The 56,049-nt window shown below is 69.0% G+C and carries 45 protein-coding genes and 11 pseudogenes; 25 read left to right on the forward strand and 31 right to left on the reverse strand.

The window, feature by feature from the left end; translation table 11 throughout:
* Positions 1–128 precede the first annotated feature (128 nt).
* The 4 genes and pseudogenes from ACIHCM_RS10390 to ACIHCM_RS10405 all read left to right on the forward strand — a co-directional run bounded on the left by ACIHCM_RS10390 (position 129) and on the right by ACIHCM_RS10405 (position 4,556).
* A complete protein-coding gene (locus ACIHCM_RS10390) occupies positions 129–2,531 on the forward strand; it encodes a hypothetical protein (RefSeq protein WP_399892217.1) in 2,403 nt (800 codons plus the stop codon).
* A gap of 152 nt (positions 2,532–2,683) precedes the next feature.
* Positions 2,684–2,881, forward strand: a pseudogene (locus ACIHCM_RS10395) (RHS repeat-associated core domain-containing protein); the annotation flags it as partial.
* Entirely contained in the window at positions 2,882–4,297 is a 1,416-nt protein-coding gene (locus ACIHCM_RS10400) for a polymorphic toxin-type HINT domain-containing protein (protein WP_399892220.1), read from the forward strand.
* Positions 4,298–4,340: 43 nt separating this feature from the next.
* Positions 4,341–4,556, forward strand: coding sequence for a hypothetical protein (locus tag ACIHCM_RS10405; RefSeq protein WP_399892223.1), 216 nt, complete (start codon positions 4,341–4,343; stop codon positions 4,554–4,556).
* A 119-nt stretch (positions 4,557–4,675) separates the two neighbouring features.
* Here the strand turns inward: ACIHCM_RS10405 and ACIHCM_RS10410 are convergent, their stop codons facing one another.
* From ACIHCM_RS10410 to ACIHCM_RS10430, 5 genes and pseudogenes are all read right to left on the reverse strand, one after another.
* Positions 4,676–5,101, reverse strand: a complete 426-nt coding sequence (locus ACIHCM_RS10410) for an integrase core domain-containing protein (RefSeq protein WP_399892226.1) — start codon at positions 5,099–5,101, stop codon at positions 4,676–4,678.
* A pseudogene (locus ACIHCM_RS10415) lies at positions 5,082–6,478 on the reverse strand (IS30 family transposase). Before ACIHCM_RS10415 ends, ACIHCM_RS10410 begins: the two are co-directional and overlap by 20 nt.
* Complete coding sequence (locus ACIHCM_RS10420) at positions 6,471–7,085, reverse strand: IS3 family transposase (RefSeq protein WP_399892229.1); 615 nt, start codon at positions 7,083–7,085, stop codon at positions 6,471–6,473. Before ACIHCM_RS10420 ends, ACIHCM_RS10415 begins: the two are co-directional and overlap by 8 nt.
* A 293-nt stretch (positions 7,086–7,378) precedes the next feature.
* Positions 7,379–7,600, reverse strand: a pseudogene (locus ACIHCM_RS10425) (transposase); the annotation flags it as partial.
* An 845-nt stretch (positions 7,601–8,445) separates the two neighbouring features.
* The gene (locus ACIHCM_RS10430) at positions 8,446–8,616 is read right to left on the reverse strand and encodes a SpoIIE family protein phosphatase (protein ID WP_399893361.1); all 171 of its coding nucleotides are present in this window, start codon (positions 8,614–8,616) and stop codon (positions 8,446–8,448) included.
* Between the two features lie 84 nt (positions 8,617–8,700).
* On the opposite strand from ACIHCM_RS10430, the pseudogene ACIHCM_RS10435 reads away from it, so the two are divergent.
* Positions 8,701–9,036: pseudogene (locus ACIHCM_RS10435) on the forward strand (Tn3 family transposase); the annotation flags it as partial.
* A 93-nt stretch (positions 9,037–9,129) separates the two neighbouring features.
* Here ACIHCM_RS10435 and ACIHCM_RS10440 read toward each other — a convergent pair.
* The 4 genes from ACIHCM_RS10440 to yicI all read right to left on the reverse strand — a co-directional run bounded on the left by ACIHCM_RS10440 (position 9,130) and on the right by yicI (position 16,028).
* Positions 9,130–9,681: an EF-hand domain-containing protein gene (locus ACIHCM_RS10440; protein ID WP_399892232.1), complete on the reverse strand. Its 552-nt coding sequence runs from the start codon at positions 9,679–9,681 to the stop codon at positions 9,130–9,132.
* Between the two features lie 63 nt (positions 9,682–9,744).
* Positions 9,745–10,818 carry an IS110 family transposase gene (locus ACIHCM_RS10445; protein WP_399892235.1) on the reverse strand — a complete coding sequence of 358 codons (1,074 nt, stop codon included), beginning with the start codon at positions 10,816–10,818 and terminating at the stop codon, positions 9,745–9,747.
* A gap of 356 nt (positions 10,819–11,174) precedes the next feature.
* The gene (locus ACIHCM_RS10450) at positions 11,175–13,472 is read right to left on the reverse strand and encodes a molybdopterin-dependent oxidoreductase (protein ID WP_399892238.1); all 2,298 of its coding nucleotides are present in this window, start codon (positions 13,470–13,472) and stop codon (positions 11,175–11,177) included.
* Positions 13,473–13,745: 273 nt separating this feature from the next.
* Complete coding sequence (yicI, locus tag ACIHCM_RS10455; RefSeq protein ID WP_399892240.1) at positions 13,746–16,028, reverse strand: alpha-xylosidase; 2,283 nt, start codon at positions 16,026–16,028, stop codon at positions 13,746–13,748.
* 259 nt (positions 16,029–16,287) lie between these two features.
* Here yicI and ACIHCM_RS10460 point away from each other — a divergent pair, with 259 nt between their 5' ends.
* Entirely contained in the window at positions 16,288–18,450 is a 2,163-nt protein-coding gene (locus tag ACIHCM_RS10460) for a beta-galactosidase (protein ID WP_399892243.1), read from the forward strand.
* Positions 18,451–18,604: 154 nt separating this feature from the next.
* Here the strand turns inward: ACIHCM_RS10460 and ACIHCM_RS10465 are convergent, their stop codons facing one another.
* The 7 genes and pseudogenes from ACIHCM_RS10465 to ACIHCM_RS10495 all read right to left on the reverse strand — a co-directional run.
* Positions 18,605–18,877, reverse strand: coding sequence for a carbohydrate-binding protein (locus ACIHCM_RS10465; protein WP_399892246.1), 273 nt, complete (start codon positions 18,875–18,877; stop codon positions 18,605–18,607).
* Between the two features lie 116 nt (positions 18,878–18,993).
* A pseudogene (locus tag ACIHCM_RS10470) lies at positions 18,994–19,155 on the reverse strand (hypothetical protein); the annotation flags it as partial.
* A gap of 2 nt (positions 19,156–19,157) precedes the next feature.
* Positions 19,158–19,208 (reverse strand): annotated as a pseudogene (locus ACIHCM_RS10475) (hypothetical protein); the annotation flags it as partial.
* A 69-nt stretch (positions 19,209–19,277) separates the two neighbouring features.
* Entirely contained in the window at positions 19,278–19,481 is a 204-nt protein-coding gene (locus ACIHCM_RS10480; RefSeq protein WP_399892249.1) for a hypothetical protein, read from the reverse strand.
* 147 nt (positions 19,482–19,628) lie between these two features.
* Positions 19,629–21,140 carry a glycoside hydrolase family 43 protein gene (locus ACIHCM_RS10485; RefSeq protein WP_399892252.1) on the reverse strand — a complete coding sequence of 504 codons (1,512 nt, stop codon included), beginning with the start codon at positions 21,138–21,140 and terminating at the stop codon, positions 19,629–19,631.
* Between the two features lie 124 nt (positions 21,141–21,264).
* Positions 21,265–21,477: a Beta-galactosidase C-terminal domain gene (locus ACIHCM_RS10490; protein WP_399893364.1), complete on the reverse strand. Its 213-nt coding sequence runs from the start codon at positions 21,475–21,477 to the stop codon at positions 21,265–21,267.
* 51 nt (positions 21,478–21,528) lie between these two features.
* A pseudogene (locus ACIHCM_RS10495) lies at positions 21,529–22,014 on the reverse strand (beta-galactosidase); the annotation flags it as partial.
* Positions 22,015–22,394: 380 nt separating this feature from the next.
* Here ACIHCM_RS10495 and ACIHCM_RS10500 point away from each other — a divergent pair.
* Positions 22,395–22,667 (forward strand): hypothetical protein, encoded by a 273-nt coding sequence (locus tag ACIHCM_RS10500; RefSeq protein WP_399893367.1) that lies wholly within the window; start codon positions 22,395–22,397, stop codon positions 22,665–22,667.
* Positions 22,668–23,414: 747 nt separating this feature from the next.
* Positions 23,415–23,758 (forward strand): annotated as a pseudogene (locus ACIHCM_RS10505) (ISKra4 family transposase); the annotation flags it as partial.
* A 74-nt stretch (positions 23,759–23,832) separates the two neighbouring features.
* Here the strand turns inward: ACIHCM_RS10505 and ACIHCM_RS10510 are convergent.
* Complete coding sequence (locus tag ACIHCM_RS10510) at positions 23,833–24,555, reverse strand: alpha/beta fold hydrolase (RefSeq protein ID WP_399892255.1); 723 nt, start codon at positions 24,553–24,555, stop codon at positions 23,833–23,835.
* 189 nt (positions 24,556–24,744) lie between these two features.
* Between ACIHCM_RS10510 and ACIHCM_RS10515 the strand changes: the two are divergent.
* Both ACIHCM_RS10515 and ACIHCM_RS10520 read left to right on the forward strand, forming a co-directional pair.
* Positions 24,745–24,882, forward strand: a pseudogene (locus ACIHCM_RS10515) (alpha/beta fold hydrolase); the annotation flags it as partial.
* An 8-nt stretch (positions 24,883–24,890) separates the two neighbouring features.
* Positions 24,891–25,067 (forward strand): annotated as a pseudogene (locus tag ACIHCM_RS10520) (TetR/AcrR family transcriptional regulator); the annotation flags it as partial.
* 96 nt (positions 25,068–25,163) lie between these two features.
* Here the strand turns inward: ACIHCM_RS10520 and ACIHCM_RS10525 are convergent.
* Positions 25,164–26,210, reverse strand: a complete 1,047-nt coding sequence (locus ACIHCM_RS10525; protein ID WP_399892258.1) for a zinc-binding dehydrogenase — start codon at positions 26,208–26,210, stop codon at positions 25,164–25,166.
* A gap of 133 nt (positions 26,211–26,343) precedes the next feature.
* On the reverse strand, positions 26,344–29,568 hold the full coding sequence (locus tag ACIHCM_RS10530) for a bifunctional cytochrome P450/NADPH--P450 reductase (protein WP_399892261.1): 3,225 nt from the start codon (positions 29,566–29,568) through the stop codon (positions 26,344–26,346).
* Between the two features lie 134 nt (positions 29,569–29,702).
* Here ACIHCM_RS10530 and ACIHCM_RS10535 point away from each other — a divergent pair, with 134 nt between their 5' ends.
* The 3 genes from ACIHCM_RS10535 (at position 29,703) to ACIHCM_RS10545 (ending at position 33,266) form a co-directional block, all read left to right on the forward strand.
* Entirely contained in the window at positions 29,703–30,359 is a 657-nt protein-coding gene (locus ACIHCM_RS10535; protein ID WP_399892264.1) for a TetR/AcrR family transcriptional regulator, read from the forward strand.
* Between the two features lie 250 nt (positions 30,360–30,609).
* Positions 30,610–32,439: a glycoside hydrolase family 15 protein gene (locus tag ACIHCM_RS10540; RefSeq protein ID WP_399892267.1), complete on the forward strand. Its 1,830-nt coding sequence runs from the start codon at positions 30,610–30,612 to the stop codon at positions 32,437–32,439.
* Positions 32,440–32,597: 158 nt separating this feature from the next.
* Entirely contained in the window at positions 32,598–33,266 is a 669-nt protein-coding gene (locus ACIHCM_RS10545) for a TetR/AcrR family transcriptional regulator (protein ID WP_399892270.1), read from the forward strand.
* Between the two features lie 141 nt (positions 33,267–33,407).
* Here the strand turns inward: ACIHCM_RS10545 and ACIHCM_RS10550 are convergent, their stop codons facing one another.
* The 3 genes from ACIHCM_RS10550 to ACIHCM_RS10560 form a co-directional block, all read right to left on the reverse strand.
* Positions 33,408–33,611 (reverse strand): hypothetical protein, encoded by a 204-nt coding sequence (locus ACIHCM_RS10550; protein WP_399892273.1) that lies wholly within the window; start codon positions 33,609–33,611, stop codon positions 33,408–33,410.
* Positions 33,608–33,940 carry an NIPSNAP family protein gene (locus ACIHCM_RS10555; protein WP_399892275.1) on the reverse strand — a complete coding sequence of 111 codons (333 nt, stop codon included), beginning with the start codon at positions 33,938–33,940 and terminating at the stop codon, positions 33,608–33,610. Before ACIHCM_RS10555 ends, ACIHCM_RS10550 begins: the two co-directional genes overlap by 4 nt.
* A 296-nt stretch (positions 33,941–34,236) precedes the next feature.
* A complete protein-coding gene (locus ACIHCM_RS10560; protein WP_399892278.1) occupies positions 34,237–34,557 on the reverse strand; it encodes a hypothetical protein in 321 nt (106 codons plus the stop codon).
* A 398-nt stretch (positions 34,558–34,955) separates the two neighbouring features.
* Between ACIHCM_RS10560 and ACIHCM_RS10565 the strand changes: the two genes are divergently transcribed.
* Together ACIHCM_RS10565 and ACIHCM_RS10570 are read left to right on the forward strand one after the other, a co-directional pair.
* Positions 34,956–35,420, forward strand: a complete 465-nt coding sequence (locus ACIHCM_RS10565; protein WP_399892281.1) for a hypothetical protein — start codon at positions 34,956–34,958, stop codon at positions 35,418–35,420.
* Positions 35,421–35,826: 406 nt separating this feature from the next.
* The gene (locus ACIHCM_RS10570; RefSeq protein ID WP_399892284.1) at positions 35,827–36,534 is read left to right on the forward strand and encodes a hypothetical protein; all 708 of its coding nucleotides are present in this window, start codon (positions 35,827–35,829) and stop codon (positions 36,532–36,534) included.
* Positions 36,535–36,735: 201 nt separating this feature from the next.
* Here ACIHCM_RS10570 and ACIHCM_RS10575 read toward each other — a convergent pair whose 3' ends face one another.
* The gene (locus ACIHCM_RS10575; RefSeq protein WP_399893420.1) at positions 36,736–37,050 is read right to left on the reverse strand and encodes a hypothetical protein; all 315 of its coding nucleotides are present in this window, start codon (positions 37,048–37,050) and stop codon (positions 36,736–36,738) included.
* Here ACIHCM_RS10575 and ACIHCM_RS10580 point away from each other — a divergent pair.
* On the forward strand, positions 36,937–37,209 hold the full coding sequence (locus ACIHCM_RS10580; RefSeq protein ID WP_399893370.1) for a hypothetical protein: 273 nt from the start codon (positions 36,937–36,939) through the stop codon (positions 37,207–37,209). The genes ACIHCM_RS10575 and ACIHCM_RS10580 overlap by 114 nt on opposite strands.
* A gap of 666 nt (positions 37,210–37,875) precedes the next feature.
* On the opposite strand, the gene ACIHCM_RS10585 is transcribed toward ACIHCM_RS10580, so the two are convergent.
* Both ACIHCM_RS10585 and ACIHCM_RS10590 read right to left on the reverse strand, forming a co-directional pair.
* Positions 37,876–40,338 carry a SpoIIE family protein phosphatase gene (locus tag ACIHCM_RS10585; protein WP_399892287.1) on the reverse strand — a complete coding sequence of 821 codons (2,463 nt, stop codon included), beginning with the start codon at positions 40,336–40,338 and terminating at the stop codon, positions 37,876–37,878.
* A gap of 159 nt (positions 40,339–40,497) precedes the next feature.
* Positions 40,498–40,989 (reverse strand): DUF4188 domain-containing protein, encoded by a 492-nt coding sequence (locus ACIHCM_RS10590; RefSeq protein ID WP_399892290.1) that lies wholly within the window; start codon positions 40,987–40,989, stop codon positions 40,498–40,500.
* Positions 40,990–41,073: 84 nt separating this feature from the next.
* Here ACIHCM_RS10590 and ACIHCM_RS10595 point away from each other — a divergent pair, with 84 nt between their 5' ends.
* Positions 41,074–41,733 (forward strand): MerR family transcriptional regulator, encoded by a 660-nt coding sequence (locus tag ACIHCM_RS10595; RefSeq protein ID WP_399892293.1) that lies wholly within the window; start codon positions 41,074–41,076, stop codon positions 41,731–41,733.
* Between the two features lie 149 nt (positions 41,734–41,882).
* Here ACIHCM_RS10595 and ACIHCM_RS10600 read toward each other — a convergent pair whose 3' ends face one another.
* From ACIHCM_RS10600 to ACIHCM_RS10620, 5 genes are all read right to left on the reverse strand, one after another.
* Positions 41,883–43,196: a cytochrome P450 gene (locus ACIHCM_RS10600; RefSeq protein WP_399892296.1), complete on the reverse strand. Its 1,314-nt coding sequence runs from the start codon at positions 43,194–43,196 to the stop codon at positions 41,883–41,885.
* A gap of 73 nt (positions 43,197–43,269) precedes the next feature.
* Positions 43,270–44,526, reverse strand: coding sequence for a cytochrome P450 (locus ACIHCM_RS10605; RefSeq protein WP_399892299.1), 1,257 nt, complete (start codon positions 44,524–44,526; stop codon positions 43,270–43,272).
* Positions 44,527–44,585: 59 nt separating this feature from the next.
* Positions 44,586–45,983 carry an NAD(P)/FAD-dependent oxidoreductase gene (locus ACIHCM_RS10610; RefSeq protein WP_399892302.1) on the reverse strand — a complete coding sequence of 466 codons (1,398 nt, stop codon included), beginning with the start codon at positions 45,981–45,983 and terminating at the stop codon, positions 44,586–44,588.
* Positions 45,980–46,198, reverse strand: a complete 219-nt coding sequence (locus ACIHCM_RS10615; RefSeq protein WP_399892305.1) for a ferredoxin — start codon at positions 46,196–46,198, stop codon at positions 45,980–45,982. Before ACIHCM_RS10615 ends, ACIHCM_RS10610 begins: the two co-directional genes overlap by 4 nt.
* Positions 46,199–46,513: 315 nt before the next feature.
* Entirely contained in the window at positions 46,514–46,666 is a 153-nt protein-coding gene (locus ACIHCM_RS10620) for a hypothetical protein (RefSeq protein WP_399893423.1), read from the reverse strand.
* On the opposite strand from ACIHCM_RS10620, the pseudogene ACIHCM_RS10625 reads away from it, so the two are divergent.
* Positions 46,629–46,927: pseudogene (locus ACIHCM_RS10625) on the forward strand (FAD-dependent oxidoreductase); the annotation flags it as partial. The gene ACIHCM_RS10620 and the pseudogene ACIHCM_RS10625 sit on opposite strands and share 38 nt — an antisense overlap.
* Positions 46,928–47,124: 197 nt before the next feature.
* Here the strand turns inward: ACIHCM_RS10625 and ACIHCM_RS10630 are convergent.
* Entirely contained in the window at positions 47,125–49,278 is a 2,154-nt protein-coding gene (locus ACIHCM_RS10630) for a SpoIIE family protein phosphatase (RefSeq protein WP_399892308.1), read from the reverse strand.
* 206 nt (positions 49,279–49,484) lie between these two features.
* Here ACIHCM_RS10630 and ACIHCM_RS10635 point away from each other — a divergent pair, with 206 nt between their 5' ends.
* The 7 genes from ACIHCM_RS10635 (at position 49,485) to ACIHCM_RS10665 (ending at position 56,045) form a co-directional block, all read left to right on the forward strand.
* Positions 49,485–49,706 (forward strand): cytochrome P450, encoded by a 222-nt coding sequence (locus tag ACIHCM_RS10635; protein WP_399892311.1) that lies wholly within the window; start codon positions 49,485–49,487, stop codon positions 49,704–49,706.
* An 83-nt stretch (positions 49,707–49,789) separates the two neighbouring features.
* The gene (locus tag ACIHCM_RS10640; RefSeq protein WP_399892315.1) at positions 49,790–50,362 is read left to right on the forward strand and encodes a PP2C family protein-serine/threonine phosphatase; all 573 of its coding nucleotides are present in this window, start codon (positions 49,790–49,792) and stop codon (positions 50,360–50,362) included.
* Positions 50,363–50,411: 49 nt separating this feature from the next.
* Positions 50,412–50,801 carry a lipocalin-like domain-containing protein gene (locus ACIHCM_RS10645; protein ID WP_399892318.1) on the forward strand — a complete coding sequence of 130 codons (390 nt, stop codon included), beginning with the start codon at positions 50,412–50,414 and terminating at the stop codon, positions 50,799–50,801.
* Between the two features lie 119 nt (positions 50,802–50,920).
* Entirely contained in the window at positions 50,921–51,796 is an 876-nt protein-coding gene (locus ACIHCM_RS10650; protein WP_399892321.1) for a fumarylacetoacetate hydrolase family protein, read from the forward strand.
* A gap of 63 nt (positions 51,797–51,859) precedes the next feature.
* The gene (locus ACIHCM_RS10655) at positions 51,860–52,783 is read left to right on the forward strand and encodes a VOC family protein (RefSeq protein WP_399892324.1); all 924 of its coding nucleotides are present in this window, start codon (positions 51,860–51,862) and stop codon (positions 52,781–52,783) included.
* Positions 52,784–52,813: 30 nt separating this feature from the next.
* On the forward strand, positions 52,814–54,451 hold the full coding sequence (locus ACIHCM_RS10660; RefSeq protein WP_399892328.1) for a bifunctional 3-(3-hydroxy-phenyl)propionate/3-hydroxycinnamic acid hydroxylase: 1,638 nt from the start codon (positions 52,814–52,816) through the stop codon (positions 54,449–54,451).
* Positions 54,452–54,740: 289 nt separating this feature from the next.
* Complete coding sequence (locus ACIHCM_RS10665; RefSeq protein WP_399892331.1) at positions 54,741–56,045, forward strand: PucR family transcriptional regulator; 1,305 nt, start codon at positions 54,741–54,743, stop codon at positions 56,043–56,045.
* The last annotated feature ends 4 nt before the right edge of the window (positions 56,046–56,049 follow it).

The following is a 56,049-nucleotide window of genomic DNA, read 5'->3' on the forward strand; positions in this document are numbered from 1 at the left end:
GCGAGTACGGACTTGGACGTGCCACTTGCTGCTTCCCTCGATTCCTTACAGGACAACCCTATTGGGTCCCTGTCCGGGATCTTCGGGGCCCCTCATACGACACCTCGAACGACACCGGCCGGGTCCTGGTGGTCGACGATCAGGGCGACCTGGCCACCGTCAAGGACGACACGTGCACGCGCACCACCTACGCCGACAACACGGCCCAGAACATCCTCTCCCTGCCCGCGCGCAGCGAGTCGGTATCCGTCAAGTGCGCCACGACCCCCGACCGGAAGTCGCAGGTGCTGGCGGACGAGCGCACCTCCTACGACAACCGTCCCTTTGGCGAGGCCCCCACCAAGGGTGACGCCACCCAGACGGAACGGATGACGTCGCACGACGGCACGACGGCTTCGTACCAGGTCACCGGCACCACGACCTACGACGCCTACGGTCGCACTCTGTCCCAGAAGGACGCAAAGCAGCAGGGGACGGCACAGGAGACGAAGACCGCGTACACCGAGACCAACGGGCTGCTGACGCAGACCACCGTCACCAACGCCGCCGGTCACGTCACCACGACGGACTACGCGCCCGCCTGGGGCATGTCCAAGGGCCAGACCGATCCCAACGGCAAGCGCACCCAGCTCGACTACGACGCACTCGGCCGGCTGAAGTCGGTGTGGCTGGCGGACCGGGCCACCACCAGCACACCGAGCATCAAGTACTCGTACAACGTCCGCAAGGACAAGGTCACCTCGATCAAGACCGAGAAGATCCAGAACGACGGCACCTACGGCGCCGAGTACGAGCTCTACGACGCCCTGCTCCGACCGCGCCAGATCCAGACCGAAGGACCAGGCGGCAGCCGCATGGTCGCCGACACCTGGTACGACGGCACCGGCAACCTTAAGAAGACCAACTCCACCTACAACGCGACCGGCGCCGCAGAGGGTGAACTGTTCCTCGTGGCCGACGGGCAGGTCGGCGCGCAGACCCTGACGGAGTACGACGGCCTCGGCCGCACCACCGCCGACATCTTCGCAGTCGGCGGCGCAGAGCAATGGCGCACCAAGATCACGCACGACGGCGAGCTGACCCATGTCGACCCGCCGACCGGCACACTGCCCACCACCACCGTCACCGACGGCCAGGGCCGCACCTCCGAGATCAGGCACTACCGTGGCTCCGCCCCCGGCGTGGGCGTGCCCTACGAGGCCACGAAGTACACCTACACCGCATCGGGCAGCCTTGAGACCGTCACCGACGCCGAAGGCAACGAATGGCGCTACGAGTACGACCAGCTGAACCGCAAGACCAAGTCGGTCGACCCTGACGCGGGCACCTCACGCACGGAGTACGACGAACTCGACCGGCCGATCGCCACCTACGACGGCCGCGGCAAGAAGACCTCCACGGTCTACGACAGCCTCGGCCGTGTCGCCTCTACCTGGCAGGGCGACGCCGGATCCGGCACCAAGCTGACGGAGACCCGCTACGACAGAGCCGGCTGGTTCGGCCAGCCCTACGGCTTCCTCAACTACATATCGCCCACTGAGTACTTCTCCACGGCCATCCAGTCGATGGACGACTTCTACCGTCCGCTGAAAACGGCATACGGGGTACCCGCGTCCCAGGGCTCACTCGCCGGCAGCTACGCCTTCACCACCTCCTACGGGAGCGACGGCACGGTCCGCAGCACCGGTCTGCCCGCCATCGGCGACCTCCCGGCCGAGGCGCTGGTCTACACCTACGACACACTCCAGCGGCCCACGGCGATGACCACCGTGTCCACGTCGTACGTCACCAACACCGTGTACGACAGGACGAGCCGCCTGCAGCAGCTCGAGCTGTTCACCGGCAGCGGGAAGAAGGTCCAGCAGAAGTACGAGTACGAGAAGGGCACCGACCGGCTCACACGCTCGGTCGTCGACATCGTCGGCACCGCCGGCCCTGCCAAGGACTCGTACTACTCCTACGATCAGTCCGGCAACGTCCTGTCCATCGCGGATACCGCGAACACCGCATCGCTGGACGTGCAGTGCTTCTCCTACGACACCCGCCAGCGACTGGCCGACGCGTGGACCCCCGCGGCCACCACCGCCACTGCTGCAGGCTCCGGCACCCGCGGCTCCACCACCCCGGTAGACGGCTCCGGCCCCACGGCATGCGACTCCGCCGCCGGAACGAACCCGCTCGGCGGACCAGCCCCGTACTGGAAGTCCTACGAGACCGACGCCATCGGCAACCGCCGGACCGAGACCGTCCACGACACCGGACTCGACCCGGCGAAGAACATCACCCGCAGCTACGAGTACGGCACCGCCGGCGCCCTCGGTGACGGCCCGCACCAGGTCACCAAGGTCGTCGAGAAGACCCCCACCGGCACCAGCCAGTCGACATACGAATACGACGACGCAGGCAACACCACCAAGCGCACCCTCGGCGGCGACGCCCAGTCGCTGATCTGGACCGACCAGGGCAAACCCAGCGAGGTCACCGAAGCCGACGGCTCCAAAACCAGCTACCTCTACGAGGCACCGAACTGAAGCTGTCCGCCGACGGCACCAAGAAGACAACGACCCGGTATTACGAATTTGCCGGCCAGACCGTTGCCGTCCGCACCGCGGGCAAACTCTCCTTCCTCGCTCCCGATCACCACGGCACCGGCGAACTCGCCATCGACGCCGCCACCGGTGCCATCTCGCAGCGGCGCTTCGACCCCTACGGCAACGAGCGCGGCTCGACCAACGGCCCCTGGCCGGGTGAAAAGGGCTTCGTTGGAGGCACTATCGACGCCTCCACGGGACTCACTCACCTCGGCGCACGCGAATACGACTCCCACCTGGGCAAATTCATCTCGGTCGACCCCATCATCGACTACACCAGACCGAGCCAGATGAACGGCTACGCCTACGCCGACAACTCACCTGTCACTCTCTCCGACCCATCCGGCCTGGAAAGCTGCTACGGCTATGGATACTGCGCCGGCTACGGAAGCCCTGGCGGACCGTCCACCTACCCACACGAGACCGGCAACAAGGCTGAAGACGACGCAACGTCCGATGTCAACGATGCCGCAGCGAACGTGGCGTCCGCACAAGCCCAGCAGTCCACTGCCAAACAGCGCATCAAGACCGCAGGTAAAGCCCTCGTCGCGATCGCCCGGGACATCCTCGGCGTCGACGCCGCTCTCGACTGCATCTCCAGCGGAGACGTCGGAGCATGCGGCGAAACCCTCCTCAACATCGCCGGCAGCTTCGCAGGCGGCCTCGCCGGAAAGATCCTCGCCAAATACGGCGTGCCCTGGAACTGGGCAAAGGGTGCCAAACTCCTGAAGCGTGTCACCGGTCTCATCGGCGACCTCATCGGCGGCGTCAAAGACCTCTACAAAGCCAACAAGACCCTCGGCAAAGCCAGAGCCGGACTCGCCAAAGCCCAAGACAGACTGGCCGAAGCCAGAAAGAAAGCCGTAGCGGCCTTCAGAAAGAAGGGGTGCCATAGCTTCCTCCCCGGCACCAAGGTCCTCCTCGCCAACGGCCACACCAAGCCGATCGAAAAGGTCGTGCTCGGCGACAAGGTCGTCACCACCGACCCTGAAACCGGCAAGACCACGACCCGCGAGGTCGCCGGCACCATCGTCACCGAGGACGACAAGTCCTTCTCAGACCTCACGGTAAAAACGGCGTCAGGCAAGACCCAGGCACTCGTCGCGACCACCACCCACCCGTTCTGGGTCGAGTCCGAACAGGCATGGGTCAAGGCAGGCAACCTCACGCCTGGGATGAAACTTCGCACCCCTACAGGCGACACAGTCGAAGTCACGGGTAACCGCTACTACGAGAAGCGCCAGCGCACACACGACCTCACCATCACTCAGATCCACGCGTACTATGTGCTCGCAGGGGCAACGCCGGTCCTCGTCCATAACTGTGATGAGAAGCTGGATTTCGTCCATGGCACGACATCAACGCATGCGGACAACATTGAGGCGAACGGGTTGAGTGGGACTGCGGCACGAGCGAACGCCCACGGAGGATCTCTAAACCGGCCTGGAAGTCTGTTCACATATCGAGTGACGCCGACTGATAAGGAGACTCTGAGTGCTACCGCGTCGTTTGCTGGCACTCGCACTGGTCCGGGAGAGCGTGCAGCCATCCTGATCTTCCAGATGTGCCGGTGTGAGTATGATCGACTGTCAGCCGCAGGTCACATTACTACTCGCGTAACGGACGAAGTAAGCGGAAGGGTTGAGCATATATTTGACCCTGAGGCAATGTCTTCCCTGAGGCAAGCTCACCGGATCGACTTCTGATCGGTCGAAACTCAGCCCTGGGGGTACGGAGTGGAGCACGGAAATGTCAACTTCTGGTGAGTATGACGCGGCCATGCCGCAGGTTCGAAGGTACCTGGAGAAATATCAGAGGGCGCTGGAAGTTGTCCGGATGGCCCATCGGGGACGGCCGATTGAAGAGGTGCGCAGCGCGCTTGCGGAAGCCTTCGAGGCCGAAGGTCTTGAAGTGTGGAGTGAGGTCGCCGAAGATGCAGCTCGCCTGATTTCTAGAGGGGAATGATAGCGAGTTTCGGCTTTCGCTAGTTAGCGAAGTGGCATTCCAAATCTAGCGACGGGTTCGAGCGTCTCAATCCCGTAGATTGTCCCTTGCTGGGCAATCCGCCACGCGTACCAGAGCCCTCACCGTTCAGGACGGACGGTGAGGGCTCTCTGCGGTGTGACGCTGAGGTTGAGAGGGTGGGGTGGCAGGCTACAGTGAACCGCCCCGGGTTTGGTCGAGACTCTAGGTTTTGGCTGTGAGCTGGGGTTTTGCGGTTTCGCGGTAGTAGTTGGTTTCGTATTGGCGGGTGAGATGTGCCCGATCTCGCCGTGGAGTCGTCGGTGGCAGTACCAGTCGATCCACTCGGCGGTGGCCAGCTCGACGCCGGAGAAGGGCCTGCGGGGTTTGGTCAGCTCGGTCTTGAACAGGCCGATCGTGGACTCCATCAGTGCATTGTCGTATGCGTCGCCTACGATCCGATGGACGCGGCGATTCCTGCCCAGTCGAGGTGCTCGGCGAGGGGACAACGACGTGTATTGCTCGGATTCAACCGGTCGTTGCAACACCGGTCTTTTGGAGCAAAAGTAGCTGCTCGTTGAATGCCTCGGCCGGGGTTTTCCAACCGAGTGTCTTGCGGGGCCTGGTGTTGAGTGTGTGAGCGACGGCTTCGATCTCTTCGGTGGACCAGCGCGAGAGGTCGGTGCCCTTCGGGAAGTACTGACGCAGGAGTCCATTGGTGTTCTCGTTCGTGCCTCGCTGCCATGGGCTGTGCGGATCGGCGAAGAACACGGGGATACCGGCCTCGACCCGGTACTGCGTGTGCGCCGACATTTCCTTCCCGCGGTCCCATGTCAGCGACCGCGTCAACTGCTGGGGGAGCATCGACATCGTATTGGCAAGTGTCTTCTTCATGGAGATCGCTCCGTAGCCGGCCAGTGCGGGACCGTTCTTCGTTCGAGGGATCGTGCAGTATGCCACTTCCCGAGGCAGATGGACCAGCATCGTGAACCGGGTCGACCGCGCGACAACGGCGCCGATCGCAGAACGCTCCAGCCCGATGATTGAAAGGGTCGCCTTCCCAGTGGCCGGGGACAGCGCGGTCCTCGGCCTCGGCGGGCCTCTCGCTGATGAGCGCTTCCGGCGTGACGTGCGCCCAGGTCTTGCGCCGTGAACGCGCCGGCGGCGCGCGGAGAGCGCGCCCGGTCCGAAGGCAGAGGATGAGGTCTTCAGCGCTCCGCAGCCCTGAATGTAGAGGGCCTGATAGATCGCCTCGTGGCTGATGCGCATGGATTTATCATCCGGGAAATCAAGCTTGATCCGGTTTGCGATCTGCTCGGGACTCCATGCCTGAACCCACGCACGGTCCTTGCGATGCGGCTTGTTCCGCCCCGTCCACGAGCCCGTCACCGGCCCCGCGATCGGTATGCCGCCAGACGTGGTCATCTGACCGGACAGCATCTCTTGGACGTAGGCGTGTAACCTCGGATGGCGACCAACTTCGCTGTCTTCGGACGCCGGGCCGCTATATCGGCCTTCCACTGCGCCGCCGACGCCCGGTGATCGAGCTTCTCACCTCTTGTGGCGGCGTTGCGTCGCAGCTCGCGGGAGATTGTGCCCGGATTACGGCCGACATCTCGAGCGATCTCGCGCACGCCCATGCCCTGGGCCCTGAGCAACGCGATCTCCCCTCGCTCGGAGAACGACAGGTACCTGCCCGAGGGTGGCTTCGGATTGAACGGTCGCATGCCGCCACACTGGCGGTACCAGCGTGTCGCGACCGCCGGCACCACGCCGATGACGGCGGCGGCTTCCTTGGCGAGAAGGCCCTTGCCGATCTGCGTCCAGAACGCCGCCTCGACATGACGCTGGTACTTCGGATGCCCCGGAGACCTCAGCTTCGACGCACCGCCCGGTCCGCTGCCTGCTGACGACGTATCATCCATCACCTCCACGCATACGAGGTGTAGCGACGACCGGTTGAATCTGCCTTGCGACCCGGCATCGCTGTGATGTATCAACTCGCCTTTCGTATGGCGGTTTTGGTCGCGGTCGCGTTGCCACAGGGCCATCTCGAGGGCGTCGAGGACAAGCTGGGTCTCTTTGGAGGTGGCTGCCGACGATCCGGCGGGAGAAGGTGTCCACGACGAAGGCGACATAGATGATGCCGGCGAACGTGGTGACGTGGGTGAAGTCAGCGACCAAGCAGCGGTTCGGGCTCGGGGCGACGAAGTCACGGTCTACCAGGTCGGGTGCACGTTCCGCGCTCGCGTTGGAGATCGTGGTGATGACCTTCCTGCCGCGGACGGCACCGCTGATGCCGAGGTCACGCATGAGGCGCTCGACGGTGCATCGGGCCACCACAAAGTCCTGCCGGTTCAGGTGTCGCAAGATCTTTCGGGCTCCGTAGACGCGATAGTTGGCCTCGTACGTCTCAATGATCAGGGCTTTGAGCTCGGTGTCGCGAAGCGTGCGGGCCGCCAGCCGGGCCTGCTGCTTGTGGTGGGCGTAATAGGTGGAGGGGGCGATCTTGCTGTCGTGTGCGCTCAGCACGCGACAGATCGGCTCGACACCGCCGAAGCGGTCCCTGTACTCGTCGATGAACGCTACGCGTGTGTGTAGCCGGTCGAGCTCGGCGATGCTCCTATGTCAAGCTGCGGTAAAAACCGGCAGGTCGGCATGTGTCACGGTGGGCTGGCTGACGGCCTCGTTGGCGAGCAGGGCCCGAAAGACGCGGTCGGAGACGCGGCGACGCAGCAGGCGCACGGCCTCCTTGGGGGTCTTGCCTCGAGCCAGCTGCTTGGCGAAGTAGTCGGCGCCTTGACCACTGCGTCCGTGACTTCGAGCGTGCTGGCCCTCGTGTCCCACTCGCGCGGGCGATAGCCGTTGTGGTGGTTGACTCGCTCGTCGCTGACCCGCCCGTATTCGGCGTTGCAGAAGGTATCGGCCTCGGCGGACATGAGCGCGTCGGCGAACGTCTTGACCATCGCGCGCAGCAGATCGGGACTCGCCGTGGCGAGGTTGCCATCCACTAGGGCGTGCAGGGACAGAGGGTCAGGTACGGTCATCGTGCTGATCTCCTTCGTGACTCGACAGGAGAAAGCCCCAGGATCAGGTCGAACTCATACACCTCTTGCCTGGACGCATTCACGGTGCGCAAGGGCGAGGGCGAATGGAAGCCGGGGAAAGATTCTGGGCGGGTGCGCAGGCCCGGTGGTGGTCGGAAGAAGGCACGTTAAGGTCGTGACGCTCATTTGACGCTCCGGGCGCCCGGCGGCCCTCATCCGGGACTCGACAGCACCTTTGACCTGCTGCTTTCCTGCCTGCATCCAGGCCGACATCTTTCCGATGACGTCGCACGTGGAGTGCGTGGCGATTCTTGAGCCTGCTGCAAAGGGGCTCTGACCTGCAGATTTCGCACGTTGCTCAGGCACGTTCGGGTGCTTTCGACGTGTTTCCCGAAATGCACGATGTGGAACGTGTCCTGGTGCCGGGGGGTGGGCTTGACCTGCGGCTTCGTGGGACGTCTCGCGAGGTGATGGACGCGTTTTCCTCGGTCCATGGAGGCGTAGGGGAAACCGTCCCGACGCTCATTTGACGCTGCTTCCGACGGGCCATCAGGTGGGTGGCATGCGGGCTGCCTGGTCATAACTGGCCCCGACCCACTCGTCTGCGACTGCTCTGTCCCGCGTCGGGGCAGCCGGCCCGCTCCCCGTCGGGACGGCCTCCGCCCGCCGCAGGACAGGGGCGAGGTCTACCGCCCGCCTCGTCGAGGAGCGGCCCGTCGCCGTCGGCTGAGGAGGGAAGGCGCCGGAAGACGCTGGTCGGCATGGCGACTCAGGAGGCCAGGGAGTGCGTCGACGGCGCTGAGCGTTCTCGTTCTGCCAGGCACCGGCCTGCCGTGGGCAAGGGCTCACGCCATCCTCGGCGCCCCTATGAGCTCGTCCAGGACGGCGGCGGGGTCGGTGCCGCAGCGCGGCACGGTGTTGCGCAGGGGGGCGGTGAACTGTGCCATGACGGTCGCTTCGGGCAGTCCGTGACCGGCGACGTCGCCGATGCTCAGGCCGATGTGATCGGAGTCCACGTCGTAGAAGTCGTACCAGTCGCCGCCGACCGAGAGCAGGTCACTGCCCGGCGCGTAGCAGGTGACCGACTCCAGACCATGTCGCTGCTGCCCGGCGTATCGGTGCTTGCCCGGAGGTGTCGGAGGCGCGGAAGGTCGCGGAGAAGCGGCTGCACGCCACGGTCGCGGGGCCGCGCGGCGGGCGGCCCCGGCGTTGCCCGGCGACTTGGTGGTGACGCTCAAGACGCCGGGGGCTCGCGGTTCTCGGAGCTGGAGCGTCGCACCGGCCGCCGACGCCGATGACGGGCACCGCGTTTGCCCGCGCGTTGGAGCGCGGGGATGAGATCAGTGCGTATCGGCTCGCCCGGCTGAAGGTGTCTCAGTTCCCACCTGACCGCAACGGCGGCGCTGGCCCGGTACGGCGGAACGACGAGTCGGCCGCCGACCGAGGGGGCGCGCCAGGGGCTGCGTGGCCTGGGGCCTCGAAGCCGACCGCCCGCACAGCAGTGGTGTGGGCGGTCGGATCTCGGGCTGTCAGGCGGTGATCCTGCCGAAGAGGTGGTTGGCAGGAGCGTCCGGGTCGTTGCCGTAGAAGAACTCGGCGAGGACCTGGTGGAATTCGGCGCGGTCCAGCCCACCGGAGCCGTCCCTGTCCAGAGCGGCGAAGACCGTGGCGCAGTCCTCGCCGGGCACACCGGCGACCGAACCGAACATCTGCTGGAACTCGGCCTGGTCGATCTTGCCGTCCGCGTTGAGGTCGACGAGGTCGAAGAAGCAGTTGGTGACCGGCGCGATTTGCTGCGGATAGAGGGCGGGGTCGGTCAGGACGCTCCTGAAGCCTTCGGTCATCTCCCGCAGATCGACCTTCCCGTCACCGTCCTGGTCCATCGGGGCGATCACGTTCGTCCAGAACCCGTCCATTCCCTCGATGAGTCGGCGGGCGGTCGCGGAGTCCGGCGCGGTGTCTCGGGCGGCGATGTAGCGCTCGCTCATCGCGCGGACGTCTTGCTGGGTGATGAACCCGTCGCCGTCGACGTCGGCGCCCCTGAACCACTGGCCGTACTTGAGGTCTTGAAGTGCAGTCACGACTGCGCACAGTATTCATCTGATTACGCAAACGCAAAACGGGGGGCGCCTCTATGTCTTTCGTCAAGCGAGGCGTGGGGTTCGGGGTTCGTAGAAGGTGCCGTCGCGGAGCATCGCGAACAGCACGGTGATCCGTTGCCGGGCCAGGCGGAGAAGTGCCTGGGTGTGGGTTCTTCCTCGGGCCCGGCATTTGTCGTAGTAGGTGCGGGAGGCGGGGTCGTGCAGGGCGGCGAACGCGGACAGGAGCATCGCGCGTTTCAGGACGCGGTTGCCGCCGCGTGGTGCGTGTTCGCCGTGGATCGAGGTCCCAGACGACTTCGTGGTCGGGGCGAGGCCGGCGTAGGAGGCGAGGTGGGCGGCGGTGGGGAAGCCGGTGCCGTCGCCGAGGGTGACCAGCAGGGTGGCGGCGGTCCTGACGCCGACGCCGGGCAGCGACGTCAGGACCTTCGAAAGAGGGTGTGCCTCCAGCAGGGCTGTGATCTGGGCTTCTGTGGCCCGGCGTTGTTCGTGGACGGCGCCGAGCGAGCGGGCCAGCGACGGGATGACGATGTCGAGGGTGCCGGTGCCCGGGACGACGACGGTCCGTTCGTCGAGTGCGTCGAAGACGTCGTCGATCAGTCGCGTGGCCATGCGCGGGGCCTTGGGCCGGATCACCTCAACGAGCCTGCGTCGTCCGGCTTTTCGCAGGGCGGCCGGGGATCCGTAGCGCTCAAGGAGCCAGGTGACCGCTTGGTGGTCGAGCCGGGGGCCGAGGACGCGTTCCAGGGACGGGTGGAACTGGGTGAGCAGGCCGCGGATCCGGTTGCTGGTGCGGGTGGCTTCGGCAGCCAGGTCCTGGTCGAAGCCGACGAGGACCGTGAGCTCGGCGGTGATCTCGTCGGTGAGTTCCAGCGAGCGCAGGGTGTGCGGGATGGTGCGGGCCGCGCCGGCGATCACGGCCGCGTCGCGGGCATCGGTCTTCGCCTCGCCCGGGTAGTGGTCGGCGATCCGGCGCATCGACAGGCCGGGCAGATAGGCGACCTTGCAGCCGGCGTCGCTGTCGAAGACCTTCTTGCCGGCCGGGGTGAGTCCGTGGCCGTGGTGGTGGCTCTTGCCGACGTCCAGGCCCAGGAAGACGCCTATCTCGTCGTACTCCATCAAGCCGTCCTCCCGAACGGGTTGTGCGGTGCCGGCCTCGGCGTTGGCGTCGTGCGCGCATCCACGTTATGCAGACCTGCCGCCCGCGAGCGGCCTGGCAATGCGCCAGGCCAGGCCGGTAATCGGACCTCTCATCAGCGTCTCCAACGGCGCCTCTCGGGCCCGGTGACACCACCCCCCAGGTCATCCGTTCGGCAGGGGGGGAACAGTCGTGCCGGGCCCGGAGGCCAGCGGCCCTCTTGCAGGACCGCGGAAAACATAACGGGGGTGGCGCCTCTGGCAGCCGGGGCGGCCCGCTGCGCGCTTGACGACGGCGGACTCGAAGGACCTGCCCGAAGAGGCAGGCAGCCTGCGTGTCAGTGTTCGAGGTGTGGTGGTGTGAAGGCGAGCACGTCCGGAAGGGGGCCGTCGTACCGCTCGACGTCGACGAGCGCACTGTGGGCGCTCGGTCCCTGGGACAGGCGGGAGCACCCTCGGTCGGCCGTGAGGGTGTTCGGATTGCCGTGGCGGTCCAAGGTGCCGCTCTGGCCTGGCTGGGCCGGGTCCCACCATGCTCCGGTGGACAGTTGGATGACGCCTGGCATGACGTCGTCCGACAGGACTGCGCCCGCCAGGCAGCTGCCGCGGTCGTTGTGGACGCGTACGATCATGCCGTTCTCGATGCCGCGGGACGCGGCGTCCAGCGGGTTGATCGTCACGGGCTCACGGCCGTGGACCTTCGACTTGAGGCTGTGGCCGCCGTTGTCGTACTGGCTGTGCAGGCGTGAGGCGGGCTGATTCGAGATCAGGTGCAGCGGGAATCGATCCGACAGGCCGGCACGGAGCCACTCCACTGGTTCGAACCACGCCGGATGCCCGTTGCAGTCGTCGTAGCCGAACGAGTCGATCTCCTCGGAGAAGATCTCGATCCGGCCCGACGGGGTCGTCAGGGGGAAACGCTGCGGATCTGCGCGGAGCGCCTCGAAGCTGCCGGGGAACGGGCCGCTCAGCGCCGGCAGTTCAGCCGTGGAGCTTCGCCAGAAGTCGTCGAAGCTCGGCAAGGCCCCGTCGTCGCCGAGGTCAGCCCTCGTCTGCTCGTAGAGGTGCCGGACCCATTCGATCTCGGAGCGTGACTGCGTGAACTCGCGCTCGTATCCGAGCCGGGAGGCCAGGGAGGTGAAGATGTGGTGGTCGGTGCGTGACTCGCCCGCCGGCTCACGGACTTTCGGCATCGCGACGAGGTGGGGGTCGGAGAATCCGGCTGCGAAGTCGTCGCGCTCCAGGCTGGTGGCGACGGGAAGGACGATGTCGGCGAACTTGGCCGTGGTGTTCCACCAGGCTTCGTGAACCACCACCGTGTCAGGGGTCTGCCAGGCGCGGGTCAAACGGTGGAGATCCTGGTGGTGGTGGAACGGGTTCCCTCCGCACCAGTAGATCAGGCGGAGCTCGGGCAAGGTCAGGCGCTGGCCGTCGTAGTCGATGGTCTTGCCCGGATGCAGCAGGGTGTCGGCGATCCGTGCGACAGGGATGAAATCCGCGACCGGGTTGGGAACCCGGGGAATCGACGCCACGGAGGGCCGGCCGGGGGCGACGCCGGTCGCGTCCATGGTCGCGTAGCCCGCGCCCCAGCCGCAGCCGGGCCGCCCCATCGAGCCCGCCATGGCAGCCAGCACCACCGACATCCAGATCGGCTGTTCGCCGTGGTCCGCCCGTTGAATCGCGTAGTTGACCATGATGAGCGAACGTTGCGTGGACAGGCGGCGAGCCAGTTCGGTGATCGTGTCCCGGCTCATGCCCGTGATCCCCGCTGCCCAGGCGGCATCCTTGGCAACGCCGTCGGATTCGCCGGTCAAGTAGGAGGCGAAGCGGTCGAACCCGACGCAGCAACGGCGAAGGAAGTCCTCGTCGTGCCAGCCGTTGACGAGCATGGTGTGTGCGATGCCGAGCATCGCGGCGGTGTCCGTGTTGGGGATGACGGGCAGCCATTCGGCGTCGAGGAAGCCGGCGGTGTCGCTGCGGATAGGGCTGATGTTCACGAACCGCACCCCGGCGGCACGGCACTTTCGCTGAAGGTCCTGCGTCTGGTGTCTGGCCAGTCCGCCGGGGTTGATCTGGCTGTTCTTGAGGGCCAGCCCTCCGAACGCCACCACAAGCTCACAGTTCTCGGCGATCTCGTCCCACATCGGCATCCGCGACTGGTAGCTCCACGGAGCTCCGCCGATCACGTGGGGGAGGATGACCTCCAAAGCCGCAGTGCTGTACGTGTTGCGAGAGTCGGTGTATCCCCCGCCTAACGCCAGGAACCTGTGGAGTTGCCCCTGCGCGTTGTGGAACGCGCCCGCACTCGCCCAGCCGTAGGAGCCGCCGAACACGGCGCTGTCTCCGTGCTGTGAACGCACTCGGCGCATTTCCTCGCTCACGAGGGTGATCGCGTCGTCCCAGCTCACCTCCACGAAGGCGTCCGTGCCCCTGGCCGTGTCGTGGGCGCGCGGCAGGCCGTTCAGCCAGCCCTTGCGCACCGCGGGGCGCAACACGCGGGCGCTGTCGTCGGCGGCTGTCACCATTCCGGGTCCGATGGGCGACGGCGCGGGGTCATCGCCCCTCGGCTCGATTCGCACCAGCCGACCGGAATCAACCACCGCGACAAAACTGCCCCAGTGCGTCGCAACCGACATGCGTCGTTCCACGATGCATCAACTCCGTCTCTGAAGTTCCCCGGTTCTAGGACAGCGGCCACTGACGTCACAGTGGCTCCATGTCAGTTGACGGGCCGCAGGACACAGACTCCCCCTGCGGCCCGCTGCCCAACCGTGCACGTGCACGACCCTTCCAACGGCTGTCCAGGACGTTTTGATCACTTGGTGCTACGGCCTGTGGGGTCATCCCGACTCGATCGCCTCGATCTGGCCGATGGCGGGGCCCGCAGGGCCCCGTCCCGCCTGTCCGGTTCAGGCCGGGTACGGCAGATCGGCCGCCGAGGTACCGGCGGGGCGGGTGTGCACGGCTGCCTTCGGGCTGCCGATCCGCAGCTGCCACGCGTGCGGGCTGTCGGTGGTCACGTGCAGGCGGTCGCCTTGGCGGCGCAGGTGGAAGCGGGCCGTTTCGCCCGGGCCGTCGGTACTGGGGATCACCACGGTGTGCTCGGCGCCGTCGGCGAAGGCGTGCACCCGCAGTTCGACGCCGTCCGCCCAGGCGGAGACCGGGCGCTGGTCGTCGGCGGCCAGCGCGATGGCCGAGTCCGGGCGCGCCAGGAGCGGCAGGGTGTGGAAGCCGTGCTGCTCACGGACCCAGCGCGGACCGTTGACTTGAGAGCCCGTCAGCACATTGGTCCAGGTGCCTTCCGGCACGTAGTACTCGACGGTGCCGTCGTCGGTGAAGACCGGGGCGACGAGCAGGTCGTCGCCGAGCATGTACTGCCGGTCGAGCCCGGCCGCGACCGGGTCGTCGGGGAACTCGAGCACCATGGCGCGCATCACGGGGACACCGGTGGTGTGCGCCTGCTGCGCGGCGCGCTGGAGGTACGGGGCGAGGCGGTGCTTGAGGAGGGTGAACTCGCGTGTGACGTCGACTGCTTCTTCGCCGTAGTCCCACGGCACGCGGTACGACTTGCTGCCGTGCAGACGGCTGTGCGAGGAGAGCAGGCCGAACTGCACCCAGCGCTTGAACACGGCCGGGGTCGGGGTGCCCTCGAAGCCGCCGATGTCATGGCTCCAGAAACCGAACCCGGACAGACCGAGGGAGAGTCCGCCGCGCAGCGACTCGGCCATGGCGTTGAAGTGGGACTCGCAGTCACCGCCCCAGTGGATCGGGTACTGCTGGCCGCCCGCCGTGGCGGAGCGGGCGAACAACAGCGCCTCGCCCTTGCCCCGTTCGGTGCGAAGGAGGTCGAAGACGGCCTGGTTGTAGAGGTGTGTGTAGTAGTTGTGCATCCGCTCGGGGTCCGAGCCGTCGTGCCAGACGACGTCGGTGGGGATGCGCTCGCCGAAGTCGGTCTTGAAGCAGTCCACGCCCTGGTCGAGCAGCGCCTTCAGCTTGCCGGTGTACCAGTCGCGCGCGGCCGGGTTGGTGAAGTCCACCAGGGCCATGCCGGGCTGCCACAGGTCCCACTGCCATACGGAGCCGTCGGGCCGGCGCACCAGGTGGCCCGCGCGCATGCCCTCGTCGAACAGCGGTGATTTCTGGGCGATGTACGGGTTGATCCAGGCGGAGACGCGCAGTCCCCGCTCCCTCAGCCGGGCCAGCATGCCCACCGGGTCGGGGAAGGTCTCGGTGTCCCAGGCGAAGTCCGACCACTGGTAGCCGCGCATCCAGAAGCAGTCGAAGTGGAAGACGCTGAGCGGGATGCCGCGCTCGGCCATCCCGTCGACGAAGCGGCCCACGGTGGCCTCGTCGTAATCGGTGGTGAAGGACGTGGTCAGCCACAGACCCAGCGCCCAGGCGGGCGGCAGGGCCGGGCGTCCCGTGAGTGCGGTGTAGCGATCCAGGACCTGCTTCGGCGTCGGGCCGTACACGACGAAGAACTCAAGTGACTGGTCCTCGACGCTGAACTGTACCTGACCCACCGACTCGGAGCCGACCTCGTAGCTGACCTTGCCGGGGTGGTTGACGAAGACGCCGTAGCCGCGGTTGGTCAGGTGGAAGGGGATGTTCTTGTACGACTGTTCGCTGCTGGTGCCGCCGTCGGCCTGCCAGATGTCCACGACCTGCCCGTTCTTGACGAACGGGGTGAACCGCTCGCCAAGGCCGTACACCGACTCTCCTACGGCCAGGGCGAGTTGACCGAGCATGAAGTGCCGGCCGTCGGCGTCGGTGACGAAGCCGGTGCCCCGCTCGCCGATGGAGGTCAGCGTCCGCCCGTCGGCGGTGAACTCCAGGTGCCACGGCTGCGAGGTGTCCACCCGCAGCGACAGCTCACCCGCGCTGAGCTCGGCCACCGCGCCGTCCCTGAGCACCTTTCCGGCATTCGGCTGCGCCCCGGGCAGCGCGAACTCCGGCCCCGGCCGCACCGACCCGGCGTGGTGGGTGACGCGGACCCCGATCACGCCTTCGGCCGGCGACCAGCACTCGACGGTCAGCAGGGGGCTGTTGAGCATGTCCCCGCGGTGGCGGACGTGCTTCACCGGCGCGTAGAGGGTCATCCGGTGGTCGTCGGCCCGGACGTCCGCGATCTCGGCGGCGTAGCGCGCGGTGACGCCCGGACGCATCAGCCAGTAGCCGTCGGTGAACTTCATGGGGTGGTTTCCTCCGTCCACGCGGGGTGCGCGGTGATCAAGCCCGGTACCAGTGGCAGCTGGGACACCTCGACGAGCGGGAGAGATGGGTGGTGAAGCGCTTCGACGACGCTGTCATCGCACAAGTTGCGGTGTCAATGCCTGCTGGGGATGAACGTTCCCTTGCGTTCCCTCTCTTGTTTCCGCAAGAACTCCTCATTAGCTTGCAGTGAGTTGAAGCGCTTCGACAACGTCGACAACCCTCTGAGGGGCTACTGCCATGCGTCACGAGATGGGCACTGAGCTGCCCGCGCGCATCCTGTTCGGCGCCGCGTATTACCACGAATACCAGCCGTACGAGCGGCTCAAGGCCGACCTCGATCTCATGGCGGAGGCGAAGTTCACCGTCATCCGCGTAGGCGAGTCGGTCTGGTCGACCTGGGAGCCGGAGAACGGGAGGTTCGAACTCGACTGGCTGCAACCCGTCCTCGACGGCGCCCACGAGCGCGGCATCTCCGTCGTCCTCGGCACTCCCACCTACGCGGTGCCGCCGTGGCTGGCCCGGCAGTACCCGGAGATCGCCGCCGAGGACGCCACCGGACGCCGCGCCGCGTGGGGCGCCCGGCAGGAGGTCGACCACACGCACCCGGCCTTTCGTTTCCACGCCGAGCGGGTGATCCGCGCGATCACGGCCCGATACGCCGCCCACCCCGCCGTCATCGGCTTCCAGGTCGACAACGAGCCCGGCCCGCGACTGCCGCACAACCATGGTGTCTTCCAGCGGTTCGTGGACGAGCTGCGCCGGCGGTACGGCGATGTGGAGACCCTCAACCGCGAGTGGGGCCTCGTGTACTGGTCGCACCGGCTGTCCACCTGGGCCGACCTGTGGAGCCCGGAGGGCAACGCGCAGCCGCAGTACGACCTGGCCTGGCAGGCTTTCCAGGCGCGCCGGACGACGGAGTTCATCGCCTGGCAGGTCGGCATCGTGCGCGAGTACGCACGACCGGAGCAGTTCGTCACCACGTGCCTCGCCTACGGCTCGCCGGGCGTGGACGACGACGAGCTCACCGACGGCCTGGACGTCACCGCGGGCAACCCGTACTACGACATGCAGGACAGCCTCACGATGCCCGCGCCGCCGCGCGAGAAGCTGCCGCAGCAGTGGATGGCGTACGGGGCGTGGGCGCTGCACCACAGCGCCGACCGGATCTACTCCTCGCGCCAGGAGCCCTTCCTGATCACGGAGACCAACGCCCAGGCGATCGGGGGCAGTTCGGACAACCGGCCCGCGTTCGACGGGCAGTGGCGGCAGGCCGCGTGGGCGCTGGTCGCGCGCGGGGCCCGCATGATCGAGTACTGGCACTGGCACACGTTGCACTTCGGCACCGAGACGTACTGGGGCGGGGTCCTTCCGCACAGCGGCCGGCCGGGGCGCGCCTACCGCGAACTCGCCCGCCTTGGCGTCGAGTTCGAGCGGGCCGGGGGCCTGGTCGCCGGGATCACGCCGGACGCGGACATCGCGATGGTGTACTCGGCGCCGAGCAAGTGGCTGATGCGCAAGCACCCGCCGCTGGCCGGCCCAGACGGGGATCCTGACGCGGGCGCGTACGAGGGGATCTTCGAGCCGTTCTACCGGGGCGCGTTCGAGACGGGGCGCCAGGTACGGATCGTGCACGCACGTCAGTTGCGCGACCCGCTCGGCGAACGCCCGGGCATGGCACCGGAGTCGGTGGCCGAGCTGCACCCGGTACTCATCGCGCCGGGGCTGTACGTGGCCGACGACGCGATGCTCGACTGGCTCGGCGCCTACGCGGAGGCGGGCGGCCACCTCGTCCTCGGTCCCCGCACCGGATACGGCGACCACGAGGCCCGGGCGCGCCACGAGGTGACACCCGCGCGACTGGTCGAGGCCGCGGGCGTCCGTTACGACGAGTTCAGCAACCTGCACGCCGACCTGCCGCTGCGCACCACTCCCGACAGCCCTCTCCACCTCCCCGCCGGCGCGGTGGCCACCCGCTGGGTGGAGGGCCTGGCCGTCGACGACGCCGCCGTCCTCGCCGAATACGACCACCCGCACTTCGGGCGCTGGCCCGCCGTCACCACCCGCCGCCACGGCGCGGGCCGCGTCACGTGCGTGGGCACCGTGCCCGGCCGTGATCTGGCCCGCGCGCTCGCCGCGTGGCTCGCACCCGCCCCGTGCGGCGGCTGGCAGGACCTGCCGGACTCGGTCACGGTCGCCACCGGTACCGCCCCCGACGGCCGGCGCGTCCACGTCGTCCACAACTGGAGCTGGCAACCTGCCACCGCCCAGGCCCCGTTGGACCTGACCGACGCTCTGGACGGCAGCGTGCTCCCGGCGGATACGCCCGTGAGCCTCGGGGCCTGGGACGTCCGTGTCTTCTCCGCTGCACCGGGAACTGTCGCCGAGGCCCCGCCTCGGTGAGCCCGCCCGCCTCCGCCGCACACCGGCCGCCGTCACCCTGCACCACAGCTGGGAGTGACGGCTGAAGCGACAGCGATGCCTAGTCCGGCACCGGAGCCTTCCGGTGCCGGACTCCTGTGCAGCGACGCCCGTGCACAGGGGGTCGCCGCGGGCCTCACGCCGAGAAGGCGACGCGCGCGAGCCGCACCGGCCCCCGCAGTCCGAGGCGGACGTCGTGCACGCCGGCCGCCAGGACGACGGGGGCGCTCACCGTGGCGTAGTCGTAAGGCCCGCCCGTACCAGGAGAGAGCGTGAGTACCGCCAGCACCGGACCATCACCCAGCGAGAGTCCGACCGTGCCCTCACCCGCGGCCTGCACCGTGATCCCGGCGGCCCCCGCACCGAAGCCGCAGCCACGGAATACCAGTTCGCCCCCTTGGCCGGCCACTGGGGTGACGGAGTCGCCGGCCGTCTTCGAGCGGTCGGACCTCCTTGGACACTTGCGTCACGGAAGGTCGTGGAGATCTGGGACCAGGTGGAGTTGAACCGGGCAAGCACGTTGTCGTGATCGCTCGTGATCTTCTCGACCCACTGCCACGAGTCGTGGTGGACGTTGAGTACGACGTACAGGCCGCTGCCCAGCGCCCAGTCGACGAGTTGCTTGACGGGGCCATGTAGGTGGCGTCGATGGTGTACGGCGCCGTGGCGGACTGGTGGTCGCTCCAGGTCACCGGGATGCGGACGGAGCGGAACCCCTCCGCGGCGACCTTCTCGAACATCGCCCTGGTGGTCTGCCCGTTGCCCCAGGAGCCCTCGTCGGGAATGGCGTCCAGGGTGTTGCCCAGGTTTCAGCTGGGCTGCATCGCCGCGACGGCGTCCAGGGCGGAAGCCGGAACGCTGACCGCCGACGGTGACACCTTCTTCCTGTCGTCGGGCGCGGCCAGCGCCGTGGCGCCGGTCAGCCCCAGCAGGACCGCGCGCGCCAGGAGCAGGGCGGCCAGGCGGCCCGGGCCTCGTCTGCGGTGCCGCGCGAGGTGCCGTATGTCCTTCATGTGTCATCCCTTTCGGTCGGTCGTGCGGGTGATCCGATCCGTGGCCGGGCAGCGAGAAGGGCGCCACCGTCGGCCGCGCCCGTCACCGCGGGTCCATGGGCTGATGTGTGTCGTGCCGTGCTCGGTCAGAAAGGGAGGGGGCCTGGTTCAGCCGTCGAGGGGCTCGTAGTCGAACCAGTCGAAGTGGACGGCGCCTTTTGCCGCGTACATGCCGATCACGCGGCCGGTGAAGCCGCCAGCGACCTCGGTCGATAGGTGGCGGCCGTCGAGGGTCGCGAGCTCGGCGAACGTCCCGTCGGGCTGCTCGACGCCTAGGGAGACGACGTCGGGTCCGGTGCAGGGCCTGTGCGGCGATGGCGATTCCGTGATCGTGACGGCGAGGACGACCGGACCGGCGGGCACGGTCAGCGTGGCAACGACCGTGCGCAGGGAGCCGATGCGCGCGATCACCCGCACCTCGGTGCCGGACGCCTCGATCGCGTAGTGGTGCCGCTCGTCGAGCCGGACGGCGAGGCCGCCGCGCCCTTGCGACGGGTCGGCCAGGGTCCGTGCCCGGCACGCGAGGTGCTGCTGGCGGCGGCCGGTGAACACCACGTCGGGTTCGTCCAGGGAGCCGCCCCGCGCGCGGAGGGTCAGCCAGCCGGGGCGCTCCTTGGTGGTGCAGTGTTCGGCGGGCCGGTCGCGCAGGGAGATCCAGGACGGTCGCAGTTCGGCGAGCTCGAAGTCGTCCCGCCGCTCCTCGACAGGGCCGGGGGAGATCGGCCACGGGGGCTCGGGCAGGTCAAGTGCGACCTCGCCGACCACCGGCCAGTCGTCCACCCAGGTCACGGGGGCGAGGAAGGTCTCCCGGCCGAGCACGTGCCAGCCCGGCGTGCCGCCGCCCGGCCGGACGCCGAGGAAGACCATCCACCAGGTGCCGTCGGCGGCCTGCACCAGGTCGCCGTGGCCGGTGTTCTGGACGGGGTGGTTCGTGGAGCGATGGGTGAGGATCGGGTTGTCCGGGCACGGCTCGAAGGGGCCGGCGGGGGACGGGCCGCGGGCGATCGAGACACCGTGGCCGCGCTCGGTGCCGCCCTCGGCGATGAGCAGGTACCAGTAGTCGCCGATTCGGTACAGGTGCGGCGCCTCCGGTGCCTTGGCGCCGGGTGCGCCGGCCCAGAGCTGATGCGGTGTTCCGTGCACCTGCCCGGTGGAGGGGTCGATACGGACCTGCCGGCCCCCGGCGACCGTGCACCAGCAGGTGCCGTCCTCGTCCCAGACCAGATCGGGATCGATGCCGGGGACATCCGGCGCCCAGATCGAGTCGGACCACGGACCGGCGGGGTCGGCGGCCGTGACGATCAGGTTGCCGCCGCCCTCGCTGCAGTTGGTGACGATCAGCCAGAAGCGGCCGTCGTGGTGGCGCAGGGTCGGGGCGTAGATCCCGCCGGAGGACCACGCGTCCGACAGCCGCAGCTGCTCCGGCCGGTCAAGGGCGTTGCCGATCTGCGTCCAGTGCACCAGGTCACGGCTGTGGAACAGGGGCACCCCTGGGAAGTACTCGAAGCTGGAGCAGGCCAGGTAGTAGTCGTCGCCGACGCGGCAGACGCTGGGATCGGGGTGGAAGCCGGGGATCACGGGGTTCGTGAGCCGTCGGTCCGGCCGGCGCTGAGGGGGCACCTGAGAGGTCCTCTCGTCGATGCGTGATGCGGGTGTGGGCGGTTCAGGGGGCGCGGGGGCCGCCGGGGACATGCGGAGCAGGACGGCGGGCGGCCGGTGGGCGGGGTCAGGCTCGGCGACCAGGTCAGTGCCCGCGCAGCACCGCGCAACCGCCGGGCGGCAGTTCGTGCGCGAGGGCGCCGGTGAGCAGGTCGTGGGCGGTTTCCCGCAAGGGCACGGCCTCGGAGCTGTGGTTGAGCAGGACGTTCCAGCGGCGGCCGTCGGGTGCGTGCCGGGTGACGGCTTCGACTCGGGCCGGCAGACCCGGTACGTCCGGTTCGACGCCGGCCTTCGTCAACAGGCGCCGGACAAGGGCGTCGTAGTCGGCGTCGTCCAGTCGGGTGGAGAGATCGCAGTAGCAGAGCGTGCCGTACTCGTTGTGCACATGCCACAGTGCGACGACGGGGTGGTCGCCGAACCGTTCGGCCAGGGCTGAGGCGATCCGGCGGGCCGCGTCGCGGTAGGCGGGCGCGGTGAGGCAGTAGGTGTCGCGGCTGCCGTGGGTGAGGCGGGTGCCGTCGGGGGTGACCGGCAGCGCGTCGGGGTGGGCCAGGGTGAACCAGGGCGGTGGAGAGGCCGTCGGGGTGGCGAGGTCGACGGCCACGCCGTTCGCGTGCAGGCGCTCGACGTGGGCTTCGAGCCGGCCGAAGTCGTAGCGTCCTTCATCCGGTTCGAGCAGGGCCCAGGAGAAGACGCCCACTGTGGCCAGGTTGACTGCGGCCCGGCGCATCAGCTCGTCGTCCTCCTTCCACACCGGCTCGTCCCCCTGCTCGGGGTTGTAGTCCCCGCCGAAGGCCAGGCCGCCCAGGCGGTCGGTGATGCTGCGAGTCGTCATGAGGGTTCCTCGGGTGCGGGGGGCGAGTCGCGCTCTGGCGCATCGATCAGGGCAGGTTGCGGCAGTACGTGTTCGCCCTCGGGCCGCCCGCCCGGCAGACGGTGCGCGGGGCCGGAGGCGGTGGTGACGGCGGGGGCGCGTTGCCCGGCGAGCCGCTTCGGACCCTCATGGCGGCGGCCTCCCTGAGCGATTGTCGAAGCGCTTCACTTCACGGCGCAAGTTAACGGACAAGTTTCGTGCGAAACAAGAGTGCGTACCGCTACAGTCCTTACTACGCCGGTCTGTTGACAAGCCGTCGGAGAGAACGGCAACGTCGAAGCGCTTCGATTACGCGTCGCCGTCCGTGCTGTTCTGTGCACAGCCAGGAGACAACCCCGGTGCTGCGACAGCAGGTACTCGTGCTGTATCTCGCTGGCTCGGCGCTGGACTCCCCCGTCGTCGGCTGGTCGCGCTACGACGGCACCGGACGCACCTCGCCCACCACGGGCGACAGCGACGAGCCGCCGTACGAGTCGGGGGTGGCCGCGCTCCGGGACGGATGGCGGCTGTTCCAGGCGGCCCAGCTGATCCCGCCGTATCCGGGTCACGAGTACGACGTCTCCTTCCTCAAGCACGAGTTCTTCTTCGAGCGGCTTGTCGACGTGCGGGCCTGATCGCGTCCCTGGAAGAAGCCGAACTTCTTCGCCGAGTACGACACCGGCACGATCTGCGTCTCCTCGTGGTACGTCGCCGAGTTCCGGGTCTCAGAGGTCGTTCAGCGCCGCCGCCACCGTGTCGTGGAATCGGGTGTGGGCCTGCGGGCTGGGCGGGAGCTCAGGGTTCCAGGGTGCGATGCGGACCATCGGCCGAACGCGTCGGGAACGGGTGCCGCGTTGGCCCGTACGTCGGGGAGGACCAGGTCGGGAGTGAGGGCCGCCGCCTCGGACCAGGTCGTCGTCGACCAGTTGGCGCCGGGGCTGGCGGGTTCGACGAGCTCGACGCCCAGTGCGGACAGGGCGCTGAGGTCTGGCCAGGGTGTGCGGGCGGGCCAGGTGCACGGCGTCCGCGGCGGCGGGAGAGAGCGACAACCCGGGGTCGGGGGCCGGCGGCCGCCCGGATCCTCAAGCGCTGCTGGGCGGCGGTCAGTTCGGCCTCGGCGGCCGAGTCGAGCGTGGCCCCCAGAGAGCGCGCGAGGCGCGTGAAGCTCTCCCTGACCTCGGTCAGGGTGCGGCCCCGGCTGACGTCGAGGGCGACCACCGGGATGTGCTCCTCCAGGTGATGGGCGGCCTCAGGGGCGATGCCGTACGTCTGGCGCCGCCGTAGGTGACGGCGACGACCAGGTCGGGCGCCGCGGCAAGGAGCGCGCCGATGTCCAGTGCGTGGCCGGCGCCGAAATAGGTGAGCCCGGCCAAGGGGAGCTCGCCCAGGCCGACCGTGAACGCCTGCCCGGCTCACGCCGGGAAGCCGTCGCCGCCTGCCACCGCCACCTCACCGGCCACCTCGACCAGCTCCACTACGACACCGCACTCGAAGCCGGCTGCCCATCGCCACCGGCGCCGTCGAAGGCACCTGCCGCCACCTCATCGGCGACGGCCTCGACATCACCGGCGCCCGCTGGGGCCTCGAAGGAGCCGAAGTCATCCTCCGCCTCCGCGCCCTCACCGCCGACAACGACCTCGACGCCTACTGGCACCCCCACACCAGGCGTGAACACCAGCGGCTCTACCCCAGCCCCGACCAGGACGGTTACACACTGACCGCCTGATCCACGACCTTCACTTCATACGAGCCGCACCCCACAGCGAAAACCCACTCATCACGCGGGAAAGACCACAGCCCTCAGGCGCTCCAGTGCGCTTCGAGGGCTGCAGCGACCTCGGCCGGCTTCTGGAGCACCGTCCAGTGGCTGCAGTCGAGCTTGACGACCCGGGACGCTCGCACAGCTTCGCCAAGTTCGTCGGCGAACCCGATCGGACAGGCCGGGTCGAGCCTCCCCCAGAGGACCAGGCACGGCGCGGACACGTTCGCCAGTCCCGGTTCCCACTCCGCGCCCACCGTCACAGCGGAGCGGTACAGCTTGAGGATGCTGTCCCTCATCGGCCCGTCCACGCGACGGGCCATTTCTCCAGCCAGTTCAGCCGGGACATCGAGGTTGCCCGCCAGGTCCTTGGCGAAGGACGCTGGGTCGAGCTCGTTCATGAACCGGTCCCCCTCGACCGGGTCCTGCCAGATCTTGGCGAGCGGATGCCAGACGTACTGAGCACTGACCGGAGCGCTGCTGCCGGCCCACGTACGGACCAGGTCCGGCCGTATCGAAGCGACGCGCGCGGTGAGAATGCAGCCCCAGTCATGGCCGACCAAGTCCACCGGCTCGCCGACTTGTTCCAGCCGGTCGATGAGCCAATCGACATACTCCTCTTTGGTGGAGCCGAAGCCTCGCGGCCGCGGTGCGCCGAAGCCGGGCAGGCCCCAGGCGTCGACGTCACTTCGGGTCAGGTGCCGGCGCATGCCGTCCCATACACGGTGGGTGTCGGGGACTCCATGGACAAGAACGGCGGGCATGAGTGAACTCCCTGCTTGGGTAAAAGTCTCATAGATGAGGTTTTTATCAGTATCACCCCCTCGGCCCCGGACCGCGACTTGGAGCCCCTGGACCATGACCCCGCGACCACGACGGGCGGTCACTCGGTTGTCGGTGTGACCCGCGAGTAGCGTGGGTCACGGATCCACCCGCCTGGAAGGGGTGTGACCATGGTCGAGCACCGCACCGTCACGGTTGGAGGGCTTCGGCTGCACATCGCGGCGGAGGGCGAAGGGCCCCTGGTCCTGCTGCTGCACGGCTTTCCCGAGTGCTGGTACAACTGGCGCCACCAGTTCACGCCCCTGGCGCGACCACCGCCCTGTCCGCCGTGGGTGGGACCCTGATGCCCCTCGTGGCGCTGCGGCCGGCCCGCCCCGACCTCGACGGCGACGAGGCCGCCTCGGACTTGGCCGAGATGGTCCTGCGCATGCTCGGCGTCCCCCCGGACGACGCCCATGAGGTCACCCGGCGTCCCCTGCCCGACCTCACCTGACCCCGGACAAGCCGTGGGCGCCGGTGATCCCTTAAGCACCGGCGCCCACTCACCCCTGCCCGAGGTGGCTTTGTATGGACGACTCCTCAGCAGCCGTCAGGGGACGAGGATGAGGCGGATCGGGTCGCCGATCTTGTTCTCCAGCCGGTTGACCGCGTCGGCGGCGTCGGCGAGCGGGATGTGGTCGGTGATGGAGGGGGCCAGGTCGAGGCGGCCGTTGGAGGCCAGCTGCACCAGTTCGGTGACGCCCTCGGGGGTGGCGCCGTAGTGGCCGCGCACCTGCTTCATCATGTAGTTGAAGGTCAGGCCCTCGGTGATGGTGAGCGGCCTGGGGGTGATGCCGACCAGGATCAGGGAGCCCCCGCGGCCGAGCACGGAGGCGGCCTGCTCGCGGACGGCGGGGACGCCGGCGCAGTCGAAGGCGAAGTCCAGGCCCTGCCCGGCGGTGGCCGCACGGACCTGGTCGGCGAAGTCAGGGGCGGCCGGGTCCAGAGCGAGGTCCGCGCCGAATTCCAGGGCGCGTTCCCGGGCGCTGGGCAGCGGGTCGACGGCGATGATCGGTGCGGCGCCGACCAGGCGGGCGAGGCGCACGTTGTGCGCGCCGACTCCGCCCACGCCCCAGATGCCCACGGACTGGGCGGGACGGACGCCCGCGGTGGCGACGACGGCGGCGTAGGGGGTGGAGACCGCGTCGGGAATGATCGCGGCCTGGTCGAACGGGAGGCTGTCGGGGATGGGGACGAGGGTCTCTTCGGGGGTGACCATGTACTGGGCCCAGCCGCCGTCGTAGTCGATGCCGGCGGTGCGGACCTGGCTGCAGGGGCGGCGGCGTGCGCAGCCCTCGCACTGGCCGCAGCTCTTGCCGGCCTCGATGGTCACGCGGGTGCCGACGGTCAGGTCGCGCTTGAGGCCGGGGCCGAGCGAGTGGATCACACCGGAGACCTCATGGCCGACGGTGACCACGTCGGAGTCGAGGAAGAGCGGGGGGAGCGAGCCGTCGAGCAGGTGGACGTCCGACAGGCAGACGCCCGCGGCCTTGACCTCGACGAGGACCTCGCCCGGGCCTGGCACGGGGACAGGGACCTCCTCCACGGCGAACTTCTTGCTGTCCACGTGGAAGCGGCCGGCGAGCATGGTGTCCATGATGATCAGCTTTCTTTGAGCGGCACTTCCCGGCGGAGATCGGGCCGATAGGTGCTGTGGTGTCTTGAGGGCTTGTGGTGGCCGGGAGGGTGCGGGGTGTCAGGACCGCCTGCACCCTCCCGGCGTCTGGGGGTCAGGCGAAGACGTCCTGCTGGTAGCGCTCGTCGGCCTCCAGCTGGGCGAGCCACTGCTGGGCGGTCTCGTCGTCGCTGCCGGTGTGCTTGCGATAGATGGCGGCGAGGGCCTCGCGCACGGCCGGCGCCATGCGGCGCCCGTCACCGCAGACGTAGATGTACGCACCGTCCTCGATGGCCTGCCACACCGTATCGGCGGCGTTGGCGATGGCGTTCTGCACGAACCGGGCCGGGTGGCCGGTCACCGCGGAGTACGCGGTGTGGACCTGGGCGATGCCGGCCTGCTCCCAGGCCTGCATCTCCTGGCGGTAGAAGTAGTCGTGCTCCGGGTGCCGGCAGCCGACGAAGACCTGCGACAGGCCCACCTCCGTGCCGTTCTCCTGCTGCCAGGCCCGCTCCTCCAGGAACCCGCGCAGCGGCGCGATACCGGTGCCCGGACCGATGAGGATCAGCGGCGTGGCGGGGTCGGCCGGCGGGGCGAAGGTGGGCGAGGGGACGCGGACGTAGCCGTAGAAGACGTCTCCGGGCTCCAGGCCTGCGATGTAGGAGGAGCAGGTGCCGCGGTACTGGCCGTCACCGGACAGGGCCGGGCCCTCCAGCAGACCCACGGTCAGCCGCACCTGGCGCGGGTTGGCCAGCGGGGCGGAGGAGATGGAGTAGAAGCGGGGACGGATCGGGCCCATCATGTCCAGGAACACCGCCAGCGGCAGCTCGACCGCCGGGAAGCGCTCCAGCAGACCCAGCACTGACACGCGCTTGTTCAGGACCTCCTCCTGGTAGCGCTGCTCGGCCTCCTCGGTGTCCGCCGTGTACGCCTCCAGCTGCGGCCGGGTCCACGGGCACTGGGTGTACTCGGCCAGGGCCTGTATCTGGGAGCGGGTGGCCACGTCCTGCAGCTCCAGGAACTCGGTGAGCAGTAGCCCCGCGGTGACCGGCACGCCGACCGGCAGGTGCGTCCGGCCACCGGACGGCTGGTCCAGCCGCAGCACCTGGTCCCGCTCCACACCGAGCCGGGCGAGCGCGCGGTCGACCAGCGCGGGCTCGTTCTTGGCGAAGACAGCCAGGTGGTTGCCGGTGTCGTAGGTGACACCCTCCGGCAGCTCGATGGTGAGGGACTTCGCGGACGGGCGCGGCGGCTCGATCTGGAAGTCCCACAGGCCGGTCGCGTCGGCCACCAGTTCCTCGTTGGCCACCACCGTGAGGGGGTAGGCCTGCTCGGAGACGATCGCCGGGCGCACGTCCGCCTCGGTCAGCAGCTGCACCTCGAAGCGCGGTCCGCTCGCCTCGGAGGTGTCGGCGGCGTACTCCTCGGCCAGGGTGGCCCACAGGGTGTCCATCCAGCGGGTGGCCATGCCGTCGAAGTCACCGGCGGCGTCGGCGATACCCCGCTCGACCACCGGGGTGGCGCCGGCGGCCAGCAGGGCTTCCTCGATGCGCTTGGGGAAGGCCTGGTAGGTGGCGACCCACTGGGTGTTGCCGGCGCCCAGCAGCGCGTACCGCACGTTGGACAGCGAGCCCTGCGGCAGTCCGGCGGCGAGCAGGTCGTCGAAACGCTGCGCGTTGTCCGGCGCCTTGCCGTTGTAGCTGGCGGCCACGACCACGAGCAGGCCCTCGGTGGGCAGGTTGTCGCCCAGCTCGTCCAGGCTCGTCAGGGTAGTGCCGAAACCGGAGCGCTCACCGCGGTCGGCGATGGTGCGCGCCAGGTCCTCGCACGAGCCCAGGCTGGAGCCGTAGGCGACGGTCAGGTTCACCCCGACACCGCTGACCGCGGCCTGCGCCTGCGTGTCGCCGGTCTGCAGGTCCACGGCGCCGAACACGGTCCGCTCGTGCTCCTGGCGGGTCCGCACGTTCAGCTCGAAGCCGCCCGGCTTGCGGGTCAGCGCCTCCTTGACGTCCATCTTGTAGTCGCCCATGTCGGAGAACTTGAACTTCTGCAGCACCAGCGCGAGGGCGAGGCGGGCCTCGGTGAGCGCGAACTGGCGGCCGATGCAGGCCCGCCGGCCGTTGCCGAACGGCTTGTAGGCGTGCGGGTGGTGCTGGGCGCGGTTCTCCGGCAGCCACCGGTCGATGTCGAACTCGTCCGGCCGGTCCCACGCCTTGGGGTGCTTGTGCAGCGGACCCATCAGCAGGTTCGTCTTCGTCCCCTTCGCCAGCTCGTAACGGCCACCGATGACGGTGTCCTCCAGCGGCGCCTTCATGATCTGCGGGATGGGAGCCCACAGGCGCAGGGTCTCCTCCAGGATCCGCGGGATCACGTCCAGCTTCATGATCGTGTCGTAGTCCGGCACCGTGTCGCCCGGCATCACCCGGTCCACCTCGGCGTAGGCCTGGGCCAGCACGTGCGGGTTGCGCATCAGCGAGTACGTGGCGAACGACAGCAGGCCACTGGTGGTCTCGTGACCGGCGATCAGGAACGTCACCACCTGGTCACGGACGTTCTCGTCGTCCAGCAGCTTGCCGGTGTCCGGGTCGGTGGCCTGCAGCATCAGACCCAGAAGGTCGTCCTCGCCACTGCCCTTCCCCTCGCGGCGCTCCTTGATGACGCTCTCGACCAGGTCCCGCATCAGCTGGATGTTCTCGCGGTAGCGCTTGTCGTCGTCCTTGCGGAGCGCGGTCATCTCCGGCAGCTCCTGCGAGCGCCGCATCGACTCGATCAGCGCCTCCAGCAGCGCGTTGAGGAAGGGGTGCAGCTCCTCCTTGTCGAAGGAGTTGAACCGGTAGCCGAACCCGGACAGAGCGATGGTGTCCAGCGTCAGCCGGGTGTAGTCGTCGGTGATCTTGACCGGCTTCCCCTCCCGGCGCTCCCACTTGCCCACCAGGTTCTGGGCGATCTCCAGCATCTGCCCGTAGTAGGTCTTCATGGCGCGCTGGCTGAAGGCGGGCATGAGGATCCGGTGCGCCATACCCCAGGCGTCACCGTCCTCCACCTCGTGGGCCGTGAAGAGGCCCACGCCCGTGTAGTCCCGCACATGGCTCAGCGGCGCGAAGATCGGCTTCCCGAAACGGGTCTCGTCACTGACCTCGGTGAGCAGGTCCGGGTCGTAGACCCAGACGTTGTCCTGACCGGCGATGTCCATGCGGAAGATGCCCTCGGGGAACCGCTTGGACAACTCGGCGAAGAACGCGACCGGGTTGGTGTCGGGAATCTGCGGCGTGGGAGTGAGGATCGGGATTCCACCCTGGGTCGGGGTGGTACGCAGGTCGCTCTCGGGCTGCGTGGTCATGGGCTTGCTCCCTTGTGCGGAGAGTGTCATGGGCAAGGGCGCCGGTCGTGCCGGGAAGCCGCCGGTGCGGCAGTACCGCCATCGGCTTTCCATACATCGTATGGAACTGCACCTACAGTGGTACCATACGCAGTATGGAAATGCAAAGGAAGGCCCCCCGGGGGACGAGGAAGAGGGACGTACCGCTCACCAAGGACGGCATCTACGCCATGGCGCTGCAGCTCATCGACGCCGACGGGGTCGAGGCGCTCACCATGCGCAAACTCGCGGCCGCGCTCGATGCCAACCCGATGTCGCTGTACCACCACGTGCCGAACAAGGACGCCGTGCTGCGTGGCGTGGCCGCGCGCGTCGGCTCGCAGTTCCGGGCGGGCGAGCGGGAGGGCACCCCCTGGCAGGAGCGCCTGCGCCGACTGGCTCTGGACTTCCGCGCCTTGGTACACCGGCACCCCAAGCTGATGGCGTACTCCTTCGCGCGCGCCGACTACGTCCAGCCGGAAGACCCCTTCTGGCGGGGACTCACCGACACGCTGGCCGCCGCCAAACTGCCGGCCTCGGAAATCCCGCGCGTCGCTGCCACCCTGTGCGCGGTCTTCACGGGGCTGCTGCTCAGCGAACTGACCGGAGCACTCCAGCGGTGGACCACCCTGCCGCCGGCACCAGCCGGCTCCGACAGGGAAGACGCGCCCCCACCCGCGAAGGACGTGGTCGACGCGATGTTCAGCTATGCGCTGGACGCCACGATCGCCGGCTTGGAAAGCCAGATCGCACGAACCCGCGAGCTGCCGTGACGGGGAGCGGCCGCCGTGGGCTCCGCTGACGCACACTTCTTCGCAGCCTCAGTGCCCGCGCGCTGAGGCTGCGAAGCGACGGACGTGCGCGGCGACGTTGCGTCCCTGGTCAGCCGCCTGCCCAGGCTCGGCACCGCGGCCGGAGGGGGACCACCGCTTGTCCGGCACTCGATGCCCTCACCGGGCCGACTTGATGCCTCTGCGATCGGGAGGGTCCACAGTAGAGGCAGGAGCAAAGGGAACTGCTGCCATGTCCGAAGCACCGACACAGCCCGTGTCAGCCCCGTATCTGCCGATCGCCGAGCACGGCTTGATCGGGGACTTGCGCACGACGGCCCTGGTGGGCGCAGACGGGACCATCGACTGGTACTGCTGCCCCTCCTTCGACTCCCCGAGTGTGTTCGCCGCGATTCTGGACGCCACCCGGGGCGGGGCGTTCGAGTTGTCCGCCGCCGTGCCGGCCGACACCAAGCAGTTCTACTTCCCGGACACCAATGTGCTGATCACCCGGTTCTTCACCGAGGACGGGCTGGGCGAGATCCAGGACTTCATGCCGGTGACGGACGCCGGCGAAGCCGACCGCCACCGGCTGATCCGGCGGGTGGTGTGCGTCCGCGGAAGGATCCCGTTCCGGGCCCGGGTGGCCCCCCGGTTCGGCTACGGCGCCCACCCGCACACCGTGCGGATGCTGGGCCAGGCCGCCCTGTTCACCTCCGAGGCACTGTCAATGACGCTGACCGCCACGGTGCCGCTGAAGTGCGACGGGAACGACGTGTGGACGGAGTTCGCACTCTCCCAGGGGGAGACGACGGTCTTCTCCCTCGACCAGGTCGGCGACGAGACCCCGCCGAGCGGGTGGCCGCACGCCGAGGCCGAGGCCGAACTGGCCTTCGCCGCCACGGTCGCGTTCTGGCGGCGCTGGCTGCAGCAGTCCCACTACCGCGGCCGATGGCGGGAGATGGTGAACCGCTCCGCTCTCACCCTGAAACTGCTCACCTACGCCCCCACCGGCGCGATCGTGGCAGCCCCCACCACCAGCCTGCCCGAGCAGATCGGCGGTGGCCGTAACTGGGACTACCGCTATGCGTGGGTGCGCGACTCCGCGTTCGCCGTCTACGCCCTGCTCAGGCTCGGCTTCTCCGAGGAGGCCGAGGCGTTCATGGGCTTTCTCACCCAGCGCATCGACCGGCCCGAGGACGGACCGTCCGGGCCGCTGCAGATCATGTACGGCATCGACGGACGATCCGGATTGCCCGAACGCGAGCTGCCCCACCTGGAGGGCTACCGGGGCTCGGCGCCCGTGCGGGTCGGCAACGACGCCGTCAACCAGCTGCAGCTGGACATCTACGGCGCCCTGCTCGACTCCGTATACCTGTACGACAAGTGGTGCAAGCCCCTCCTCAGCGGCCAGTGGCGTGGGGTGCGCGACGTGGTGGACTGGGTCTGCGAGCACTGGGACCAGCCCGACGAGGGCGTGTGGGAGACCCGCGGCGGGCGCAGGAAGTTCCTCTACTCCCGGCTGATGTGCTGGGTGGCCATCGACCGCGCCATCCGCATCGCCCTGCACCGCGGCCTGCCCGCCGACCTCAGCCGCTGGGGCCCGGTCCGCGACACGATCTACGAGCGGATCATGGACAAGGGCTGGTCGCCCGCCCGGCAGGCCTTCGTCCAGTACGAGGGCGGCGACGTGCTGGACGCCGCGGCGCTGATGATGCCGCTGACCAAGTTCATCGCCCCCAACGACCCCGTGTGGCTGTCCACCCTCGACGCCCTCGGCGACGAACTGGTCTCCGACTCCCTGGTCTGGCGCTACGACCCCGAGACCAGCCCCGACGGCCTGGAAGGCGACGAAGGCACCTTCTCCATCTGCTCCTTCTGGTACGTCGAGGCCCTCGCCCGCGCCGGCCGCCTGGACGAAGCCCGCCTGGCCTTCGAGAAGATGCTCACGTACGCCAACCATCTCGGCCTGTACGCCGAGGAGATCAGCCACACCGGACAGCAACTGGGCAACTTCCCTCAGGCGTTCACCCACCTCGCCCTCATCAGCGCCGCCTTCAACCTCGACCGCGCCCTGGGCTGACGCGATGCTGTCGAGACTCGGCGAGCGCAGTCCGGGTCGCAGAAGTATCTGCTCCGTCACCGTGTGGTCGAGTTCATGTCCATACGCCGCAAGAAACCGATACCGTACGACGTATGAAAAAGGTGAAGCGTCCCCCGCGGGGCACAAGGAGGAGAGACGTGCCTCTGACCGAGGCCCGGATCCATGCCGCCGCCCTACGACTCATCGATGCGGACGGGGTCGAGGCGCTCACCATGCGCAAACTCGCGACCGACCTCGATGCCAACCCGATGTCGCTGTACCACCACGTGCCGAACAAGGACGCCCTGCTGCGCGGCGTGGCAAAGATGGTCGGCGCCCAGTTCCGCACCGTGACGCTGGAGGATGCCCCGTGGCAGGAGCGCATCCGCCTGCTCGCCACAGATTTCCGGACGCTGGCGCACCGCCACCCCAACCTCATGGCCTACTCGTTCAGCCAGCCGGACTTCATCCAGCCCGAGGACCCGTTCTGGACTGCGCTCATCGCGACACTGGATGTCCCAGGGGTACCGCACTCGGAGATCCAGCAGGTCGCCGCTCTCATGTGCGCCGTCGTGATCGGGGTCCTCATCGCCGAACTCAACGGCGCGCTGCACCAGTGGTCGAACCTCCAGCCCACCGCTCCCGGCGCAGACCCTGACGAGGAACGTATGTTCCGCCTGGTGCTCGACACGATCATCACGGGCCTGGAAAGCCGGCTCACCCCCGATGGTGACGACCAGGGCCTCGGTCGAGGCGATGCGCCGGCGGCGACATTTGTCCCAAGGCAGCAATCAGTGTCCAACTCGCGATGGCCGGGACGAGTCTGATCCTTCCGGCCGGGGGAAGAGTCGATCTGATGGTGTACAAGCCGGCGGATGAACGTGCGCGCAGCACCGCGTCCCGGATTGCTGGGCCGGCCCTCCTGCCGCTGCTCACAAGCTCGTGTGCGAGGCCATCCGGATCGCCCTTCAGCGCAACGCTTCTTCCCGTTCGCCGCCGTCGGCTGTGCCTTCCTTCCGCAGCGCTTCGGCTGCATCCCCGGCCACCACGCGCCCAGCCTTGCTGCTGGTTCGCTCGCCTGGCTGGCGCGCGTTGCCCCGTTCCTCGTACGGTCCCAGGAACCGCAGCGTCTGGTCCGCCCGCCCGGTGTCGGGCGGCCCGTTCGCTGTCATCGCAGCGGTGAGTAGGCGGTGGGCGTCAGCACGGACTCGGTGACGTCGACGATCTGGTCGATGTCAAAACCCTCCATGTCGGCGCGGAATTCGGGGCTGGCCAGGTATGCCTGCAGCCGCTCCTGCACGTCGTCGGCGTCCCGGTAGGAAACGAGGGCGTACAGCCGCTGGGGCGCCTCACTCCCGGGGGCCGCGGGCACCGTCCAGACGCCGTGTGTGGTGATCCGGTGCTTGGCCATACCGGGAATGTGCTTGGACCAGACGGTCTCGTAGGCGACGAGCGCCTCAGGGCCGCACAGTGTGTAGACACGAAGCTGGTACTGGGACATGAACAGCCGTTCCTCTTCTTCTGGGCATGATTGTCAGGGGTGGGGGCGTGACGCAGTGGAGGCCGTGCCCGGATCCTCCGAACATGGACAGCGAGTAGTCGCGCGAGACGACAAGCTGCACGGCCACCTCCTGGCTGCCGGGCTGCATCGGCGGACCGCACGATTCGTGACGTCGCGGCAGCTGGGCGAGCGAGCCTGCGACACATGGTCGGTGTCCGCAGGCAGGTGCGAGAGGGGCAGGCCCCACTCAGTCGGCCGCCTGGGCGGCGGTCGGAACCGCACCAGCGGCATCCGTCTCACCGGTCGCCAAGGTCCCGGTCCTGGTGGTGCCGGTCCCGGCCGTCGTGCTCGTGGTCGCGGTCATGCCGGGCCGGATCGGTGACGCGGCCGTCGTGATGCCAGCCGCGGCTTTCGTCCCAGGAGTAGCCCTGCTCGAGCAGGTAGCCGACACCGTTGTCCCAGCGGTAGTCGGTGGCATCAACGCTGACGGCCGGGCGCTGGACGTTCGCGGAGGCAGGAGTGGCGGCCGAAGCGCTACCCACGACACCGAGAACGGCGACACCCGCGACCACCGCGGAGGAGGCGGTGACAGCGATGCGCTTCGTGAGCTTCTTCATGGTCTTTCCTTCCCGGTTGGTGCGATCTGCACCGACGGCTGCTTGTGAAGGCGATGCGAGACACCTGGCGTGCCCTGGCGACGCCTTTCCATACAGCATATGGAAAGGCGTCGCCAAATTACCATACTGCGTATGGAAATGTCGAGGCGGCGAAGTGGCCCGCGCGGCCGCAGCGACCGGAAGGACACCGAGTCGAAACTGTCCGGACGCCCCTGACCGAAGGTCCGCGCCACCCTCGCCGGGTACGTCGAGGACCTCACCAGGTCGGCCGCCTTGTCGAAGCCCGCGTTGCTTTGGAGAAGATGCCCACACCGGAGAAGATGCCCACACCACGACGCGCGGATGAGTGTCGACCCCCGCAGCCGTGGCGAGGCGAGCCGCGCGAGGACGAGCCCCTGTTGCGCGAATGGTCCGACGTCGTGGTCGCGTCCACCGACGTCGGTGCCGACGAGGACACCACCGAGCGGGACCGCGCGGGCGAGCAGGCACGAGCCGAGATGGGCCAGTACCTGGTGAACCTCGCCGAGCAGCGCCGTGGCAAACCGGGCGACGACATGCTCTCCGCCTTCGTCAACGAGCCGGATCCGGCCCTGCGGCTCACCCAGGGGGGACTCGCGGAGACCGCCGTGCTGCTGCTCAACGCGGATTACGAGACCACGGTCAACCTGATCACCAACGGTGTGCTCTCACCTTCCTGCGCCACCCGGAACATCTGGACCACCTGCGCCGTGACCCCGACCTGCTGCCGCAAGCGGTGGAACCACCGGTGCACATGCGCGTGCGCATCCCGCACGCCGACAACTGTGAGGCCTGTCCTGTGGCATGGCGTCATCAGGATCGCAGCAGAGATCGCGGCACCTTGATATTCCGTGAGCGCAACCGTTCGCCGAGTGCTTTGGCCTGCGAGTCCAACCGCAGTGTCGAGGTGGCGCCGGTCCCGGGCAGTCCTCGGATGAGGAAGTTGACCGCGCCCAGGTCGGGAAGTTCGTGGCGCGAGATCTCCAGTCCGCGTGACTCGGGAAGAAGGCGTCGCAGTTCGTCGATTCTGAGGGTGGTGAGCCAGTCCCATGCCGCACGACGGTCGCGTACCCAGACGCCCCGAGGTTCGCGTCGCCGCACTTGTCGCCGGAGCGGGCCTGCATGTCGGCAGGAGGAATGCTCCACGAGTTCCCCGCTCGCCGGGCTGTGGGACACAAATTCCCTGTGGCGCGGCCGTTCCGTCGCAGGGTTCCGTTGGCCTGCCCATTGTGAGGCTGGCATACTCAATTCATGCTTACCTTTATGGCCGCCGTTGATCAGAATGCGTCCTCATCGCTTTCTGCCGCGAGCCTTGTCTCGGTTTGCGCACTGGTCTTCACCGTCGCCTCGTTCTGGTGGCTCAATGCCAGGCAGGGGCGCCTGCAGTCGTGGGAGCCGCATTCATTTGCAGCGCTTGTCACCCATTCCCTGGCTCGCCTGCGGTTGCCGCTCGTCCTGCACAACACCGGTGCCAAGCCGATAGTCGTGCAGGATCTCAGGCTCTCCTTCCCCGATGAGTCCGCCTCTTATCTGCCACTCCTGTGGACGTCTTCACCTTCCCGTCTGGAACCCGGGCCGGACGAGGGGCAGAAGTTGCCGGCCGGATTCGTCGTGGGCGGCAGAGAAGCGCAACAACTCTTCATCGAGTTCGAGGCACCGTTTTCCGGGTTCCTTCCGGAGGCCCGCGACTACAAGGTCGAAATTGAAGTGAGGGTCGGCCACCGCAAGGGGTGGCGTCGGCTTCTGACATTCATCTTGAGGGCCAACAACATCATTTATCCCGATCGGTACGCCGTATGCAACAACGCACCTCTCGAACCGACGAAGGAAGACGAGCGAAAGGCGGAGGCTGCGCTTTTGGAGCTATTGGAAGAGCACGGCAAATCAGCCTCCGCCCAGGGCGAGACCAAGCAGCGAGGCTCTTCGAACGACGAGGGCGACGCCGGTAGGGCCCCATAAGCCGGGAAGATGCTCCTGAGCCCGGCCATGATGAACGTGCCGGCACACTGCCCTCTACCGTCTGAGCCGGTCATGGACGTGGCCGGGAGTGACGACGAACTGGAGGTTGCGGTTATCGGCTCGTACCAGCAACCCACCTCGGGGTGGCCCCGCACGCCGCGCAGTGCGATCTCTTGAAGCGCGACGAAGCGGACATCGTAGTCACCGGCGAGCATGTGGCCCTCGACCACGTCGGGGCCAGACCTTCGCGGCTGCCTGCCTGTCACTGGCACCGACGGCTACCACGCCGCCCACCAGGTCCGCGTGCGTCCCGGTGACGCCGTCACCGTCATCGGTGACGGCGCTGTCGGCCTGCTCGCGGTGCTGTCGGCCAAACAGCTCGGTGCGGAACGGATCATCCTCATGGGCCGCCACAAGGAGCGGACCGATCTGGGCCCGCTTCTCCGGCGCCACCGATGTCGTCCCCGAGCGCGGCGAGGAGGGCATCGCCAGGTGCGCGAGCTGACCGGCGGCCACGGCACCCGCGCGGCACTGGAGTCCGTCGGGCACATGCCGGCCTGTGAGATGGCCGTCGGCGCCGTCCGCCCCGGTGGCGTGATCAGCAGGTCGGCCTGCCCCAGTACGAGGACGCCCCGTTCGGCTTCGGCAGCCTCTTCGGCCCGAACGTCACCCTGACCGGTGGACCGGCGCCGGTCCGCGCCTACATCGACGAGTTGCTGCCCGCAGTCCTGGTCGGCACCGTGGAACCCGGCCGCGTCTTCGACCGCACCCTCCCCTGGAGCAGACCCCCGAGGGCTGTCGCGCCATGGACCAGCGCGAGGCCCTGAAGGTCCTCCTCACCCCCTGACCGGAGACGCCCGTCCTGGGTGCGGCCGCACACCGCACCACCACGGAATCCGCAGGGCCCGGACGGCGCTGTCACAGCGACTCGGCGCGGCCGGCGGTGCGGGTCGCCGAGCAACTGGCCGGTGTCGCCCTGCCAGGCGGGCCACAAGGGCGCGGGTGAGGTCACTGGGCGAACGCGGAACTGGTTGCCGAGGAGCCAGCAGCAACGAACGGCAGGCCGTGGATGTCGTACGGGGTCCACCCGGCCGCCTCCGCTTTACTGCCGGAGCTACGTCCCACAGGTCAGCACCAAGAGCACGTTGTGTGTGATCTTGAGGCCGGGAGTTCTCGGTCGAACGGCTCCCGACGGTCACCGCTTGTGGTAACCAGGGGCGTATCAGGCTCCGGTTTCCACCGGCTTCGGTGGTCAGGCGGGTCGCCACGGTCATCCGCGTCGTCGTGGTCGGGCGGGCGCCCGGTCCACCCCGGTGAGACCTCCGTCAGCGGCTCAGGCGATCACGCGGCTGTGGCCGTCAGATTCTGGTCCGCCCAGACGATCTTGCCGTCCGCTGCCCATCGGGAGCCCCATCTGCGGGACAGCCGAGCGACGAGGAAGAGGCCGCGTCCGTTCTCGTCGAGGGTGTCGGGATGCTGCGGGCGTAGGCGGCTGGCGCTGTTGTCGAAAACTTCGCAGGTCAGCACCTGGTGCTGGATGAGCCGTAGACGGACCGGCCCGCTGCTGTGGCGGATGGCGTTGGTGACCAGTTCGGTGACGACCAGCTCCACGGTCGCGATGAGATGCTGCATCCCCCATTCCCTGAGCTGATGGGCGGCCAGGTGCCGGGCGGTGCCCACGGAGGTCGGCTCGTTCGGCAGCTCCCAGGAGGCGAACCGGGCCGGTTGGAGGGTGCGGGTTCGGGCAAGGAGCAGGGTGACGTCGTCGGTGTGTTCCTGGGCCGGCATCGTCTCCATGACTTCCGAGCACAGGTCTTCCAGGGACCGGCCGGACCGCGCCAGGGTGGCGCCCAGGCGGTGCATGCCGACGTCGAGGTCTTGGTCGCGGGACTCGACCAGGCCGTCGGTGTAGAACGCGAGGACACTTCCCTCGGGGAGTTCCAGTTCCACGGACTCGAAGGCAGACAGGCCGAGGCCAAGGCCGAGTGGGGCTCCGGCGGGGAGGTCGGGGAAGGTGACCTGGCCCCGCGGGTCGATGATCGCGGGCGGGGGGTGCCCGGCCCGCGCCATCGTGCACTGCCGGGTGACCGGGTCGTAGACGGCGTACAGACAGGTGGCGCCCACCATCGAGGGGTCCTGGTGCGGGGCGTCGGCGTCTTCCTCGTTCTCTTCGTTCATGCGCCGGACCGTGTCATCGAGGTGCGCCAGTACGTCGTCGGGCGGCAGGTCCAGGTCCGCCAGCGTGCGCATGGCGGTGCGGAGTCTGCCCATCGTGGCCGCGGCGTGGATGCCGTGTCCGACCACATCGCCGACGACGAGGGCCACCCGGGCGCCGGACAGATCGATCACGTCGAACCAGTCACCGCCCACGCCGTGGTTCATGTCGGCCGGCACGTAGCGGGAGGCCACCTCGAGGGCGGCACCGCCCTGCACACGGCGGGGGAGCAGGTCGCGCTGGAGGGTGAGGGCCGCGGTGCGCTCGCGCGCGTACTGCAGGGCGTTCTCCAGGGAGAGCGCGGCCCGGGTGACGAGTTCCTCGGCGAGCAGCAGGTCGTCCTCCTGGAACGGCGTCTGCTCCTCGGAGCGGGCGAACACCGCCAGTCCCAGCACGCTGCGGCGCGCACGGATGGGTACGACCATCAAAGAGTGGATCCCGCTGTCACGGACCTTCTGCGCCCGCTCCGGATCGTGGTCGACCCAGGGGCCGGAACGGGTGTCCAGTACCGGTTCCAGGTAAGCCCTTCCCGTGCGCAGGGCGGCGGCGAACGACGAGGTCGGGAGGGGGCGGACCACCTCTTCGCGCACCCACGGCATCTCCGGGAGACCCACGTCGATCGAGGCGACACCGGCGCGGCGCAGCACAGGACGGACGCCGCTCGCCGTGTCGGCCGAGGGGTCCAGGCCGAAGGGAACCGACTCCACCAGGTCGACGAGGGCGATGTCGGCCAGCAGGGGCACGGCGAGGTCTGCCAGTTCCTGCCCGGTCTGCATGACGTCGAGGGTGCTGCCGATGCGCGTGCTGGCTTCGCTGAGGATGGCCAGGCGCTCGCGCGCCCGCCGGTTTCCGGTTACATCCACGGCCATGCAGCACACTCCCACTGCCTGACCGTCAGCGTCCTGGAGGCAGAAGAACGAGGACGAGAAAGCGTGCTCGCGGCGCGGATCCGTCCGCGGCCACGCCCGGTACTCGTGGACCATGGTGGTGCCGCTCTGCAGCACCTGCCGCATCACCACCTCGAGTGCCTCGGCCTCGACGGCGGGCAGCGAGTCCTTGATGCGGCGCCCGAACGGCATTTCATGAAGGATTCTGTCGTGGCGGTCCATGGCGACGTCGTTCGCCCACCTGCAGCGCAGCTCCAGGTCACGAACGACGATGCCGATCGGGGTGTGGGCAATGAGGGACTCCCGCACCGGTGCGTTCGTAGTCCCGGAGTACAGCGTGCCGGTGTCGGTCACCGATACCAGCCACCGGGTGCTGCGGTCCTCTCCCCACAGCAACGAGAGGTGCAGAGTCAGTGTGAGCGGGTGGCCGTCGCGGTGGCGGAGTTTCACGGTTCCGGACCAGCCTCCCCGGGCACGGCACTGCTCTGCGAGCGCCGTGGCGTTCAGCGCCGCCTCCTCGGAGGGCGGCAGTACGTAGGTGGCGCACCGGCCCACGATCTCGCCGGCCGAGTACCCGATCAGGTGCTGGGCGGCCAGCGTCCATCCGACCACCGTGCCCTCCGCATCGAGCATGGCTATCGCCGCGTCGACTGTCTCGATGGGGGGCGTCGTCTCGCGGCATTCCGGGTGGCTGGTGGTCATCGTGGTTCGTCCTTTCGCTGCGTACGTTGTGCGCGAGGGTTGTGCAACTGATCTGGTGCGGTGACGCGCAAGGCGGCGGCCAGGGCACGACGGGCGCGGAGCCCGATGTCATCGGCTCACGCCTGGCTCTGTGGCGTTGCGCAACGAACCGCCGGCAGATCAGGCCGCCCCGCTTCGGAGCCGCGCGGCGGCGCGGTTGCCGCGCCGGCTGACCGGTACCACGCCAGTGGCGGCCGCGAGGCCGTACGGCGGCATGTCGACGTAGATCGACTCCTGGCCGCCGGGAGGGACCGCGTACGTCTCGTGCCAGACACCGACGTGCCGGCCGCCGGCGCGCCGGCGGCGGTTGTACTCCGCCCAGGCCGGCCGGTGCGTGCGGGAGGGGTCGGAGCCGTAGCGGAGCAGCTGATCCGTGGAGCTCCAGTACTGGACCGTCTGCAGGTTGCGCGGCCCGCTGAAGACGCTGCGGTAGCCGAGCAGGCCGCTGTCAGGGTCTTCGGAGAGCTCCTTGAGCATGCGCAGCATGGACCGGATCATCGGCAGCCAGATGTGGACGGCCCACGGGCTGTTGATGCGCATACCGAGGTGGAAGACGACGATGTCCCCTTCCCCTGCGGCGGTCTGGCGGCCTGCGACGACGCGAGCACCCACGATGTCTCCCTTGTGGCGTATAAGTGGAATGTCCGATAGATTCGCTATCGATAGTGACACTACCGAGCCAGGGGATGCAAGCGGATGAGACTGGCAGAGCTGAGCAGAAGCAGCGGTGTGCCCACCGCGACGATCAAGTACTACGTGCGTGAGGGGCTGATCCCGCCCGGGCGCCGCGTCGCGGCCACGCAGACCGAATACGACGAGCACCATGTGCGCAGACTGCGTCTGGTGACAGCGCTGCTCCACGTCGGGGGGTTGCAGGTGGCCAGGGCACGGGAAGTGCTCGCCGCGGCGGAGGACGAGTCGCTGGACCTGTACAACCGGCTGGGCGCCGCGATCACCTCACTGCCGTCCCATTCGGTGCCGGACGAGACCGACTCGTCCGCGGCCGCTGCCCGCCGCGAGGTGGACGCCGTGGTGGACCGGATGAGCTGGCGGTACGTCAAGGTGGCGGGCCACGATTCCCCCGCCTACGACACCCTGGTGTCCGCGGTCGCCGCCCTGGACCGCCTGGGCTATCCGAGCAGTGCCGATCGCCTGATGCGGTACGCCCGCGCCGCCGACCTGCTGGCGACAGGCGACCTCGATGAGATGGAGGAGTTCGACACGCCGACGCAACGGGTCGAAGCGGCGGTGGTCCTGACGGTCCTGTACGAGCCGGTGCTGCTCAGCCTGCGCCGTCTCGGCCACATGGAGGAGGCCCGCCGACGCTATGCGGACGGGCCGGACGCGGACTGCTGACCCTCGCCCCCCACCTCGGCGGCTTGTGCCGCGACCGCTCCCGGCGCACCGCGCCGGCGGACCGCACCGGCGGACCGCACCGGCGGACCGACCGTCCCGAGGACCCGATTTTGCACGGACCGTACGCGAGCCCCTTGCGGAAGCTCTCGTCAGTCGCGGATCCCGTCGATGTCGAGCAGGACCTGGCGCGGGCCGCGGAAGATCTGGTTGCGGCGGTACGGCGGCGGGTCTTCGACGAGCCGCGGGTTCTCCACGCGGCGGACGAACTCGCCGATCGCGATCTGGGTCTCGAGCCGCGCGAGCGGCGCGCCGAAGCAGTAGTGGACGCTCTGGCTGAAGCCCAGGTGCTGGTTGTCGGGGCGATCGAGTACCGGCTCGTCGGGATTCTCGAACCGCTCCGGGTCGCGGTTCGCCGAGCCGTACGCGAGGAAGATCGGCGAGCCCTTCGGGATCGTGGTGCCCGCGATCTCGATGTCCTCGAGCGCTGCGCGGGTGTGCCAGATGTGGACCGAGGACTCCAGGCGCAGGAACTCCTCGACGCCGGGCACGACCAGCTCGGGCCGCTGGCGCAGCTGCTGGTACACGCGGGGGTGGCGCAGCATGGTGAGCACGCTGTGGGCGATCAGGTTGACCGACGTCTCGTGCCCGGCGAAGAGCAGGAGCACGGCATCGCTGACGAGCGTGTCCTGCGGCATGCGCCCTTCGGGGCCGGTGTCGTGGACCATCGCCGGGAACATCCCCGGTCCGGGCTGCTCGGCGTACTGGTCGAGCAGGTCGGCGAGGAACTGCCGCAACTTGCCCACCTCCTCGACGCTCTTCTCCGCCCGGCGAAGCTGCTCCGGGTCGTTCGCCTCCGGGCCGAGGTCCGCGCCGTCCAGGGCGCTCTCGATCCAGCCGTGGAAGCGCGGGACGGACTCCAGCGGCACGCCCAGGATCTTGCAGATGATGGTCACGGGCAGCGGGAAGGCGAACTCGTCGACGAGGTCGATCCGGGTCCTGCCCTTCATGTTGTCCAGCAGGTCGGCGGTGAGGCGGCGGATCTCCGGCTCGAAGTCGGCGATCATGTGGGGGCACTCGGGCGGTCCGAAGTGCCGCGTCATCCGGCGGCGATCCAGATCGTGCTCGGGCGGGTCCACGGAGATGATCGACCCCTCGAAGGGGTTGGCGAACTGGTACTCCGCGGGGCGCTTCCTCGGATCCGAGGTGACCCGGAGGTCGTGCAGCAACTCGACGATCTCCCGGTACGTGCTGACGACGTAGGAGCCGTCCGGCTGCCGCGCCACCGGGGTCTTGCGCAGCTCTTCGTAGAACGGATACGGGTTGGCGCGGTTGGCGTAGCGGAGCGACTGCTGCCAGGGAGTTTCCGGAGTTTCCTCGATTACGATGACGCTCTTCTTCCTGTTGCGCCGTCCACCCCGCGCCTTCACCAGGACCTGCCCGGGCCCCGGCTCGGGTACCGGCACCTCACGCAGCTCGGGCGGTTGTTGCGATGGACGGGTGGAAAAGCCCGTACGGCGATCCCTTACGTACACCGGGTCAGTCGCGGATCCCGTCGATGTCCACCAGGACGTGGCGCGGGCCGCGGAAGATCTGGTTGTGGCGGTAGGGCGGCGGGTCCTCGACGAGCCGCGGGTTCTCCACGCGGCGGACGAACTCGCCGATCGCGACCTGGACCTCGAGCCGGGCGAGCGGAGCGCCGAAGCAGTAGTGGATGCCCTGGCTGAAGCCGAGGTGCTGGTTGTCGGGGCGTTCGAGGTCGAGTTCGTCGGGGTTCGCGAACCGTTCCGGGTCGCGGTTCGCCGAGCCGTACGCCAGGAAGATCTGCGCGCCCTTCGGAATGGTGGTGCCCGCGATCTCGATGTCCGCGAGGGCGGAGCGGGTGTGCCAGAGCTGGACCGACGACTCCCAGCGCAGCAACTCCTCGACCGCGGGCACGATCAGATCGGGCCGGCGGCGCAGCTTCTCGAACGCGTCGGGGTGCCGGAGCAGGGTCAGGACGCTGTGGGCGATCAGGTTGACCGTGGTTTCATGCCCGGCGAAGATCAGGAGCAGGGCATTGCTGACGAGCACGTTCTTGGACATGCCCCCTTCCGGGCCGTCCTCGTGCACCAGCCCCGAGAACATGCCGGGGCCGGGCTGCTCGGCGTACCGGTCGAGCAGCTCGCCGGCGTACTGCTCGAACTCCTGTACGGCCTGGCGACCCCCCGCCCGCCGGCTCTGTATCTCCTCGGATGCCGCCTCCGGGCCGAAATCCAGAGCGTCCAGGGCCTTCTCGATCCAGCCGTGGAAGCGCGGTATGTCTTCCAGTGGCACGCCCAGGACCTTGCAGATCACGGTCACCGGCAGAGGAAAGGCGAACTCGTCGACCACATCGATGCGGGTCTTGCCCTTCATGCCGTCCAGGAGGTCGGCGGTGAGGCGGCGGACCTCGGGCTCCAGGTCAGAGATCCTGTGGGGCGCATGGGACGGGCCGTAGAAATGTGGCGTCATCATGCGGCGATCTCGATCGTGGTCCGGCGGGTCCTGGGTGATGATGTTCGGCTCCAAAGAGATGATGGCCTCGGTGATCGGCTCCTCCGAGCCCTCGGCGGGGCCCGGAGCCTGAAGCTTGGTGGGATCCGAGCTGACCCGGTTGTCGTGCAGCAACTCGACGATCTCCCGGTACGTGCTGACGACGTAGGAGCCGTCCGGCTGCCGCGCCACCGGGGTCTTGCGCAACTCTTCGTAGAACGGATACGGGTTGGCGCGGTTGGCGTAGCGGAGGGACTGCTGCCAGGGGGTTTCCTCGACCATGATGACGCTCTTCTTCCTGCTGCGCTGTCCGGCTGGTTGCCAGGTCCCGAGGGACCGCGTCAGCGGGGCCGGAACTCGGCCCTGCGCTCGCTGGGGTCGTGGCCGGTCAGGACGACGTCGGGTATCGCCGTGGGAACGCCTGGCGCGGGGAACTCGGCCGGGATCGGCTTGGTGTCGTCGGGCCGGTCCCAGCCCGGCGGCGGGGGCGGGAACGGACCCGACTGCTCGATCAGCCGCGCGTAGTACTCCAGCCACTTGCCGTGATCGAAGGTGACGGCGGCGACGATGCGGCCCCGGCGACCGTAGGCGGCGGCGAAGCGGCGATCCTTGACGGATCCTTGCGTGAAGACGATCTCGTCGCCGAAGGTCGGCACGCCGACGGACTTGATGTTGACGCCGAACTGACCGGACCAGAAGCCGGGCAGCAACAGGTGCGGGCGGTAGTCGGGCTCGAGGTTCACCATGTTGTGCGCCACGATCTCGGCGCCGAGGACGGCGTTGTCCCAGTGCTCCATCGCCAGGAACTGGTACTCGTACAGCACGTGGGGCGCGCGGGCCACGTCCCCCGCCACGTAGACGGAGTCAGTCACCACGCCGTTGATGTCGAAGGCCCGGCCGCCCGCGTCGCAGCCGACGCCCCAGAAGCCGGCCGCCAGCCCGGAGCCCTCCAGCCATTCCACGTTGCGCACCGATCCCAGCGAGGCCACCACCACGTCCGCCTCGACGGTGGTGTCGTCCGACAGCCGAACACGCCGCACGTGTCCGCCCGCGTCGCCCTCCAGCGACGACACGCCCACCCCGCAGCGCAGGTCCACGCCGTGGTCGCGCTGCATCTGCGCGGCGACCTCTCCGATCACCCCGCCGAGCGCGCCGACCAGCGGCGCCGAACCCCGCTCGACGACGGTCACCGGGATGTCGAGCTCCCGGCAGACGGAGGCCATCTCCGAGCCGATGAACCCGCCGCCGATGATCAAGACCCGCGACGGCCGCGCGGCCAGCTCCTGTTGCAGCCGTGCCGCATCGTCACACGTGCGCAGCGTGTGTACGCCGTCCAGGGCGGCTTCGGTCGGGTTGGGCCACTGACGGGCGCGGGTGCCCGTGGCGATCAGCAACCGGTCGTACGGGACCTGCTCGCCGTCGGCCAGGCGCACACTCCTGGTGACCCGGTCCAACCCGGTCGCGGCCACCCCGAGCCGCCAGTCCGCATCCACTTCCCGCAAGCGGGGCAGCTTGGTGTGGTCGGCCGGCACCCAGCCCTTGAGCACCTGCTTGGACAGCGGCGGACGGTCGTAGGGCTCGTACGGCTCGTCCCCGATGATGGTCAGAGGCCCGCTGAAGCCCTCCTCGCGCAAGGCTTCGGCGGCCCGCAATCCCGCCAGGGAGGCTCCCACGATGACGATCCGGCCGTTGGCCCTGAAGTCGCGCACCACCTCGGCGACTGATGCCGGCACGCTCATGACGCCCCACCCCGCTCCGCGCCGTCCAGGCGGTCGATCACGATCGCCTGCACCGGGCAGGCGGCAGCAGCCCGCTGAACCTGCAGGCGCCGCTCGTCATCGGGGTTCGGCTCGTAGGTGAGCGCCTCCTCACCGGTCAATCTGAAGACCTCGTGCGCCAGAAACACGCACTGGGCATATCCCTGACACCGATTCAGGTCTACGACGATCCGCATGGGCCGACTCCCTACTGCTTGCCTCCCGCCTCACAGGACAACCGGCACGGTCATTCGGCTGTGCGGGGAGTACAGGCTTTACGTCAGGCGACCCGGCTGGACAGCCCACCCATCGCCCCCGCCGAGGGCCACCGGGCTGAGCACCCGCAAGGTCGCTCTTGGTCGCCACGGCGCTCCCTCGCCGCGTACCCCCCCGGTGAGCGACATGGTCCTACGGTGCGATCCACCCCAGACGGCGTCGACACCGAGGCACGCCCCGGACATTCGTTCCATACAGGAGTATTCGCCCCGCCCTTCATGACCACAACTCAGCTCCTAGGGAGTGGTGGGATGCGACCCGTCGTGGATCTCACGGTGGTCGAGCGTGTACGCCAGGCCGCGGCCGCGTGCCCGGTCCGGGCCCTCCTCCTCGGTGAGGAGGTGCACGCCGATGGCCGCCGATGATCTCCGGGAAGGCCGCGTCGTCATCGTAGGCGCGTCGCCGGCCGGGCTGAGGGCCGCGCAGGCACTGCGTGAGGAGGGCTTCACCGGCTCACTGACCGTGGTCGGGGAGGAGGCCCGCCCTACGACCGGCCGCCGCTGTCCAAGCAGGTGCTGCTCGGCCAGGCGACGGCGGACACCACCGAGCCGCCGATGCGCCAGGATCCGGAAGCCGACTGGCGACTGGGCGTACGCGCCAGCGGCCTGGACCTCATCGGGAAACGGGTCGTGCCGGCCGACGGCGAGTCCGCACGCGCCGCACTGATCCCCCACCTCGGCACGGCACACCTGGTTTCAGGACCCGCTGCCTACCGGCAGAACGCCATGCTCCGCGGGCCGGGCCACCTGCCTGTCCGACTGTGAGGTCATGACTCGTCAGGATCACACCTGAGATCGCGGGGAGATCGCGGCGCCTGGGTGCTCCGTGAGCGCAGCCGTCGCCCGCCTCAACGGACCTTCACCAGGAGGAGAGCGGTGTCGTCGGCACGGTCTCCTGATGGCTGGGCGTGGGCGAGAAGCGCGTCGGCGATGTCGTCCAGCGAACCGGTGGCTTCGGAGAGCACCGTCGCGAGGCCGGTGAGGGCGGTTTCATGGTCGATGCCGGGGGTTTCGGTGAGTCCGTCGGTGTAGAGGGCAAGGAGGGTGCCGGGAGGCAGAGGGATGTCGGTGGTGGGGTACTCCGCCTTGGGGTCGACGCCCAGCAGCGGGCCCGGCGGTGCGGCCAGGACGTCGGTGTGCAGGTCGGGGTGGCGCAACAGGGGCGGGCAGTGGCCCGCGGTGGCCAGCTGGGCGCGGTGGTGGACCAGATCGATGTGCGCGTACAGGCAGCTGGTGAGCAGGCCGGGGTCGAGATCAGTGAACAACTGGTTGGTACGGGCGAGGACTTGCCCTGAGGCGGCGCCGGCGACGGCGTAGGCGTGCACCGCGGTGCGGACCTGACCCATGAGGCCGGCGGCGCTGACATTGTGGCCCTGTACGTCGCCGATGACGGCGGCGGCTTCGGTGTCCGACAGGCGGATGAGGTCGTAGAAGTCGCCGCCGATTTCCATGCCGTGGCTGGCGGGCAGATAGCGGGCGGCCGCCTCCAGGGCGTGCACCGTCGGCAGCGTGCGGGGCAGCAGGCTGGCCTGGAGGCCTTCGGCCAGCTCGTGTTTGGCGTCGTACCGCCGGGCGCGGTCCAGGGCCTGGGAGATCAGGGCACTGATGGCGGTAAGGGCGGCGCGCTCCTGCAGGGTGAAGGAGTGGGGCATCCGGTAGCCGACCAGGCAGACGCCGACGAACTCCTGGGAAGCCATGAGCGGCAGCCAGGCCCATGCGCCCAGGTCGTCGTCGATGGCGGCGCTCCCGGGAAACGCCGCAAGCCGCTCTCCCCGGTCGGCGAAGAAGGACGGCACCCCCTGGGTCAGCCCCCACGACGGTGCGCTGCTGGTCAGCCCGGGGACTGGGAAGTCCGAGGCGAGGGGGGCGTGGTCGACGAGGTCGGCAAGCTCCTGGCTGAAGCCGTGGTGGCCGACGACCCGCACCCGGCCCGCCTCCGCGACCAGCACTGCGAAGGCCTGCGCGTGCAGGGCGACCAGGAGGTGGCCGGCCACCACCTCCACCACCTCGTCGGCGGACGCCGCCGCAGCCAGACCGATGGAAAGCTGCATCATGTGGCAGTGGGCGTCCAGGTCGGCGGGGCCAAGCACCACCCCGGCACCGAGGGCCAGTTCATCGGGGCTGTGGGCAGCGCCGGCCGGAACGGAGAGGCGCAGGCTCACACCGGTGCGGTCCGGGTAGAGCTGCAACAGCACTTCTCTGCCGGTGCGGGGCTGTTTCACCGTGCAGGACGTCGGGAGCTGGCTCGCGAGTGCGGCCTGGTACCGCAGTCGGTGAGGCGCGGGAGCCAGCCACGGAACCGCCTCCCAGATCCGGGCGCCCAGCAGGTCCGGGATGCTCTCGCCCAGCAGGTCGGCCGCGGTGCGGTCGACGAAGGTGATGATTCCCCGAGCGTCGGCCCGGCAGGCACCTTCGGGCAGAGCGGCTATGAAGTCCGCGGCGGCCTGAGGGTGAGCCGGTGCCAAGGGATGCGTGGGCGTCGGCGGCAGGAGACGCGGCTTGAGCCCGGGCTGCACGCGGTGCCCGGCTTCGGCGGCCTCTTGCAGGAGCACGGCGATGCAGCGGGCCGCGGTGGTGAACCGGCCCCGTGCACGCGTATCCATGGCGGACGATTCCTGGGACAACAGCACCAGCATGGCGCCCCACACGCGGGAGCCGGCCACGAGCGGCGCCGCTGCGACGGCGCCCAGGAAGGGGAAGGTCAGGGCCAAGTGGGGATAGCGGCGGGCGAACTCTTCACCGGAACCGACCCACACCAGATGCCGCTGGATTATCGCTTCGGGAAGTGGGCCTTCGGCTGCGGCGGCCACCCGCATGCGTCGCAGCAGACCGACGAACCCCGTGGGCATCCCGAGGCTCGCGTCCAGGACCAGGACCTCGCCGCCGGGTTCGAGCAGAAGGAGCGCCCCCGCGTGCGCACCCGTACCGGCCACCGTCCGGGCCACCATCTGATCCAGCAGCTCCTGGACGGCAGCGGGTTGCAGGTCCTCGCCACTGGCCATCCGCTGCACTCGCTTCGCGGAGTCGTGTGCCTCTCTGCATGATAGGCCGGGCCATGCAGGCACGCTGCCCGCTGTGCAGCCGTTGGGCTACGCACCCCCGGTGACCATGCGCGAGCGCATCTCCGCGCCGGGATCGACGTCCCCGACACCGCCATTCCCAGCGGCAGGCCCGTCGTCCTGTGGCTCGCCTCAGGCAATCGCGACCCATGCGGGTCCATGATCCCGACCGGTTCGACCCGACCCGCCCGGACAATGAGCACCTCGGCTTCGGCAGCGGCATCCACCTCTGCTATGGCGCACCGCTGGCCCGCATCGAAGCCCAGGCCGCGATCGGCGCGCCTCGGCATGGCACGCCTGGTCGAGGACCCGCCCCCCACCGGCAGAGTGTCATGCCCCGCGGACCCCGCCACCTGCCCGTCCCACTCTGAACATGGCTACGTGGCGGCCGACGCCATTGCACTGCCCTCTCTCCTGCTGGGCCTGGTCGCCGGGGACGGTGGTCGGCCACGGCATGCCCGCAAGCGCCGCCCTGGGCCGCCTGCGCGCCGCCATCCAGACCCTCGCCGACCTCGAACTCGAACCGGACGAGCTGCTCACCCGGATCGCGGACCTGGTCCAGCGCCTCGCGGCCGAAGCCCCACCCGGCGACCACGACAGCCTCGGCGCCACATGCCTGTACGCGGTCCACGACCCGGTCACCAGGCGCTGCGTCATGGCCAGTGCCGGGCACCCGCCACCCGTCCTGGTCCGGCCCGACGGGACCGCCGAAGCCGTCGGCATCTCTCCGGGACCACCACTCGCCGTCAGCGGCAGGCCGTACGAGACCACCGCGATCGTCCTCGAGCCGGGCAGCGTCCTCGCCCTCTACACCGACGGCCTGGTCGAACAGTGCGACAGAGGCCTCCTGATCGGCCTTCACCCTCGGCCGCCGGTCGCATGGGCGCTGTCAGCCCAAGGCGGCAGGACTTTTTGTGTTCCGGGGACCCAGAGCCGGTGCCGCGGTCGCGGGTTGACTGCCAGGTGTGGGCGGCAGGAGCCGGCCACTCGGCCCGGCCGACCGGGCGTCACCGTGGTGCTGCTGTGACGGTGCCCGCGGTCGGGCCGACGGTACTGGAGCACGGTGCGAGGCGGACATGGACAGTTTGGTCGGAGCCTGGGTTCTTGAGGACTTCTCGCTCACACGTGAGGGGACGGTCGTCCATCCGCTCGGGAAGCGTCCGAGCGGGATGCTGCTCTACACCGCCGACGGGTGGATGAGCGCGCTGCTGACCGCCCATCCCGACGAGGCTCCGGTCGCATCTCTGTTCGAGGAGACAGCCAGTGGAACCGTGGCGTATGCCGGACGCTGGAAGCGCGAGGCGGACGGGCCGGTCATGCACCTTGTTCAGACGAGTCACTACACGCCGTGGGCGGGAACGGCCTTGGTGCGCGATGTCCGGCTCAGTCCGGGACGGCTGGAGCTGACAGCTGCCGGGGCCGACGAGTCCCTGACGCGCCTGTGCTGGCGACGGGCCGACGCCTGACGGGGCTGGGACCGAGCCGGCCGCCCTCCACGCAGCCGGAGCAGCGACAACGACCGCCCGGCTGAACATCCCCTCATCTCTTTATCCCTTTCCCCTTTTTCTTACGGAGGTGTTGTGCCATGCGCACAGCCACGCTCAACAGCCGTCTGGTGCTCGTCTTCCCCGACGGCGCCGTGGACGTCGAGAAAGCCAGCAGCGGGCTCTTCTCCTCGGACCCGCAGGCAGTCTTCGACCGCTGGGCCGAGTTCCGCGACTGGGCCCAGTCCACGGCCGCGACCGGCCACGAGCGGATCCCCGTGGAGGAGCGGCAGCTGGGCGCGCCGGCTCCGCGCCCGCGCCAGGTCTTCGGGGTCGGGCTGAACTACGCCGACCACGTGTCGGAGTCGGGGGCCGCCGTTCCGGAGCGTCCCGCTGTCTTCACCAAGTACCCCACGTCCCTGACCGGGCCCTACGACACGGTCGCGCTGCCGAGCGCCCTGGTCGACTGGGAGGTCGAGCTGGTGGCGGTGATCGGCCGTGAGGCGTACCAGGTCGCCGTCTCGGACGCGTGGCAGTACGTGGCCGGCCTCACGCTCGGTCAGGACCTGTCCGAGCGCGGCATCCAGTTGTCGGGACCGGCGCCCCAGTTCTCCCTCGGTAAGTCGTTCCCCGGCTTCAGTCCGACCGGGCCGGTCCTGGTCACCCCGGACGAGTTCGACAACCCCGACGACCTCGCGCTTGGCTGCGCGATCGACGGCGAGACCATGCAGGAGTCGCGCACCTCCCAGATGATCTTCTCGGTGCCCCAGCAGATCGCCTGGATCTCGTCGATCTGCCCGCTGCTGCCCGGCGACCTGATCTTCACCGGCACACCGGCCGGCGTGGGCGGCGCCCGGGACCCGCGCCGTTTCCTGGCCCCCGGCGAGGAACTGCGCAGCTGGATCGACGGCATCGGTGAGCTGCGCAATCCGCTGATCGCAGCCCCCAGCTACCCCGAAGGACCGCAGGCCGTCTGACGCGCGGCCCCACACCTTCCTGCGTACACCCCCCGCACACTGAAGCTTTTCGAGGAGACTGCCATGGCCCTGCACCGCGTGGCACACATCACGATCGGCGTGCCCAATGTGGCCGCCACCTCCGCCTACTACGCCGATTTCGGGCTGACCGACCTCGGCGACGGCCGTTTCGCCACGGCCGACGGCGGCGAGCAGCTCAAGATCGTTCACGCGGCGCGGCGCCGCCTGGAGGAGCTCACCCTGAGCGCCGAGGACCAGGACGACCTCAGCCGCATCGCCTCCTCCCTGGACCGGCTGCAGGTGCCGTTCGTCCGGGACACCCACCGCCTGCGCGCGGTCGACCCGGGCACCGAGGTGACGGTGACCGTCGAGGTGCAGCCGCGCATCGTGCAGCCCCCGGCCGCGCAGGCGCCGTACAACGCCCCCGGGCGGATCGAGCGGACCGGCGAGCGTGCCCCCGGCGTGCTGCGTGAGGGGCCGGTGCGCGTCCGCCGCCTGGGACACGTCGTGCTTGGCTCCACCAACCAGGAGGCTTCCCAGCGCTTCTTCACCGAAGGGCTCGGCTTCAAGACCAGCGACCAGACGGCGGACGCGGCGTTCCTGCGCTGCTCCACCGACCACCACAACGTCCTCGTCCAGAAGGCCCCCATCTCCTTCCTCCACCACACCTCCTGGCAGGTGGACGACGTGGACGAGGTCGGACGCGGCGCCACCCGGATGCTGGAAGGCCACCCCGAGCGCCATGTGTGGGGCCTGGGCCGCCACCAGCTGGGGTCGAACTTCTTCTGGTACCTCAAGGACCCGGCCGGCAACTTCTCGGAGTACTACTCCGACATGGACTGCATCGTCGACGACCAGCTGTGGACCCCCGGGGTGTGGGAGGACGCCCGCATCGCCCTGTACAACTGGGGCCCGCCGGTGCCGCCGTCCTTCCTCCGCCCCGAGGACCTCGCCGCGATGATGACCGGCGCGCACGACGCCGGCTGAGAACGAACGCAAGAAGAAGTGGAAGCACGAATGCGCACCTCTGCCCGTGGCCTCGCCGCGGAGACCTACGACGTACTGGTCGTCGGCGCCGGTCCGGTCGGGCTGGCCACGGCCATCCAGGTGGCCACCCGAGGCCGACGGGTCGGCGTCGTCGAGCGCTGGCCGCAGCCCTACCCGCTGCCGCGCGCGGTCGTCTTCGACCACGAGGCCGGCCGCATCATGGCGTCCCTCGGGGTGGACATAGCCTCCGTCAGTGAACCCGCTGTGGAGTACGAGTGGCGCAACGGAGAGGGTCAGAGACTCCTTCATTACGACTTCTCGGACAACTACTCCGGTTGGCCCAACGTGAGCGCGTTCAACCAGCCCACCCTCGAAGCGGCCCTGGAAGAGCGCGCCCGGTCGCTGCCGGGAATCGAGATGCTGCGCGGCTGGGAAGCCGTCGACGTCGAGGCGGGCGCCACGGGCGTGGAAGTCACTGTGGCGGAGAGCTTGGGAGACGAGCCACTGCTCCGTGACGGAGTACGCGCGGAGCGTACCCTCCGGGCCGCGTACGTCGTCGGCTGCGACGGCGCCAGGAGTTTCATCCGGTCGTGCATGCGCACCGAGGTCACCGACCTCGGCTTCAAGTACGACTGGCTGGTTCTCGACGTCATACCCCATGACCGGGACCGCGAATGGACGCCGCGGAACCTGCAGCTGTGCGATCCGGCCCGGCCGACCTCGGCGGTGGTCGGTGGCCCGGGCCGCCGGCGCTGGGAGTTCATGCGACTGCCCGGCGAGTCCATCGCCGAGCTCAACAAGATCGAGACCGCCTGGAAGCTGCTGGAGCCGTGGGACGTGCACCCGGGCAACGCCGCCCTGGAGCGGCACACCGTCTACACCTTCCAGGCACGGTGGGCGGATTCGTGGCGCGAAGGGCGGCTGCTGCTGGCCGGGGACGCGGCCCACCAGATGCCGCCGTTCGCCGGGCAGGGGCTGTGCTCAGGCCTCCGTGACGCCATCAACCTGGGCTGGAAGCTAGACCTGGTGCTCGCCGGGAAAGCCGACGAGGCGCTGCTGGACACCTACACCACCGAACGATGCCAGCATCTGCAGCATGCGATCGAGACATCTGTTCGTCTGGGGAGGATCATCTGCGAGCCGGACCCGGCCGCCGCCGCCGAGCGCGACGCCCGCATGATCGCCGACCAGGAGGCCGGCCGCGCGCCAGTGGGAGACGCGTTCGTGCAGCCCTTCACCGGCGGACTGCTGGACTGCGACGCCACCGACGCCCCGGTGGAGCCGGCCGGGCAGCTCAGCCGACAGGGACGGGTGCGGTTCGGGGACCGTACCGGCCTGTTCGACGAAACCGTCGGCATCGGGTTCACCCTGCTCACCACCGGTGATCCGCGTGACGGGCTCGACGAGGACAACCTGGCCTGGTGTGACGAGGTCGGGCTTCGCCTGCTGAGGGTCACCGACGATCCGGCGGCGAACGGCCCCGACGACGTCGTCGATCTCGACCGCACCTACCTGGCCGACCTGGCCCGTACCGGCCTTGAGGCCATGCTGGTGCGCCCCGACTTCTACGTCTTCGGCGGCGCCAAGAGCACGGCCGACATCCCGCGCCTGGTGGGTGAACTGCGCGGCCGGCTCACGGCGGTACCCGCCCCGGAGCTCACCTCTTGAGCCCTCCGGCGCCACGGCCGGTGCCCATGGCCGACCTCGCCGAGCACAGCGACGCGTGACACGGTCGGCGCTTCGCGCGCCGCCCCGTGCCGGCTCGCGAAGTGAACAACCCCGGCCGGTGACGGTGCGACCGTCCCGGCCGGGCAGCCCGCCGACCGCCGGTAGCGCCGGTCAGCAGCCGCGACCGCGGCTGCTCGACCTAACCGGGGAAGATATGATCGTCGTGGCCTGGGTGGCAGCGGCGAGTGGCCCGCCCGCCCGCCTCCCCGGCGATGGAGGGATGCGAGGCGTGACGGGACAGTGGCTCCAGTGGTTGCGGCCGGATCCCGACCGCACCACCGAGCCCGTCGTGTCCGTGGCGGAGCTGGCCGCGGCACGCACAGAGCTCGGCGCGGCCCCGGTCGAGTGGGCGCTCCAGAGCGCCGACGCCATCGCGGAGGAGGTCCTCAGGAAGGTGCCCGAGCACGGGGGCGGGCCCGCTGCCGCGACCACCCTGCGACGTGTGATTCAGGCTGCGGTGCTCACGGGCTTGCGCCTGATGGTGTCCGACTTCAACAGGCCCATGCCCGCCCTCACCGAGGAAGCGCTGGAAGGATGCCGGGAGTTCGCACGCCGCGGGATCCCGCTGGAGCTCGTCCTGCGCGGCGTGCGGCTCGGACACGCGCAGCTGACGCACGGCCTGGCAGTAGGAGTCGAGGAGCACGTCCCGGCCGACCAGCGCCTGGCCGAGCTGCGCCGGATCGAGGAAATGCTGTTCACCTACGTCGACGCCCATTCGAGCGTGATGGCCGAGGAGTACATCGCCGAACGGGACCGTTGGCGCGGCAGTGACGAAGCCGCCCGCCGCGCCGTCATCGACGACGTGCTGGCCGGCCGCCCGGTCGACCAGGAGGCCGCCGCTCGGCGTCTGCGGTACGACCTGTCCCGCACGCACGTGGCCGCGGTGCTGTGGGGCGACGACACCGCCACCTCCGCGCCCGCCGCGGAACGGCTGCACCACGCGGCCTCCACCATGGCCCACACTCTGGAAGCGGCCAGGACGCTCATCATCCCGGCCCACGACAACAGTGTGTGGGCATGGTTCGCCGTCAGCGGCGAGAACGCCGAAGAACACATCCGGCACCTGCACAGCTCCCTGCCCGAGCCGGCCGGGGTGCGTGCGGCTCTCGGCCCGCCCGCGCCAGGGCCCCATGGCATGCGCCGCAGCCATCTGGGGGCGTTGCAGGCACAACGGATGGCCTTGCACGGTACGGGCTCATGGCTCTGCGACTACCGGGACATCCGCCTGGCGGCCCTCGTCACGGCCGACTCCGAACACGCACGCTGGTTCGTACAGGAGGTGCTCGGGCCGTTGGCCTCCGAGGGAGCCCGGCTGCGGGAGCTGCGCGAAACCCTGCGCGTCTACCTCGCCGAAGAGCGCAGCCTCCGCACCGCGGCCGAACGCCTGCACATCGCCCGCAACACCGTCACCTACCGCGTCAAACGCGCGGAAGAACTGCTGCCCGAAACCACCACAGCAGGCAGCTCACTGGAACTGCGCGTGGCGCTCGAAATCACGGCTGCCTCGCCAAACGGCACGCCGGCCAACGTCTGAAGGC

Source organism: Streptomyces sp. NPDC052023, assembly GCF_044548465.1.
In the GTDB taxonomy this organism is placed as follows: Bacteria; Actinomycetota; Actinomycetes; order Streptomycetales; family Streptomycetaceae; genus Streptomyces.

What these genes read in the sequence shown, in the direction of transcription:
- ACIHCM_RS10400 (WP_399892220.1), top strand. Translation starts at nt 2,882, where the DNA reads ATGAACGGCTACGCCTACGCCGACAACTCACCTGTCACTCTCTCCGAC.
- ACIHCM_RS10405 (WP_399892223.1), top strand. Translation starts at nt 4,341, where the DNA reads ATGTCAACTTCTGGTGAGTATGACGCGGCCATGCCGCAGGTTCGAAGG.
- ACIHCM_RS10445 (WP_399892235.1), bottom strand. Translation starts at nt 10,818, where the DNA reads ATGGAGTACGACGAGATAGGCGTCTTCCTGGGCCTGGACGTCGGCAAG.
- ACIHCM_RS10450 (WP_399892238.1), bottom strand. Translation starts at nt 13,472, where the DNA reads ATGTCGGTTGCGACGCACTGGGGCAGTTTTGTCGCGGTGGTTGATTCC.
- yicI (WP_399892240.1), bottom strand. Translation starts at nt 16,028, where the DNA reads ATGAAGTTCACCGACGGCTACTGGCTGATGCGTCCGGGCGTCACCGCG.
- ACIHCM_RS10460 (WP_399892243.1), top strand. Translation starts at nt 16,288, where the DNA reads ATGCGTCACGAGATGGGCACTGAGCTGCCCGCGCGCATCCTGTTCGGC.
- ACIHCM_RS10480 (WP_399892249.1), bottom strand. Translation starts at nt 19,481, where the DNA reads ATGAAGGACATACGGCACCTCGCGCGGCACCGCAGACGAGGCCCGGGC.
- ACIHCM_RS10510 (WP_399892255.1), bottom strand. Translation starts at nt 24,555, where the DNA reads ATGCCCGCCGTTCTTGTCCATGGAGTCCCCGACACCCACCGTGTATGG.
- ACIHCM_RS10525 (WP_399892258.1), bottom strand. Translation starts at nt 26,210, where the DNA reads ATGGACACCATGCTCGCCGGCCGCTTCCACGTGGACAGCAAGAAGTTC.
- ACIHCM_RS10530 (WP_399892261.1), bottom strand. Translation starts at nt 29,568, where the DNA reads ATGACCACGCAGCCCGAGAGCGACCTGCGTACCACCCCGACCCAGGGT.
- ACIHCM_RS10535 (WP_399892264.1), top strand. Translation starts at nt 29,703, where the DNA reads ATGGAAATGCAAAGGAAGGCCCCCCGGGGGACGAGGAAGAGGGACGTA.
- ACIHCM_RS10540 (WP_399892267.1), top strand. Translation starts at nt 30,610, where the DNA reads ATGTCCGAAGCACCGACACAGCCCGTGTCAGCCCCGTATCTGCCGATC.
- ACIHCM_RS10550 (WP_399892273.1), bottom strand. Translation starts at nt 33,611, where the DNA reads ATGACAGCGAACGGGCCGCCCGACACCGGGCGGGCGGACCAGACGCTG.
- ACIHCM_RS10555 (WP_399892275.1), bottom strand. Translation starts at nt 33,940, where the DNA reads ATGTCCCAGTACCAGCTTCGTGTCTACACACTGTGCGGCCCTGAGGCG.
- ACIHCM_RS10560 (WP_399892278.1), bottom strand. Translation starts at nt 34,557, where the DNA reads ATGAAGAAGCTCACGAAGCGCATCGCTGTCACCGCCTCCTCCGCGGTG.
- ACIHCM_RS10570 (WP_399892284.1), top strand. Translation starts at nt 35,827, where the DNA reads ATGCTTACCTTTATGGCCGCCGTTGATCAGAATGCGTCCTCATCGCTT.
- ACIHCM_RS10580 (WP_399893370.1), top strand. Translation starts at nt 36,937, where the DNA reads ATGGGCCGCCACAAGGAGCGGACCGATCTGGGCCCGCTTCTCCGGCGC.
- ACIHCM_RS10585 (WP_399892287.1), bottom strand. Translation starts at nt 40,338, where the DNA reads ATGACCACCAGCCACCCGGAATGCCGCGAGACGACGCCCCCCATCGAG.
- ACIHCM_RS10595 (WP_399892293.1), top strand. Translation starts at nt 41,074, where the DNA reads ATGAGACTGGCAGAGCTGAGCAGAAGCAGCGGTGTGCCCACCGCGACG.
- ACIHCM_RS10605 (WP_399892299.1), bottom strand. Translation starts at nt 44,526, where the DNA reads ATGGTCGAGGAAACCCCCTGGCAGCAGTCCCTCCGCTACGCCAACCGC.
- ACIHCM_RS10610 (WP_399892302.1), bottom strand. Translation starts at nt 45,983, where the DNA reads ATGAGCGTGCCGGCATCAGTCGCCGAGGTGGTGCGCGACTTCAGGGCC.
- ACIHCM_RS10615 (WP_399892305.1), bottom strand. Translation starts at nt 46,198, where the DNA reads ATGCGGATCGTCGTAGACCTGAATCGGTGTCAGGGATATGCCCAGTGC.
- ACIHCM_RS10620 (WP_399893423.1), bottom strand. Translation starts at nt 46,666, where the DNA reads ATGACGACGCGGCCTTCCCGGAGATCATCGGCGGCCATCGGCGTGCAC.
- ACIHCM_RS10630 (WP_399892308.1), bottom strand. Translation starts at nt 49,278, where the DNA reads ATGGCCAGTGGCGAGGACCTGCAACCCGCTGCCGTCCAGGAGCTGCTG.
- ACIHCM_RS10635 (WP_399892311.1), top strand. Translation starts at nt 49,485, where the DNA reads ATGCGGGTCCATGATCCCGACCGGTTCGACCCGACCCGCCCGGACAAT.
- ACIHCM_RS10640 (WP_399892315.1), top strand. Translation starts at nt 49,790, where the DNA reads ATGCCCGCAAGCGCCGCCCTGGGCCGCCTGCGCGCCGCCATCCAGACC.
- ACIHCM_RS10645 (WP_399892318.1), top strand. Translation starts at nt 50,412, where the DNA reads ATGGACAGTTTGGTCGGAGCCTGGGTTCTTGAGGACTTCTCGCTCACA.
- ACIHCM_RS10650 (WP_399892321.1), top strand. Translation starts at nt 50,921, where the DNA reads ATGCGCACAGCCACGCTCAACAGCCGTCTGGTGCTCGTCTTCCCCGAC.
- ACIHCM_RS10655 (WP_399892324.1), top strand. Translation starts at nt 51,860, where the DNA reads ATGGCCCTGCACCGCGTGGCACACATCACGATCGGCGTGCCCAATGTG.
- ACIHCM_RS10660 (WP_399892328.1), top strand. Translation starts at nt 52,814, where the DNA reads ATGCGCACCTCTGCCCGTGGCCTCGCCGCGGAGACCTACGACGTACTG.